Genomic DNA, 56696 nt, shown 5'->3' on the forward strand with positions numbered 1-56696 from the left:
GAAGGTCGGTCACGCGGGAACTCTGGATCCCATGGCGACAGGCGTGCTCGTGCTCGGTGTGGAGCGTGCGACCAAGATGCTCGGACTGCTGTCGCTGACCACCAAGTCCTATACCGCGACCGTGCGCTTGGGCCGAAGCACGACGACCGACGACGCCGAGGGCGACGTCCTGGTGGACGTCGCGGCGCAGCACGTGTCCGATGCCGATATCGCGGCCGCGATAGCCGCTCTGACCGGCGACATCGAGCAGGTTCCTGCGAGTGTCAGCGCCATCAAGGTCGACGGTCAGCGAGCACACAAGTTGTCCCGCGCAGGCGAGGAGTTCACCCTGAATGCCCGCAAGGTGAGCGTCACCCGGTTCGACGTGACGGCCAGGCGCGATGTGGTCGAGAGCGAATCGGCTTTCGTAGATCTCGATGTCGAGGTCGACTGCACGTCGGGGACGTACGTGCGGGCTCTGGCTCGTGATCTCGGCGCAGCACTGGGTGTCGGCGGTCACCTGACGGTGCTACGCCGTACCCGCGTCGGGCCGTTCACGCTCGAGCACGCACGGACCCTGGAAGAACTGGCCGATGATCCGGCCGTCAGCCTGGACATCGACGAGGCCGCGCGCACGGCGTTTCCACACCGGCAGATCGATGCGGCGGAGGCGGAATCGCTGAGCCAGGGTCGGTGGCTCGACCCCGTCGGAATCGACGGCGTCTACGCGGCCGTCGATCCGACGGGGCACACCATCGCTCTGCTCCAGGAGAAGGGCAAGCGAGCCAGCTCTGTCATGGTCGTGCGGCCCGCGACCCTGCGCGGGCACTGAGCCGTTCGACGTCAGTTCGCCGGAACCATCCAGATCGCCTCTGCGGCGCGGTGGCCGAGGTCGATGGAATCCGTGGCCTCGGTGCGACCGAGTTCGATGGCGACGGTGCCTGCGTAGTCGCGGCGTTCTATCACCGTGATCGGAAGGTCGAGCGTGATGCCGACGGAGTCGAAATAGCGGAGCATCGCGGGGTCGGAATCGGAGATTCTTGCAACTCGGCCGGATTGTCCGTCGAGGTACTCGCTCAGACGGGTCGCGGACGGTGTGTCGATCGCGCCGTCGACCGAGGGAATCGGGTCTCCGTGCGGATCCCGTGCGGGATGGCCGAGTTTTGCGTCGATGCGGTCCATCATGAGGTCGGATACGGCATGTTCGAGGATTTCGGCCTCGTCGTGCACTTCGTCCCAGCCGTAGCCCAGTTCGCGAACCAGGTAGGTCTCGATCAGACGGTGCCGACGGACCATTCCGATGGCAGCCAGTCGGCCCTTCTCGGTGAGCGAAATCGCCCCGTAGCGGGCGTGGTCGACCATGCCCTGGTCGGCGAGCTTGCGAATCGCCTCGGACACCGTCGAGGCCGACACGCCGATGCGTTCGGAGAGCATCTTCGTGCTGACGGAATCCTCGCTCCATTCGCTGGCGGTCCAGATGACCTTGAGGTAATCCTGCGCAACCGCCGAGAGCTGGACGCCTTCGGCGGCCGAAGCAGGATCGTCTTTTCGTTGCACCACGTCGCCGAGCTTAGGCAATCCAATGGAAAAAGACATCTCACCCGGCCGGGGCGACCGGCACCTGGCCGCGGTGCCGCAGAGCACGCACCACGATGCCCTGGGAGGGACTGAACAGGTAGGCGAGGACGAAGACCAGCCCCTGGGTCAACACGACGCTGCCACCGGAAGAGACGTCGAGATAGAAGCTGGCATAGATCCCCACCAGCGCGCATCCCACCGAGATGAGCGGAGCCAACACCAGCATTCGCCCGAAACTGTGCGTGAGCAGATACGCCGACGCCCCGGGAGTGATGAGCATCGCCACCACGAGGATCACGCCGACGGCCTGGAGGGCAACGACGGTCGTCAAGGCCAGCAGGGTCAGCATCACGGCAGAGATGACCGTCGGGTTGATGCCGACCGCGCGAGCTTGGGTGCGGTCGAAGGCGAAGAGCGTGAAGTCGCGACGTTTGACGATCATGACGGCCAACGCAATGCCACCGAGTACGAACACCTGGACCATGTCTGCCTGCGAGACGCCGAGCAGATTGCCGAACAGGATGTGGTTGAGGTCGATCTGGCTGGGAAACTTCGAGATCAGGACGACGCCGAGCGCGAACAGGGTGGTGAAGACGACGCCGATGGCGGCGTCCTCCTTGACGATGGTGGTGTTGCGAACGACGCCGATGGCACCGACCGCGATGAGGGCGAACAGAAGCGCTCCGACCGCGAACGGTGCTCCGAGCAGATACGACAGCGCGACGCCGGGCAGAACGGCGTGTGAGACGGCGTCGCCCATCAGCGACCAGCCGATGAGGACGAGCCAACAGCTGAGCACCGCGCACACGATCGACGCGGTGACGGTGACCAGGAGAGCCCGTTGCATGAAGGTGTATTCGAGGGGATCGACGAGAAAGTCGACGAGATACACGGTTCAGCTCGCTTTCGGGGCCGGTGTGCCCGATGTCGGATCGATGAACGGCGAGGTGCCTGCACCCAGCTCCCCGACTCTGGAGGGGTCGATGCCGAAGGCGAGTGCCAAGTTCTCCGGGCGCAGTACCTCGGCCGGACTGCCGTGCATCAGCACCCGCTGCTGCAGCAGTATCGCTTCGTCGCACAGCTCCGGGAGTGCATGCAAGTCATGGGTCGACACGAGAACGGAGGCACCGTCGCCTGCGAGTTCACGGAGCAGCCGGGTGATGGTGGCTTCGGTCTTCTTGTCCACTCCGGCGAAAGGCTCGTCGAGCAACAACAAGGACGCCTCCTGGGCGATGGCGCGAGCGACGAACGCGCGCTTGCGTTGGCCGCCCGAGAGCTGGCCGATCTGACGGCTCGCGAGGTCGGCGAGGTCGACGCGCTGCAGTGCCTCGTCGACGGCACGTCGATCGGCTGCTCGGGGAGTGCGGAAGAAGTTCTGCTTGCCGTACCGCCCCATCATCACGACGTCGCGCACGCTGATCGGAAAGGTCCAGTCCACCGATTCGGCCTGGGGCACGTAGCTGACCGTGCCGGCTCTGCGCGCCTGGGCGGGGTCACCGCCGAACACGGTGATCGAGCCGGAGTTCGGCTTGACCACTCCCATGACGGCCTTGAACAGCGTCGATTTGCCCGATCCGTTCATTCCGACCAGCCCGCAGACTCGGCCGGATTCGAGCGTGAGGCTGGCATCGACGAGAGCCACGACGTCGCGATATCGGACGTTGACGGTGTCGATCGTCAGCGCCGTCAGCTTGTCACTCGGGGTCCCTGTGTGCTGGGTCATCGTTCTCCTACCAGAGCGTCGGCGATCAACCGTGCGTCGTAGCGCAGTAGATCCAGGTACGTGGGGACTGGCCCGGTCACATCGCTCAGTGAATCGACGTAGAGCTGTCCGCCGAAACGAGCGCCGGTGTCTTCGGCGACCTGGAGCTGCGCCTTGTCCGAGACGGTCGACTCGCAGAACACAGCAGGTACGTCGTTGTCCCGAACGAAGTCGATGGTGCGGACCACCTGCTTCGGCGTCCCTTCCTGCTCGGCGTTGACCGGCCACAGGTATGCCTCCTGCAGGTCGAAGTCGCGGGCAAGGTATCCGAACGCGCCCTCGCAGGTGACGAGCGCACGTTGACGCTCGGGCAGTGCAGCCAGATCTGCAGCGAGTTCTGCGCCCACCTCGCGGAGTTGCCCGATGTACTCGGCTGCGTTCGATCGGTAGTCGTCGGTGTTGGCGGGGTCGAGGGCGACGAAGGCGTCGGCGATATTCTCGACGTACGTCTCCGCGACGACCGGTGACATCCAGGCATGTGGGTTCGCCTTGCCCGCGTAGGCATCGTCGCGAATGTAGATCGGATCGACGTCCGCACTCACCACGGCATGGGGTGCCGGTATTCGTTCGACGAATTTCTCGAACCAGGCCTCCAGTCCGAGTCCGTTGTCCAGGATCAGCTCGGCCTGCTCGGCCGTACGCAGGTCTCCTGGCGTCGGTTCGTACCCGTGGATCTCGGCCCCGGCTTTTGTGATCGATTCCACTCTCAGGTGGTTACCGGCGACGTTGGCGGCCATATCGGCGAGCACGGTGAACGTTGTCAGAACCAGAGGTCTGCCGTCGTCGAGCACGGTCGGATCCTCCTCGCCCACGGCGCGGGCGCAGCTGCTCGAGGCTGCCACCAGTGCTCCGGCCACGGCCCAGCTCGCGAGCATTCGCACGACGCGATATCCACGCTGTCGAAGAAATAAGTTAGGCACACCGAAATATTTACCGTGGGGATACCTTTTTGTCCATACCCGACGGACGCGACACGCCCGTCCGAGGGTGACCGAGCGGCCGTCGGGCCGTAGGCTTCGCGGTGTGCAGAGATGGCGAGGTCTCGACGATGTGCCTGCCGACTGGGGCAGGTGCGTGCTCACGATCGGCGTCTTCGACGGCGTTCACCGCGGACACGCACAACTGATCGGGCGGGCGGTCGCCGCGGCGAAGAATCGCGGTGTTCCCAGCGTGCTGATGACGTTCGATCCCCACCCGATGGAAGTCGTGCGGCCGGGTAGTCATCCTGCTCAGCTGACCACCCTGACGAGGCGAGCCGAACTGGCCGAGAAACTGGGCATCGACGTGTTCTGCGTCATGCCGTTCACGCCCGAGCTGATGAAGCTCACGCCCGAGCGCTACGTTCACGAAATTCTGATCGAGCGCCTGCACGTCGCAGAGGTCGTCGTGGGCGAGAACTTCACCTACGGGAAGAAGGCGCTCGGCACGGTTCCCATGCTGCGAAAGATCGGCGAACGGTCGGGTTTCGCAGTCGACGGAGTGAACCTGCTCGCCGAGCATGCCGTGACGTTCTCCTCGACCTACATCAGATCGTGTGTGGACGCCGGCGACGTCGCGGCAGCTGCTGCCGCACTCGGCCGACCGCATCGTGTCGAGGGTGTCGTCGTGCACGGTGACGGGCGTGGTCGCCAAATGGGTTATCCCACAGCCAATGTCGCGCCGCCCATGTACTCGGCCATTCCCGCCGACGGCGTCTACGCCGCGTGGTTCACCGTGCTGGGGCCCGGTCCGATCATGGGGACGGTCACTCCGGGGGAGCGGCATCCGGCCGCCGTGTCCGTGGGTACCAATCCCACGTTCTCGGGTCGTACGAGGACTGTCGAGGCATTCGTACTCGACGGTGAGGCCGACTTGTACGGGCAGCATGTCGCGGTCGACTTCGTCGAGCGGCTGCGCGGCATGGAGAAGTTCGACTCGATGGAAGCGCTCGTGGAGGAAATGGGACGCGACGCCGAGCGGGCCCGCTCGATTCTGGCGGCGAGCACGGCCTGATAGGCTGTCCCCTCGGTGCTCGCTGCGGTCCGTGGCGGCTGTACCGGCTTCGATCCCATCGTGTCGACCTCGGTCGTTCGATCGGCATGCGTTGCTTCCTTTCACGCGGACGTCATTGATCAGGAGTATTCCCAGTGGCATTGACCACAGAACAGAAGAAGGCCGTTCTCGGCGAGTACGGCTTGCACCCCACCGACACGGGCTCGCCCGAGGCGCAGGTTGCAATGCTCACCAAGCGCATCGTCGACTTGACCGAGCACCTCAAGATGCACAAGCACGACCACCACTCCCGCCGCGGCCTGCTGCTGCTGGTCGGACGTCGTCGTCGTCTGCTCAAGTACATCGCGAAGGTCGACGTCACCCGCTACCGCTCGCTCATCGAGCGTCTGGGTCTGCGTCGATAGTCTTCAGCGACGCGAGGATGGCACCGATGCAGGGTTCGACGCGCCGGTGCGCACCCGACTCGCAGCAATAGTGCAGTAGCCAACGAGGCAGTGCTTAGACTGTTCCTCGTTGGCTATCTGTGTTTGTAATGCAAGAACAGTTTCGCCAGCACGAGAAAAGCGGATGCACGGCATCCGCACACCGCCGTGTATGCCTGTCACGACGTGGTGTCGGTCTTCGGTAGTGGCCTTTCGGATACGAGATCCGATGGGCTTCGATCGATGGCCGCCTCCGCTCAGCCGCGTCCCGAGAGCACTCTCGGAGATGGACGGCACGGGTATGCCGCCGCAGCCAGGAGGGCTTGCGGTGTGTCCACGCGGGCACGGCAAAGACGAGAGGACGAGAACAGAACACATGTCGGAAACCACAACCTTGGACGTCGAAGAAGGCGTCTACGAAGCAACCGCGATCATCGACAACGGCACGTTCGGCAAGCGGACCATCCGCTTCGAGACCGGCCGCCTCGCACAGCAGGCCGCAGGCGCAGTCGCCGCGTACCTCGACGAGGACACCATGCTGCTGTCGGCAACGACCGCAGGCAAGCACCCCCGTGAAGGGTTCGATTTCTTCCCGCTGACGGTCGACGTCGAAGAGCGTATGTACGCCGCGGGCCGTATCCCCGGATCGTTCTTCCGCCGCGAGGGCCGTCCGTCCACCGACGCCATCCTCACCTGCCGCCTGATCGACCGGCCGCTGCGTCCGACGTTCGTCGACGGACTGCGCAACGAGATCCAGGTCGTCATCACGGTCATGAGCCTCAACCCCGCCGATCTGTACGACGTCGTCGCGATCAACGCGGCATCGGCCTCGACGCAGATCGCCGGACTGCCGTTCTCCGGCCCGATCGGTGGCGTTCGCGTCGCACTGATCGACAAGCAGTGGGTCGCCTTCCCGACCAACGAGCAGCTCGGCAAGGCCGTGTTCAACATGGTCGTCGCCGGCCGCATCGTCTCCGGCTCCGGTGCCGACGCAGACGTCGCCATCATGATGGTCGAAGCCGAGGCCACCGAGAACGTCATCGAACTCATCGAAGGTGGCGCCACCGCCCCCAACGAGTCGGTCGTCGCCGAGGGCCTCGAAGCGTCCAAGCCCTTCATCGCGGCACTCTGCACCGCGCAGCAGGAGCTGGCGTCCAAGGCAGCCAAGCCCACCGGCGACTACCCCGTCTTCCCGGCATACCAGTCGGATGTCTTCGAAGCCGTCGAGAACGCCGCGAAGATCCCGCTGAACGAGGCACTGACCATCGCGGGCAAGGCCGAGCGCGAGAGCAAGCTCGACGAGGTCAAGGCTCAGGTTCTGACGTCGGTCGGAGACAGCTTCGCCGGCCGCGAGAAGGAGATCGGTGCCGCATTCCGCGCACTGACCAAGAAGTCGGTTCGCCAGCGCATCCTCACCGATCACTTCCGCATCGACGGCCGCGGCATCACCGACATCCGGTCGCTGTCCGCCGAGGTCGCGATCATTCCGCGTACCCACGGATCGGCCCTGTTCGAGCGTGGCGAGACGCAGATCCTGGGCGTCACCACCCTCGACATGGTCAAGATGGCGCAGCAGGTCGACTCGCTCGGGCCCGAGACGTCCAAGCGCTACATGCACCATTACAACTTCCCGCCGTACTCCACCGGTGAGACCGGTCGCGTCGGTTCACCCAAGCGTCGCGAGATCGGTCACGGCGCACTCGCCGAGCGCGCGTTGCTGCCGGTTCTGCCCAGCCAGGCAGAGTTCCCTTACGCCATCCGTCAGGTCTCCGAGGCACTGAGCTCCAACGGCTCGACCTCGATGGGCTCGGTCTGCGCATCGACCCTGTCGCTGCTCAATGCCGGTGTGCCGCTGCGCGCCCCGGTTGCCGGAATTGCCATGGGCCTGGTGTCCGACGAGGTCGACGGCGAAACTCGCTACGTCGCGCTCACCGACATCCTCGGTGCCGAGGACGCGTTCGGCGACATGGACTTCAAGGTCGCCGGAACCAAGGACTTCGTCACCGCACTGCAGCTCGACACCAAGCTCGACGGCATCCCCTCCAAGGTGCTCGCCGGCGCGCTGTCGCAGGCCAAGGATGCTCGCACGACGATCCTCGAGGTCATGGCCGAGGCCATCGACACCCCGGACGAGATGAGCCCGTACGCACCTCGCGTCACCGCGATCAAGGTGCCCGTGGACAAGATCGGCGAGGTCATCGGGCCCAAGGGCAAGATGATCAACTCCATCACCGAGCAGACCGGTGCCAACATCTCGATCGAAGATGACGGCACTGTCTACGTCGGTGCAGCGGACGGCCCGTCCGCGCAGGCCGCGATCGACATGATCAACGCCATCGCCAACCCGCAGCTGCCGAAGGTCGGCGAGCGATTCCTCGGAACCGTCGTCAAGACAACGGCTTTCGGCGCATTCGTCTCGCTGCTCCCGGGCCGCGACGGACTGGTGCACATCTCCAAGCTCGGTAACGGCAAGCGCATCAACAAGGTCGAGGACGTCGTGAGCGTCGGATCCAAGTTGCGCGTCGAGATCGCCGATATCGACAACCGCGGCAAGATCAGCCTCGTTCCCGTCGAGGACGACAACGCGGCTGCTCCCGCCGACGCTCCCGAGGCACCCGCCGAGGTCAGCGCTGAGTAAGAAGCAACCGAGCCGAACGGTACGTCCCCTCGGGACGTACCGTTCGGCCGTTCCAGACAGCACCGGCATCGACACGGGTGTGCAACGCACCACTCTGCCCGGCGGTCTCCGGATCGTCACCGAGTTCGTGCCCGGTGTGCGCTCGGCCTCGGTCGGCGTATGGGTCGGAGTCGGCTCACGGGACGAGCAGCCCAGTGTTGCCGGTGCCGCGCACTTCCTCGAACATCTGCTGTTCAAGTCGACGCCGACGCGCAGTGCACTCGAGATCGCACAGGTAATGGACGGTGTCGGGGGAGAGCTGAACGCGTTCACCTCCAAGGAGAGCACCTGTTTCTATGCTCACGTACTCGACGAGGACGTCGCGCTCGCCATCGATCTCGTCAGCGATGTGGTGCTTCGAGGTCGGTGTCGATCGGCAGATGTCGACGTCGAGCGGCAGGTGGTCCTCGAAGAGATCTCCATGCGCGACGACGATCCCGAGGATCTGCTGGGAGATGCCTTCCTGGAGGCCATGTTCGGTGATCACCCCATCGGGCGTCCGATCATCGGCTCCGTCGAGTCCATCGAGTCGATGACTCGTGCGCAGTTGCACTCGTTCCACGTTCGGCGCTACACGCCGCAGCGCATGGTGGTTGCCGTTGCGGGCAACGTCGATCACAAGCAGATCGTCTCACTCGTGCGCCGCGCATTCTCCGGTCACCTGGAGAAGGGCATGCGCCCGGCCGAAAGGCGAGGTGGCACTGCGCGATTACGCAATGCCCCAACGTTGAGCTTGACCACCCGGGACAGCGAGCAGGCGCATCTGTGTCTCGGGGTGCGGGCGTTCGGGCGTCACGAAGGGCACCGCTGGGCGTTGTCCGTGCTCAACTCGGCAGTGGGCGGCGGACTCAGTTCGCGCCTGTTCCAGGAGATCAGGGAAGAGCGGGGTCTCGCGTACTCGGTGTACTCCTCGGTGGACACGTTTGCCGACAGTGGCGCGTTCTCGGTGTACGCGGGGTGTCAGCCGGAAAATCTCGGCGAAGTCACCACGGTGATTCGCGAGGTACTGGCCAAGGTTGCGGCCGAGGGCATCACCGATGCGGAGTGCGCTCGCGCCAAGGGCTCGTTGCGCGGCGGACTCGTTCTCGGACTCGAAGATTCGGGTTCCCGAATGAACCGCATCGGCAGAAGCGAACTCAACTACGGCAATCACCGCGACATCACCGACACTCTGGCGCGTATCGATCGCGTCGGCAACGACGAGGTGCGCGAGGTCGCGGCGTTGTTGCTCGATCGTCCCTTCGGCGCGGCCGTCGTTGGGCCCTACAAGTCGGTTCGGCAACTGCCCGCGTCGGTCAAGTCTCTCGTTCGCTGACGTTCGCGATCACGTCGCGCACTGCTCGGCGGGTCAACTCCGTCACCGACGGAGAGTCGGAGATCGGCTCGAATGCACGGGTGGAGTTGAGCGCCGCTATCCCGTGCACGGAGGTCCACAGTCGTAGGGCTGCGAACTGTGGATTCTCCGGCGCGACCGCTCGGATCGACTCGATCAGAGCGTGGAACAGCGGGCGTGAAGTATCGCGAAGATTTTCACCCGAACCCTCGAGCATGTCGTGTCGAAAGATCAACGCGAACATCGCCGGTCGCTCGACGGCGAACTGCACGTAGGCGTCGGCAACCGCATCCAGCGCAGCCAGGGGCGAATCCGATTGTTGCGCAGCAACTTTCATCGTTGCATCGAGATCGACGAGACCGACTCGGGCCACGGCCGCAGCGAGCGCGTGCAACGTCGGGAAGTAGCGCCGTGGGGCACCGTGCGACACCCCCGCCTCGCGGGTCACCGCCCTGATGGTCAGCCCGTCGAGTCCATCCCGCTCGAGCAATCGGACACCTGCGTCGATCAGTCGCGTTCTGAGGTTGTCCATCACGTAGACATTGTCTACTCTCGGCGTCGACGAAGTCCAGCCGAAGGGGTCGAACCATGTGGTATCTGCTGTTCAAGTACGTGCTGATCGGGCCGATTCTCCGAATACTCGGACGCCCATCGGTGGCGGGGCTGGAGAACTTGCCGACGAATGGTCCGGTGATCATCGCCGGAAACCATCTGACAGTCGTCGACTCCTTCTTCCTCGTTCTTCTCGTTCGACGACGGGTCACCTTCATCGCCAAGAGCGAGTACTTCACCGGCAGAGGGGTCAAGGGTGCGGCACTGCGGTGGTTCTATTCGGCGACTGGCCAGGTGCCCGTCGATCGACGTGGGGCCGCGGCCGCGGAACCGGCGCTGCAGGCCGCGAAAGGCATTCTCCGACAGGGGAATGTGTGGGCGGTCTATCCGGAAGGGACGCGATCTCCGGACGGTCGGCTGTACAAGGGTAAGACCGGGCTGGCGAGAGTGGCGATCGAATCGGGTGCACCCGTCGTGCCGGTGGTGATGCACGGGACGCTCGGAGTCAACCCAGTGGGCTCGAGGATTTGGCGGCCCGGCAAGGTGCGTATGATCGTCGGCGATCCACTGGATTTCACGAGATATGCAGGGGGAGAGAACAACAAGGCCATCCTGCGTGCCGCGACGGATGAGGTGATGGCCGCGTTGGCGGAACTGTCGGGACAGGAATACGTCGACGTGTACGCCGCCACCGTCAAGGACGCGGCATGACTTCGGACGTGCCGGCACGAGGCAGAACAGTCCTCGTTACGGGCGTCGGGCGGCGAGCGGGAATCGGCTTCGCCATCACGCGCCGATTGTTGCGTGACGAGAGCATGCGGGTCTTTGCGCACTCCTGCGACGGTTACGACGTCACCGAGCCGTGGGGAGTCGGCACACCGGGAGCACGGGAGGTGTTGGCCGAGTTGTCCACCGCCGACAGGCTCGGCCACCTCGACATCGACTTCGTCGATCCGTCGGCACCGGCCACGCTCTTCGATGCAGCTGAATCCACGTTCGGCAGCGTCGATTCTCTGGTGGTCAATCACGCCCGATCACAACTGGGTGATCTGGCGACGTTGACCGCAGAAACGCTCGACCTGACGTGGGCGGTGAATGTACGAGCATCTCTGCTTCTGGTGCAGGAATTCGCGCGGCGTTACGTCGATCGGCCCGACGGTGGTCGGGTCGTGCTGTTCACGTCCGGGCAGGACGAGGGACCGATGTCGACCGAAATTCCGTACGCGGTGAGCAAGGGTGCCATCGCGTCGATCACGCCGACCCTGGCCGATGCGGTGATCGAGCGAGGCATCACCGTCAACACGATCAATCCGGGTCCCACCGACACCGGTTGGGCGAGTGCCGATCTGGACGAGTTCGTCGCACGCCACATGCCGCGCGGTCGGTGGAACTCACCGGAGGAGGCCGCGGCCGTCGTGGCGATGCTGCTCTCGCCCGATTCGGCGTCGATAACCGGTCAGGTCATCGGGGCCGAAGGTGGATTCCGTCGCTTCATGCCGTGAGCGTGTGGGCCGGCCGAATCAGAGCTTCTTCTTGTTCAGCAACAACTTCCAGGGCACCAGTGCCGATTCGAGTTGTACCGACAGACTCATCTTGGATTCACCCTCGCTTCGTTCCTCGAAGGTGATCGGCACCTCGGCGAGAGTGAGGCCGTGCTTGACCGTGCGGTAGTTCATCTCCACCTGAAATGCATAGCCGTTGCTCTCGACCGAGGCCACATCGATGGTGCGCAGAGTGCGCGCGTGCCAGGCCTTGAAACCCGCGGTCGCATCCTTGACACCGAGGCGAAGGATCGTGTTGACGTAGAAGTTCGCCCAAGCAGACAGCGCCTTGCGGTGCCAGGGCCAGTCGGCGGCTACCGCACCGCCGGGAACGTATCGCGAACCGAGCACGACGGCCGCGTCGGTGGTGTTCAGTTTGTCGATCATTGCCGGGATCACCTCGGTGGGATGCGAGAGATCGGCGTCCATCTGAATCACGATGTCCGCGCCCTCGTCCAGTGCCCGCGTCATGCCCGCGACGTAGGCGCGTCCGAGCCCGTTCTTTTCAGTGCGGTGCAGAACGCTGACCTCGAGGGGACCGTCGATGGCCAACTTGTCGGCAACGTCGCCGGTACCGTCGGGCGAATTGTCGTCGACCACCAGCACGCCGAGCCCCTCGACCTGTAGCCCGGCCAGCAGCTCGACGAGCCTGGGGAGGTTCTCGCGTTCGTTGTACGTCGGCACGACGACGGTGGTCTTCGGGGTGACTCGTTCCGTACTCACCACCGTATGATCCGTGATTCGGGTGTCCGATCCAAATATCGGACACGGTCGGCCGTGTCGGATCGGCAACTTCGGGACCGAGCGGGTGCATGGATGGTCACCGTCGGGTCCAGTCCACGAAGGTGCCGTCGCGCAGAATCGGAACGCAGAAACTCGAATCGACCTCGGCGGCTATCGCCACGTCCTCCGGATGCCCCATCCCGATCAACTCTCTGCCGGAAACGCATCGGTGCAGCTCGGAGCCCACATCGCGCTCGACGGCTCGCCACGCCGCCGCTGCCGCCCTCGCCTCGGGAGAGACGTCGCCTGCCTCGGAATCGACGAGTGCGGCGAGGACCGCACCGGCACCCCAGAGGTCCTCGACAGCGGGCCGGAGGGACTCGTCCGGCCAACGCTCGCCGGCCGCTATGACTGCTGTCACCGAACTCGGGTTCCGTGCCCGTATCCACTGCGCTACCGCAGATGCGTTTCTCAGCGACGCGCCGACACACCATTCGACCCTGCTCGCGAGCTCGTGGGCGATGGTGGACCCGTTCGGTGACGGCAGCACCAGCCGTGCCGGGGCCGGCGCTGCCCGGACGGTGGCCGGGCACAGGCTGATCCGGCCCGCAGAGGCCTCCGAACGCCCGACGGCGAGGACCGCATCGAACTGCTCGGCCAAGTGCGTGGCTCGGTCGTCGCGCCACCGGCTCGGAATGACGTCGATGCCTGCGTCCACAGCCACCGTCAGGGTCGTCGTGAACGACAGGACGTCCACGACGACAGCGATGTCGGCACCGTCGATGATCGCGTCGGCACCGCGAAGCCCCCAGTCGAAGCGGAGCCCGAATGCACTCTGGGACTGTCCGGGGTCGGTGGGCACCGCGGAACGGTATCAAGCCCGGTGCCGGTGATACCTTCGGCGTGATCGAGTGGGGGGAGCCCAACATGCAGTTGGATCTGGACACCAAGGTGATCGTCCTCGCGGCCGGCCTGTTGCTGCTCTGGGCTCTGGTGTTGGGCGTGCTCAAGTATCGCCAGATGTCGACATCGACGGATGGAACGGCGCATCGTTACGTCGACATCGCCCATCGGGCGGCTTTGATGTACTCCTTCGCCGCCCTTGTACTGGCCGTCCTGGCGCAGTTCAGCGCGTGGTCTGTCACGGTGGATCTGGTCGCCGCATCGGTGGTGCTGGTGTTCTTCGTCGGCGCGATCCTGAGCTACACCGTGCACGGCATTCGTCGGGACACCGAGAACCAGTTCGTGCACCCTGTGGCCGGAACGCATCTGTTCATGGTGCTGTTGATCGTCGGTGAAATCGGCGGAACAGCGGTGCTGGTGGTTGGTTTCGCACTCGAGCAGTTCGTCCGGCCGAACTAGGATCCGCATGGACAGTCGGGGGATTCCATCGGTGACGGTGAGTATCGGGTCGATGCACAGAACGTTCGACGGTGCCGTCCGGTGACAATCGGTCGGGTCTTTGCTCGCCTACCTGGGGTCCAGATAGAGCTCGGCGGTCTCGGTGGCGACCGCGGAGACCGCGGCGGCAAGCCCCGGCTCCAAGTCGAGTGCGCGTGCGAGTCGTTCACCGCGTAGGCCCTGCGTGCGGAGTAGCTCCCAGGCCTGCTCGACCAGTCGAACCGAGGTGGGGTGGTCCAACTCGGGACGGTTCGAGCGCAAGGCTGTGGCAGCCCAATCCGCGTCGAACGTCCCGTTGGGTGGACCGAACACACGCTCACCGGACGAATAGCTCTTCGGCTCCATACCCTCCGACGCTAGCAGGATCGACGGCCGGCGCAATCGTGACCGAATTGCGTCGAGACGCTACTACCGAACCGATCGGTCCTTTCCGTACGGTATGGCGATGTACGACGGCCACCGCAGCGCCCCGGTCGCGCTGTCGATCGTCGGATCGCTGCTGATCGGCGTCATCGTGGGCTGTTCCAGCGGCGAGGGCAGCGGTCCGATCGACGGGGTCTCTGCGCGCACGAACTTCTCCACGGTCACGGGGTCGTTGGTGGTCGGTGATCCCTTCGCCGGCCCTTCGGCACCCACCGAGGTGCTGCCGCCCGCAGTGGTGGAACTTCCTCCGAGCCTCGAGGGTGCGCGGCTGCCGAGCGCATCGCCGGTCGCTGTCACGGAGGTGGTCCTCGGAGGGGAGTCGACGGTCGAGTACCGGCTGGCGGGCAACGGACCGGTGTCCTACACGGTCCGTTACGTCGACGAGGCCGTCCGCTACGCCACCAGTGAACCGGTGGCCGTTCCGGGAAAGTCCGTGTTGCAGGTCGACCTGTCGGGTACCTCGACCGAGTCGGACGAGACGTTCACGCCCTATGCCGGGCCGGAACGGGTTCGCAGCGCGGCCGATTCGAACGTCGTCTCGGTCGATTTTCTGGCCGATCCCGGCGGAATCTCGCAGTCGTTCATCGGAGTGGGTGCCGAACGCCCCGAGTTCACGGTGACCACCACCGACAACCCCGCAGCAGTGATCGTCACCGTCGAACCTCGATGACCCGTCACACGATCGAAAGTATCTCCGCCATAGCTGTTTCGGCCCGTCCGGCGATGCCCTCGCGGTAGCATCGCGATGTGTCCGACGTCACAGCGAGATCGAGTTCGTCAGGCCGCGTGCGGGTGCTCGTCTACAGCAGCAACGCGTCGACGCGTGCCCAGGTGAGGTCTGCGGTCGGAACTCGACCGGACCTCTCGCTCGGCGAGATCGAGTACGTCGACGTCGCAACGGCAGCCGTCGTCATCGAGCACTTGGACGCGGGCGGTGTTGCGTTGGTGATCCTGGACGGTGAATCCTCGCCCGTCGGCGGTCTCGGCCTGGCGAAACAACTCAAGGACGAGATCGACCGCTGCCCGCCGGTGTTGGTACTGATCGGACGGCCGGACGACGCGTGGCTGGCCGACTGGTCACGCGCCGAGGCTGCGGTACCGCACCCGCTGGATCCGATCCGACTGGGTCGCGCGGTTGTCGGTCTGTTGCGACAGCGCACCTCGTCGGAAGCACCTGTGCGGCGCTAGGGACCTGCTCGGCGGTCACACCGTCTCGGACGTCCGGGCCGCGGCGGGCACGGTCAGCACGAATCGGTGAGTCAGTCCGGCGAGGACCGCTCCCAGGACGGGAAAGACCACGAAGACCCACAGCTGAGACAGTGCGGGACCGCCGGCGAGGAGCGCGGGTCCGAAGGATCGGGCGGGGTTGACCGACGTCGAGTCGATCCCGATGCCGAGCAGGTGGACAACTGTGAGCGTCAGACCGATCGGGATTCCGGCAGCCAGTGCGGGGTGAACGGATCGGGCAGTGGTTGCGAGCACGACGAGGACGAGCGTGGCGGTGGCGATCGTCTCGAACAACGCGACCGAGGCCAGCCCGTACTCTCCCGGCGACGAACCCGCGAAACCGTTGGTGCCCAATCCGTCCGAGGACAGCGAGTATCCAGGACGACCCGAGGCAACCGTCAGGACGACCGCTGCACCGATCAGGGCTCCGATCGCCTGAGCGAGGATGTAGAACACGGCTCGGATCGGGGTGATCGCACGTGCGATCAGCGCTCCTACGGTGACGGCCGGGTTGACGTGGCAGCCCGAGATCGGGCCGATGGCGTAGACGAGGGCGAGCAGGGTGAGTCCGAACGCCAGGGCGATGCCGGGAGTTCCGACGGTGTCGCCCCCGACGACGGCGGTACCCACACCGAAAATCACCAGCAGGGCAGTTCCGAGCGTCTCGGCGACGAGTGCTGGGAAGGAAATCGACTTCATCACTTCTCCTGTTCCACTGCGGCTACCTCGTGGGTGGGCAGCCGGGATTGTCGGGTAATTTGTCGTTTCCGTCCGGGCGGATCGCATGACCCAACGAAGTGATCTGAATCACACCCCAGCCGGTCCGAGGGTTCGGGTGACCCATGCGCGTCAACGGATTACGAAACTGGACTCCTCGAAATCCCGCGAGATCGACACCGAACCCATACTGTGTGTTTCAGGTCACATTGGTACGCCCGTTGCATTTACTCGCGGCGGGGCAGTAGTCGATCGAGGGAGCCGATGCCGGGATGAACGCCTACGTTCCGATTCTCGTGCTCGGTGCCATCGCGGTCGTGTTCGCGGTGTTCTCGGTGATGGTCGGCACCATGGTGGGCCCAGCGCGATACAACCGGGCGAAGTTCGATGCGTACGAGTGCGGTATCGAGCCCACGATGCATGCGCCTACGGGCCAACGATTTCCGGTGAAGTTCTATCTGACCGCAATGCTGTTCATCATTTTCGACATCGAGATCGTCTTCCTCTATCCGTGGGCAGTCCACCTCGACGTACTCGGTGTCTTCGGGTTGGTCGCCATGGCGTTGTTCGTGGTCAACGTGTCGGTGGCCTACGTCTACGAGTGGCGGCGAGGCGGGCTCGGTTGGGACTGATCCGAACACTGATCGACGGCACGGTGCACTGTTCTCGTTCTCCGGATGCGAAAAGAGCGTGATCGATGGGACTCGAAGAGAAGCTGCCCAGCGGATTCCTGCTGACCACTGTCGAGGGGTTGGCCGGGTACGCCCGTAAGGGTTCGCTGTGGCCCGCCACCTTCGGCCTCGCGTGCTGCGCGATCGAGATGATGGCCACCACGTCCGGCCGATTCGACCTCGCCCGTTTCGGTATGGAAGCGTTCCGCGCCTCTCCTCGGCAAGCGGATCTGATGATCGTCGCAGGCCGCGTCAGCCAGAAGATGGGGCCGGTGCTGCGGCAGGTGTACGACCAGATGGCCGAGCCGAAATGGGTTCTGGCCATGGGGGTCTGCGCATCCTCGGGCGGAATGTTCAACAACTACGCGGTGATCCAAGGTGTCGACCACATCGTTCCCGTGGACATCTACCTACCCGGTTGTCCACCGCGACCGGAGATGTTGCTCAACGCAATTCTGGAGTTGCACAAAAAGATTCAGGAGATGCCGCTCGGTGTCAATCGCGAGCAGGTGCGCGCGGCCGCCGAAGCCGCCGCACTGTCGTCCACGCCGACCATCGATCTGAAGGGACTGCTGCGATGACGGCGCACGAGCCCCGTGGAATGTTCGGCGTCCGAGGGAGCGGCGACACCTCCGGCTACGGCCGGTTGCGGCCACAGGCGACGACGGTGGACACCGCGGTTCGACCCTACGGCAACTATTTCGACGCAGTGGTCGACCGCCTGGCGACTGTTCTCGCCGCCGGTGACGCAACTCCGTCGTACGAGGACGCGGTCGAACGTGTGGTGGTCTTTCGAGGTGAACTGACGCTGCATCTGTCGCGGGAGCATGTGTCGGCGGTGGCTCGGGCACTACGTGACGACGAAGAACTGAGATTCGAATTGTGCACGGGCGCATCGGGAGTGCACTACCCGGACCTGGTCGGCCGCGAACTGCACGTGGTCTACCATCTGGTGTCCATCACCCACGGACGCCGGCTGCGTCTCGAAGTGGCAGTGCCGGATGCGGATCCGCACACCCCCTCCCTCTGTGCGGTATATCCGACCAACGACTGGCACGAGCGCGAGGTCTTCGATTTCTTCGGCATCGTCTTCGACGGCCATCCCGCGCTGACACGAATCGAGATGCCCGACGACTGGGTCGGTCACCCGCAACGCAAGGACTATCCGCTGGGCGGAGTTCCGATCGAGTACAAGGGCGCTCGGGTTGCGCCACCCAACGAACGCAGGTCGTACAACTGATGAGTGCAACAGGCGAAACCATCTACGCGGTATCGGGCCAGGACTGGGACGACGTGGTCGAACTGGCGCGTGGGTCGACCACCGAACGCATCGTGGTCAACATGGGCCCGCAACACCCGTCGACCCACGGTGTGCTGCGGTTGATTCTCGAGATCGAGGGCGAGACCGTCACCGAGGCTCGATGCGGAATCGGATACCTGCACACAGGAATCGAGAAGAATCTCGAATATCGCAACTGGACTCAGGGCGTCACCTTCGTCACTCGGATGGACTATCTTTCGCCCTTTTTCAACGAGACCGCCTACTGCCTCGGAGTGGAGAAGCTGCTCGACATCACCGACGACATTCCCGAACGAGCCACGGTGATTCGGGTGATGCTCATGGAGCTCAACCGCATTTCGTCTCATCTCGTCGCATTGGCTACGGGCGGAATGGAATTGGGTGCCGTGACTGCAATGCTGTTCGGCTTCCGCGAACGCGAGTTGATCCTCGACGTCTTCGAGGCCATCACCGGACTTCGTATGAACCACGCCTACATTCGCCCGGGCGGGCTGTCGCAGGATCTGCCGGCCGATGCAGTGGACAAGGTACGCGAACTTCTCCGGGTTCTGCCGGGACGGCTGCGCGACCTCGAGCTCATGCTCAACGACAATCCGATCTGGAAGGCCAGAACCGAGAACGTCGGCTACCTCGACCTCACCGGATGCATGGCCCTCGGCGTGACCGGTCCGGTGCTTCGGTCGACCGGGCTTCCCTACGATCTGCGGCGAACCGATCCCTACTGCGGATACGAGAACTACGAGTTCGATGTCGTCACCGACACCGGATGCGACTGCTACGGGCGCTATCTGATTCGCGTCGAAGAGATGAAGGAATCGCTCAAGATCGTCGAGCAGACCCTCGATCGACTCCGACCCGGACCGGTCGTCATCGACGACAAGAAGATCGCGTGGCCTGCCGAACTGGTATCCGGACCGGACGGTCTCGGTAACTCCCAGGATCATGTACGCACCATCATGAACACCTCGATGGAATCGCTGATCCACCACTTCAAGCTGGTGACCGAGGGGATGCGAGTACCGGCGGGCCAGGTGCTCTCCACGGTGGAGTCGCCCCGAGGCGAGCTGGGTGTGCACATCGTCAGCGACGGTGGAAGTCGACCGTACCGAGTGCATTTCAGAGATCCTTCCTTCACCAATCTGCAGGCGGTGGCCGCGATGTGCGAGGGCGGAATGATCTCCGACGTCATTGCTGCCGTCGCCAGCATCGATCCGGTGATGGGCGGTGTCGACCGATGACTGCGCAGTTGCCGCGATCGGGACCGGTGCTGATCGAACTCGGGGCGCGCCCCGAGGAACCGGTGCAACTGATGAGCCCCGACGCGCGCTCGTCGTATCCCACCGACGTCCGTGCCCGCCTGCGCGCCGACGCCGACACCGTTCTCGCTCGGTATCCCCAGCCTCGATCGGCGTTGCTGCCGTTGCTGCACCTCGTGCAATCCGAGGACGGGTATCTGACGCCCGCCGGAATCGAATTCTGCTCCGACGTACTCGGACTCACCGGAGCCGAGGTGACTGCGGTTGCGACGTTCTACTCGATGTACCGCCGCGAGCCCACGGGCAACTACCGCGTCGGAGTGTGCACCAACACCTTGTGCGCGGTGATGGGCGGCGACGCCATCATGGATGCCCTACGGGATCACCTCGACATCGACCACGGCGAGACCACCGCCGACGGTGCCATCACGCTCGAGCACATCGAGTGCAACGCCGCGTGCGACTTCGCGCCGGTGATGATGGTCAATTGGGAGTTCTTCGACAACAGAACTCCGGCATCGGCGCGAGAACTGGTCGATGCGCTTCGATCCGGCGAGCAGGTGAATCCGACCCGCGGCGCTCCACTGTGCACGTTTCGCGAGACCGAGCGGATTCTGGCCGGGTTCGCCGACGATCGTCCCGGGGCACTCGAATCATCTGGCGGCGCAGGTGAAGCCAGTCTCGCCGGTCTGCGATACGCGAAGGAACATGCGATGTCGGCTCCCCAGGCTGCCGTTCCCGGCGAGGACGGTCACCCGGATCTCGGGGCCGAAGCAGTCGCGGACACCGTGCGAGACAAACCGGCTCCGGCACCCTCTGCCACTGTGCCACCGCAGCCCGGCACCACGGAGACCGATCCAGCGACGAAGGGCGAGTGACATGACCCTGACGCCGGTGCTGAGCGAGTTCTGGGACGAGAAGGACTCGTGGACCCTCGAGAGCTACCGCAGGCACGACGGATATCTCGGACTGGAGAAGGCCCTCGAGATGAATCCCGACGACCTCATCGCCTTCGTCAAGGATTCCGGTCTGCGTGGCCGCGGCGGCGCAGGCTTCCCGACCGGGACCAAGTGGAGTTTCATCCCGCAAGGAGATGGCAAGGACCACTACCTGGTGGTCAATGCGGACGAGTCCGAGCCGGGTACGTGCAAGGACATGCCGCTGATGATGGCGACTCCGCACACCCTGATCGAGGGAATCATCATCGCGGCCTACGCAATTCGTGCATCGCACGCATTCGTGTACGTCCGGGGCGAAGTGGTGCCGGTGCTGCGGAGACTGCAGGCAGCGGTCGCCGAGGCCTACGCCGCGGGCTATCTCGGCAAGGACGTTCTCGGGTCGGGTTTCGACCTCGAGCTGGTGATCCACGCCGGGGCTGGGGCGTACATCTGCGGCGAGGAAACGGCCCTCCTCGACTCGTTGGAGGGCCGCCGCGGTCAACCCCGGCTGCGTCCACCGTTCCCCGCGGTGGCCGGCCTTTACGCGCGACCGACGGTGGTCAACAATGTGGAATCCATCGCCAGCGTCCCGGTGATCCTGCGCAAGGGAATCGAATGGTTCCGCTCGATGGGCAGCGAGAAATCACCGGGCTTCACCCTCTATTCGATCTCGGGGCACGTATGTCGTCCGGGTCAGTACGAGGCCCCGCTGGGGATCACCCTGCGTGAACTCCTCGGCTACGCCGGCGGCGTCAGGCCAGGCCACGAGCTGAAATTCTGGACGCCGGGAGGATCGTCGACGCCGATGTTCACCGGCGATCACCTGGACGTGCCACTCGATTACGAGGGTGTCGGCGCCGCCGGATCGATGTTGGGGACCAAAGCTCTGCAGATCTTCGACGACACGACCTGCGTGGTGCGGGCGGTGTTGCGATGGACGGAGTTCTACGCACACGAATCCTGTGGCAAATGCACACCCTGCCGGGAAGGCACGTACTGGCTCGTGCAGATATTGCGCCGTCTCGACGGTGGAACCGGCACCGAAGCCGACCTGACGACCCTGCTCGACATTGCGGACGGCATCGCCGGAAAGTCCTTCTGCGCACTGGGAGACGGTGCTGCAAGCCCGATCGTGTCCTCGTTGAAGTACTTCCGCGACGAGTACATCCGACACGTCACCGAACAGGGATGCCCGTTCGATCCACACCGATCGACCCTGATGGCAGAGGAGCTGACGTCATGACCGCTGCAGCATCCGCAGGCTCCACTCCTGTACAGCCTGAGCAGTCGGTCCCGCCAGTGGAGATGGTGACACTGACCATCGACGACCACGAGATCAGTGTTCCCAAGGGCACGTTGGTGATTCGTGCCGCCGAGCTGATGGGTGTGCAGATCCCGCGGTTCTGCGATCATCCTCTGCTCGACCCGGTGGGAGCCTGCAGGCAATGCCTCGTCGATGTCGAGGGTCAACGCAAGCCGTTGGCGTCCTGCACCACGACGGTGGCCGACGGGATGGTCGTGCGTACTCAGGTCACGTCGGAGACGGCGGACAAGGCGCAGCGCAGCGTCATGGAACTGTTGCTCATCAATCACCCACTCGACTGCCCGGTGTGCGACAAGGGCGGTGAATGTCCGCTGCAGAACCAGGCGATGGGTACGGGCCGGACGGAGTCCAGGTTCACCGAAACCAAACGCACGTACCCCAAACCGATTCCGCTGTCGGCCGAGATCCTGCTCGATCGAGAACGGTGCGTCCTGTGCGCCCGATGCACTCGTTTCGCCGCCCAGGTGGCTGGAGACCCGTCCATCGAGCTGCTCGAACGTGGTGCCGTGCAACAGGTAGGCATCTTCGGCACCGAACCGTTCGATTCCTACTTCTCGGGCAACACCGTGCAGATCTGCCCGGTGGGGGCACTGACCAATACCGAGTATCGGTTTCGGGCGCGACCGTACGACCTCACCTCGTCGCCGAGCGTGTGCGAGCACTGCGCAGGGGGCTGCGCTCAACGCACGGATCATCGACGCGGCAAGGTCCTCCGACGTCTTGCCGGAGACGACCCCCAGGTCAACGAGGAATGGAACTGCGACAAGGGACGGTGGGCGTTCAAGTACGCCACCGAACCGGATCGCATCACCGCGCCGATGATCCGAGACGAATCGGGAGAGCTGAAGGAGACGTCGTGGTCGGCTGCGCTGGCAGTCGCGGCGGCAGGACTGGCCGCATCGGTGGGCCGAGCCGCGGTGCTGGTCGGCGGTCGGACGACTGTCGAAGACTCGTACGCGTACGCCAAGTTCGCTCGAACAGTGCTGCACACCAACGATATCGACTTCCGCAATCGTAACCACAGCGCCGAAGAAGCGGACTTCCTGGCCGGTCGAATCGCAGCGACCGGGCTCGGGGTGACCTACACCGACCTCGAGCATGCTCCCGTGGTGTTGCTGGTCGGCTTCGAACCCGAGGAAGAGTCGCCACTGGTGTTCCTGAGGCTGCGCAAAGCACACCGCGAACGCGGAGTTGTAGTGGCCTCGATCGCGCCGTATTCCAGCCGCGGCCTGGGAAAGCTGAACGGCGTCCTGCTGCAGTCGATTCCGGGTGAGGAGCCGCGATGGCTCGATGCGTTGCACATCGGTGATCACGGAACCGAATCGGTCGCGCAACTTCTCCGGGAGCCCGGGGCAATCGTTCTCGTGGGCGAACGCCTGTGCTCCGTGCCCGGGGGGCTCTCGGCTGCAACGACACTCGCCGACGACACCGGGGCGAGCCTGGCCTGGATTCCGCGACGCGCCGGAGAGCGCGGCGCTCTCGACGCGGGGGCGCTGGCGAACGTGTTGCCGGGCGGACGGCCCGTGGCCGACACGGCTGCGCGCGCCGAGGTGGCAGCGGTGTGGGGAGCGCCCGAACTGCCGGCGGACGCGGGCCGCGACTCCGCGACGATCCTGGCCGACGCGGGACCCGAACGCGCACTGATCACTGCCGGAATCGATCTCGACGATCTACCGGATCCGCGCGCAGCACTCGCCGCACTGGAGCGGTCGGCGTTCGTGGTGAGCCTGGAACTACGCCACAGCGCTGTCACGGAGCTGGCCGACGTGGTGTTCCCGGTGGCCCCGGTGGTCGACAAGTCGGGAACCTTCGTCGACTGGGAAGGAAGACCCCGCACCTTCGACACTGCACTCGGTACAGGTGTGGTGATGCCGGACCAACGCATTCTCGACGCCATAGCCGCACAGATGGGCGTCGAGCTGGCCTTGCCCGACGCGGCGGCGGCCCGCAACGAATTGGCGCGTCTGGGCGTATGGAACGGCCCGCGCACACCGGTGGCCCGGGTGGTACCCCGCGTCGACGTGCCGACTCCGAAGCCCGGTGACGCAATCCTCGCCACATGGCGCATGCTGATCGATTCGGGGCGGATGCAGGACGGTGAGGACAACCTCGCAGCGACCGGTCGCATCCCCACGGTCAGGTTGTCGGCAGCAACGGCCTCGGCCATCGGGGCGGAGGCCGGCGACCAGGTGAGCGTCGTGACAGACAGTGGCTCGATCACGTTACCGCTGACGATCACCGATCTACCCGACAACGTGGTGTGGGTGCCGACGAACTCTCCCGGTTCGACGGTGTACCGGTCGCTGGGCGTGCAGTCGGGCGCGGTGGTGCACCTTCGATGCGGTTCTGCGGAACGACCCGAACGGGGGCAATCGTGATTGTGGCCGCGCCGACCGACCTGTCGATGTTCGGCAACGACCCGTGGTGGTTGGTCGTCGGGAAGGCCTTGGCGGTGTTTGTTTTCCTGGTGCTCACACCGTTGGTCGCGATCTATGCCGAACGCAAGATCATGGCGTGGATGCAGATGCGGGTCGGCCCCAATCGGGTCGGCCCGTGGGGTCTGCTGCAGTCGCTGATGGACGGCATCAAGCTGGCGTTGAAGGAGGGAATCACCCCGTCCGGGGTCGACAAGCCGATTTACGTTCTGGCTCCGATCATCTCGGTGGTTCCCGCGTTCATGGCTTTCGCCGTGATTCCGTTCGGTCCCGAGGTGTCGGTGTTCGGTACGAGAACGCCGCTGCAGATGACCGACCTGCCGGTGGGGGTTCTGTACATTCTCGCGGTCACCTCGGTGGGTGTGTACGGGATCGTGTTGGCCGGGTGGGCGTCGGGCTCGACGTACCCGCTGCTCGGTGCGCTGCGTTCGACGGCGCAGGTGATTTCGTACGAGGTTGCGATGGGCCTGTCGTTCGCGGCGGTCTTCCTGTACGCGGGAACCATGTCGACGTCCGGAATCGTTGCTGCGCAACAGAACACCTGGTACGTGTTCTTGCTGCTGCCCTCATTCCTGGTGTACGTGACGGCGATGGTAGGCGAAACCAACCGCGCTCCGTTCGATCTGCCCGAGGCGGAGGGCGAGCTGGTGGGCGGATTTCACACCGAGTACTCGTCGCTGAGGTTCGCGATGTTCATGCTCGCGGAGTACATCAACATGGTCACCGTGTCGGCACTCGCAACCACGTTGTTCCTCGGTGGCTGGCGTGCGCCGATTCCGTTGAGCCTGTGGAGCGGTGCCAATTCCGGATGGTGGCCGGTGCTGTGGTTCACCCTCAAGGTCTGGGTGTTCCTGTTCGTCTTCATCTGGTTGCGTTCGACTCTGCCGAGGCTGCGCTACGACCAGTTCATGAACTTCGGCTGGAAGATCCTCATTCCCGTTGCTCTGATCTGGGTGATGGTGATCGCGACCGTGCGGGTGGTTGGTGCCGATCGATACGACGTGCCACTGGTGACGTTTTTCGTGTCGATGATCTTCGCTGTGGCCGTGCTGGGTTCGCTGCTGCTGATGGTGCGCAGGCGGGCACGGGAGAGAAACGTGCCGCCTCCAGCGCGCGTCACGCAGTTCGATGCTGTGGCAGGCGGATTCCCGGTACCTCCCGTTCCCGAGCAGGGCTCGACTTTTCCGAGCCGGCACGCCGGTGTTCGATCCCGCACCGTCCGGTCACCGAAGGAGAACGCAGATGCCTGAATTTCTTGGTCCGATTGCGGGATTCGGGGTCACCTTCGCGACGATGTTCAAGAAGGCCGAGACCGAGTTGTATCCGGAGGAGAAGAAGCCGACCGAGGTTCGCTATCACGGTCGGCATCAGCTCAACCGGTACGCCGACGGTCTCGAGAAGTGCATCGGCTGCGAGCTCTGCGCGTGGGCCTGCCCGGCCGACGCGATCTATGTCGAAGGAGCCGACAACACCGAGACCGAAAGATTCTCTCCGGGTGAACGATACGGCGGGGTGTATCAGATCAACTACCTCCGGTGCATCGGCTGCGGATTGTGCGTGGAGGCCTGTCCCACGAGGGCTCTGACGATGACCAACGAGTACGAACTGGCCGGGGACAACAGGGCCGACCTGATCTACGAAAAGGAATCCTTGTTGGCACCGCTGCAGCCGGACATGGTCGCGCCGCCGCACGCAATGGCGCCGGGCCGTTCGGCCGAAGACTATTACCGCGGTACTGTCACCGGTGCCGAGAGCGAGACCGAAACCGATCGAGGTCCGGTTCGATGACTGCCACTTTGCAGCTCGCCCTCGACGCCACGTCCACCGGTGAGGCCGTACAGTTCTGGACCCTGGGTGTCGTTGCCGTCCTCGGCGCACTGGGCGTGGTGATGAGCACCAAAGCCGTCTACTCGGCGTTGTTCCTCGCCGCCACGATGGTGGTGTTGGCAACGTTCTACATGGCGCAGGGTGCGCTGTTCCTCGGTGTCGTGCAGATCGTCGTCTACACCGGCGCGGTCATGATGCTGTTCCTCTTCGTGCTGATGCTCGTCGGAGTCGACACCTCGGAGTCACTCACCGAAACCCTACGGGGGCACCGCATCGCGGCGGTCGTCATCGGAATCGGATTCGGATTGTTGATCATCGGAGTACTGCTGCGCGATTCGGTACAGAACGGCCGACTCGACTTCGCCGGGCTCGACGACGTGAACTCCGCCGGCAACGTCGAGAGTCTGGCCGAGCTGATCTTCGTGGAGTACGTGTGGGCGTTCGAGCTGACGGGTGCGCTGTTGATCACGGCCACCATCGGGGCGATGATCCTTGCGCACCGGGAAGCTCTGGGACCGGTCAAAGGGCAGCGCGAGATGTCGCAGGATCGATTCCGTGACGGCTCCAGGGTGACGCCTCTACCGAGCCCAGGGGTGTACGCCAGGCACAACGGCGTCGATCGCCGGGCCTTGTTGCCGGACGGAACCGAATCCCAGTCCTCCGTCAACGCCATGTTCGCCGATCCTCGGAGCCAGTACAAGGTGGACGGGGGTGACGAGCGATGAATCCGGAGAACTACCTTTATCTGTCGGTTCTGCTGTTCACGATCGGGGCGGCGGGTGTCATCGTCAGGCGCAACGCCATCATCGTGTTCATGTGCATCGAATTGATGCTCAACGCAGTCAATCTCGCGTTCGTGACCTTCTCGCGTATGCACGGCAATCTCGACGGCCAGTTGTTCGCGTTCTTCACCATGGTGGTCGCTGCCGCCGAGGTAGTGGTGGGCCTGGCCATCATCATGGCCATATTCCGTTCTCGTCGTTCGATTTCGATGGACGAGAACTCCCTGATGAAGAATTGACGGGGGCGCAGAAATGACGTCGATACTGTGGCTTCTTCCGGCTCTGCCTGCACTCGGTGCGGCGCTGCTACTGCTCGGCGGCAGGAGAACCGACCCGTGGGGACACCTCGTTGCAACGGCAGCAGCGGTGTCCTCGTTCATTGTGGCGGCAATGGCGTTCAGCGCGATGCTCGGACGCGAGGAGTCGAGCCGAGCACTCACCCAGACCCTGTTCCGGTGGGTGCCGGTGGACGAATTGCAGGTCGACTTCGGCTTGCGCGCAGATCAATTGTCGATTTGCTTCGTCCTGCTGATCACCGGGGTCGGGTCGCTCATTCACGTGTACTCGATCGGCTACATGAGTCACGACGCCGAGCGACGGCGCTTCTTCGCGTACCTCAACCTGTTCCTCGCTGCCATGCTGCTGCTGGTTCTGGCCGACAACTTCCTCGGCCTCTACCTGGGGTGGGAGGGTGTCGGTCTCGCGTCGTACCTGCTCATCGGCTTCTGGCAGCACAAGCCCTCGGCCGCGTCGGCCGCCCGAAAAGCGTTCGTGGTCAACCGAGTCGGTGACATCGGCTTGGCCATCGCGCTGATGATCATGTTCGTGAACTTCGGATCGGTCCAGTACGACGACGTGTTCGCCGGGATTGGTGGCGCGAGTGAGTCGGTGGCCACCGCCATGGCGCTGATGCTGCTGCTGGCGGCATGCGGAAAGTCGGCGCAGGTGCCACTGCAGTCGTGGCTCGGTGACGCCATGGAGGGCCCGACCCCGGTCTCGGCGCTGATTCACGCGGCCACGATGGTCACGGCCGGGGTGTACCTCATCGTGCGCTCGGGGCCGGTGTTCGAGGCGTCGCCGACCGCCCGCGCAGCCACCGTCACGGTCGGGGCGGTCACGTTGCTGTTCGGTGCCGTCATCGGCTGTGCGAAGGACGACATCAAGAAGGCGCTCGCGGCGTCGACGATGAGTCAGATCGGGTACATGGTGCTCGCCGCCGGTCTCGGTCCGGCCGGCTACGCCTTCGCGATCGTGCTGCTCGTATCGCACGGTTTCTTCAAAGCGGGCTTGTTCCTGGGCGCGGGCTCGGTGATGCACGCGATGAACGACGAGACCGACATGCGGCGGTTCGGTGGGCTACGCGCCGCGATGCCGATCACGTTCGTCACGTTCGGCCTCGGCTATCTCGCCATCATCGGACTGCCGCCGTTCTCCGGTTTCTTTGCCAAGGATCCGATCATCGAAGTCGCGTTCGCAGCTGGGGGAGCGGCAGGTCCGATACTCGGCTGCGTGACATTGCTCGGTGCAGGCCTGACGGCCTTCTACATGACTCGAGTGATGCTGATGACGTTCTTCGGTCCGAAACGCTGGCCCGCGCAGGTGCATCCGCACGAGGCGTCGGCGACGATGACTGCCCCGATGATCGTGTTGGCCGTCGGCTCGGTGTTCTCGGGTGCCTTTCTCGCGGTGGGCGGACGCCTCGAGGCATGGCTCGAACCCGTCGTGGGATCGGCGCACCAGGAGCACGCCGTTCCGGCCTGGGTCGTCACGGTCGCTGTGCTGGTGGTGGTGCTCGCAGGCGCGGCCTTTGCCTACCGCAAGTACATCGCGCGCGAGATTCCGCCGACGCCACCCGATGAAGTCTCGCCGCTGACCAGAGCGGCGCGCGCGGATCTCTACGGAGATGCCGTCAACGAGGCCGTGTTCATGAGGCCGGGTCAGACCCTTACGCGCGCAATGGTTCACGCCGACAACGGTATCGACGCCGTCGTGGACGGAGTGGGGAGTGCGATCGGCGGCGCATCGACGCGATCTCGGCGGCTGCAGACCGGGTATGTGCGGTCGTATGCCCTGGCCATGTTCGTAGGAGCCGTACTCGTCGTGCTGATGGTGGTGATCCTGTGACGACTCCCTGGCTGACTGTGCTGTGGCTGCTCCCGATCATCGGTGCGATCGTCGTCGCGTTCGTCCCCGCCGCCCGTCCGACCATCGCGCGCAGTATCGCGGTGGGCTTCGCCGCCGGCACATTGGCGGTGTCGGTGGTGCTGGCGGTGTTGTTCGACTCCGCCGGCGATCGGTACCAGTTCGTCGAGGACCATTCGTGGATAGCGACTTTCGGTGCGCGATACACCCTCGGCCTCGACGGAATCGGCCTGGTCCTGGTGTTGCTCACCACCGTTCTGACGCCTCTCTTGCTCGTCGCCGGCTGGCACGACGGCAGCCGCGTCGCCGACTACGGTTCCCGACGGATCTCGCACACCTACATGGCACTGATTCTGCTGGTCGAGTCCATGGTGCTCGTCTCCTTCCTCGCGTTGGACGTGTTGCTGTTCTACATCTTCTTCGAGGCGATGCTGATCCCGATGTACTTCCTCATCGGCGGCTTCGGTGGTTCTGGGTCATTCCGCGGGCTCCACTCCGGTGGTTCTGGGTCATTCCGCAGGCTCCACTCCGGTGGTACCGAAAGAACCCGCGCCGCAGTGAAGTTCCTGCTGTACAACCTGTTCGGCGGTCTGGTGATGTTGGCTGCCGTCATCGGCCTGTACGTGGTGACCGCCAGGCCCGACGGGCCTTTCGACGGCGGGACGTTCGATCTGCGCGCGATCGCGGACGCGGCGGCATCGGGTGGACTCGGGGTTGATTCTGCGGTGCTGAACGCGCTGTTCCTCGGCTTCATGTTCGCTTTCGCGATCAAGGCACCGCTCTGGCCGTTTCACACGTGGCTGCCCGACGCCGCAGTGCAGTCCACTCCCGCGACGGCGGTGCTGATGATGTCGGTGGTGGACAAGGTCGGCACCTTCGCGATGTTGCGCTTCTGTCTCGAGTTGTTCCCCGGATCGTCGAACACGTTCGCACCGTGGATCATCACCCTTGCGGTGATCGGCATCGTCTACGGTGCGGTACTGGCTATCGGCCAGACCGACATGATGAGACTGATTGCCTACACCTCGATTTCGCACTTCGGGTTCATCGTTCTCGGCATCTTCGCCATGACCGGGCAGAGCCAGACGGGTGCCACGCTCTACATGGTCAACCACGGAATCTCCACGGCCGCACTGTTCTTGATCGCGGGCTTCCTGGTCTCTCGTCGAGGATCACGGGTGATCGCCGACTACGGCGGTGTGCAGAAGGTGGCACCGGTGCTCGCCGGAACGTTCCTCGTTTCCGGACTCGCTACCCTCTCACTCCCCGGCCTGGCTCCGTTCATCAGTGAATTCCTCGTTCTGATCGGCACTTTCGGTCGATACGGGGTAGCCGCGATCGTGGCCACCGGGGCGCTCGTGCTCTCGGCCGTCTACATTCTGTGGCTCTACCAGCGCGTCATGACCGGGCCGGTCCGCGAAGGAAACGAGACGATATCCGATCTCGTTCGCCGTGAGCTGGCGGTCGTGGCTGCGTTGATCGCACTGCTGATCGTGCTCGGGGTGTATCCGAAACCTGCGCTCGATGTCATCGGTCCGGCAGTGCAATCCACGATCGTCGACAGTTCAGGAGGTCAGCGATGACCACACCCGACGTGCAGTACGGTTTGCTGGCACCGATGCTGATCGTGTTCTCGGTCGCGGTTCTCGGGGTACTCGTCGAAGCGTTCGTGCCGCTGCGAGCCCGTCGGATCACGCATCTGGGTCTCGCTCTCGCGGGACTGGTGGTGGCGCTGGCGGCGATCCTCGGTCTGGCAGGCACCGAGGCGTCGGCGATGTCCGGGGCGGTCGCGATCGACGGTCCGACACTGTTTCTGCAGGGAATCATCGTCCTGGTGTCGATTCCGGCAGTGCTGCTCATCGCGGAGCGGACCGTCGCGGTCACCTCGACCGGCGCAGAACGACGGATCGACTCGTTCACCCCGCAGGCCTCCACCACCCCGGGCAGTGTGGCCGAGAAGGAAGCCGTCGATGCAGGAGTGGAGCAGACCGAGGTGTTCCCGCTCGCCATGTTCGCCATCGGTGGCATGCTGCTGTTTCCGGCATCTGCTGATCTGTTGACGATGTTCGTTGCGCTCGAAGTGCTATCCCTTCCGCTGTATCTGCTGTGCGGTCTGGCGCGCCGACGCCGGTTGCTCTCTCAGGAAGCAGCCCTGAAGTACTTTTTGCTGGGCGCGTTCTCGTCCGCATTCTTTCTGTTCGGGGTCGCGTTCCTGTACGGATACGCCGGTACCGTTCGGCTGGACGGTATCGCCGACGCCATCGATGCACATGGACAGGGCAGATCGCTCGCGCTGATCGGCACTGCCTTGCTCGCGGTGGGTCTGTTGTTCAAAGTCGGTGCGGTGCCCTTTCATTCGTGGATTCCCGATGTCTACCAGGGCGCCCCGACGCCGGTGACGGCTCTGATGGCCACGGTGACCAAGGTGGCCGCGTTCGGCGCGATTCTGCGTATCTTCGCGATGGCGCTGCAGGGCCTCGAATCGAGTTGGCGACCGATGCTGTGGGTTGTCGCCATTGCGACGATGGTGCTCGGTTCCGTTGTGGCGGTGACGCAGACCGACGTCAAGCGCATGCTGGCGTACTCCTCGATTGCGCACACCGGATTCATCCTCACCGGGGTGACCGCATTGGGTCGTTCAGGTGATGTGGGTGATTCGGGAGTCTCGGCCACGATGTTCTATCTGCTGGCCTATGCATTCAGCACTCTCGGCGGTTTCGCGATCGTCGGGTTGGCCCGCGACGAACGCGGTGAGGTGAGCGAACTGGCCCGATGGGCAGGAATCGGTCGCCGCTCTCCGCTGGTGGCGGCGGTGTTCGGCCTGTTCCTACTCTCGTTTGCGGGCATTCCGCTCACGAGCGGATTCATCGGTAAGTTCGCGGTGTTCAGTGCCGCCTCGGGTGCAGGCGGAGCAGCGCTGGTGGTGGTCGGAGTGGTGTGTAGCGCGATCGCAGCGTTCTTCTACGTGCGAGTGATCGTGTTGATGTTCTTCACCGAACCCACAGAGACGACGGCCACGATCGTGCGCCCGACACCGTCGGTGGCGTGCGCGATCGGGGTCTCGGTGGCGGTCACCGTGGTTCTGGGAGTCTTCCCGCAGCCCGTTCTGGATATCGCTGCGCGCGCCGGACACCTCCTGTAATCGACAGTCTCTTATCGCGCGGACTTCATTCGTTGCTTCCATGTGTGCGAGCCCTTACCGACCGGCACTCCGCCGATGGCTCCGGCAAGTCCGAACGCGGGCATGTTGACGTAGATGGCTTCGCTGTTCTGCGCTGTCGCCGTGTAGGTTTCGTGCCACACACCGACGTGGCGGGTTGCGGCCACCTTACGATTGAACTCGCGCCAGGCAGGCGCATGGGGGGCGTCGGAATCGGAGGCGAACCGCCTCAGATCCTCGGCGTTGCGCCAGTAGCTGACGAGCATCGTCGTGCGGCCCAACCACGAGTGGTATCCGAGCAGACCGGAGTTGGGGTCGCGCTCGAGGTGGCTGAGCATCCGCGGCATCGCGCGCACCGAAGGTAGCCAGGAGCGAACGGCAGCGGGGTTGTTGATACGCATTCCGATGAGAAAGACCGTGACGGTCTCGCGGTCGAATTCGACCGTGGATCGGCCGTCGATGATGGGTGACATCAGATTCCTGACTGCTCGAAGGGGTGTGTGGCCGGTTGTTTTGTCACACTGTTATGAAACACCGTTGTGATACGTTTCGCAAGTGGCGAGACCTAGAATTCACGACGCGGAGCTACGTACCCGGCTGCTCGAGGCTGCCGCGGAAACCGTTGCGCAACACGGCGTCGACGCATTGTCCCTGCGCAAACTCGCAGCGGCGCAGGACACCTCGACCACAGCGATCTACTCGTTGTTCGGAGGGCGCGCCGAGTTGCTGGTGGCACTGTTCGCCACGTCGTTCACGAGCTTCGGGGACGCGCAGCGACGCGTACCGGTGACCGATAATTCCGAGGTGGACCTCGGCGAACTCGCCGTCGCGTATCGCGACTGGGCGCTACGCAATCCGCATCTCTATGCGGTGATGTTCGGCGGAGTGCTCGGCTCGATCGATGTCGGAGCCGAGGCGCATCGCGCGGACGCGGCCATGGACCCGCTCCGCGACGCAGTAGCGAGGGCCGTCGCTGCGGGAACCATGGCCGGGGCGTCGGTCGAGTCGATCAGCCACTCGTTCTGGGCGATCGTGCACGGATTGGTGTCGTTGGAGTTGGCAATGCCCTCGACCTCCGACGACGAGACTCGTCGGGCGATGTTCGACGCCGGAAAGGACGCCGTATTGCGAGGATGGTCGCGACGATGAGGTGTGGACGCGATTTTCAGAGAGTGACCGGGGCGCGTCCGCGATCGGCGGGTTCGATGGTCACCTCGGCGTCGGGAAGGAAGACCCGCTCGGTCGTCGTCGTTGCGTCGACGCCGTCGGTCACCGTCACCGCCACGTTCTCGGCAACCTGGCCCGCACTCTCGATGAACCCGGTCGCCACACCCTCCTCGATGAGCAGATGATCACCCACAAGGAGAAGAAGCTCGTCCGCTGTCACCGTTCGCCTGCCACTCACGTCTTCGATAGTCATGAACCCCACCGTAATGCGGTCCTCTGCGCAGTGCCGCCGGATGTTCGACAATCGGCGGTATGACGGATCCGCACAACACATGGACAGCCCCCGCACCGGAACCGGTCGACGGTCCACTGGTGGGCGACGAACGGCCGATTCTCGAAGGAATGCTGCGATGGCATCGAGCGACGCTGCTCAATGTCTGCGCAGGCGCAGATGCGGAGCAGTTGGCATGCCGTCCGTTTCCGAACTCGACGCTCTCGCTGCTCGGACTCCTACGGCACCTCGCCAAGGTCGAGCGAGTCTGGTTCCGAGAGCGATTGGGTTCCATGTCGTTCGACCCGATGTACGACCCGTCCTGGGGTAAGGACTCCGACTTTCTGGGAGCGACGGCGGAGGGGGCCGAATCCGACTTCGCGCGATTCACCGTCGAGTGCAATGCCTCGGACGAGGTTGCTGGTCGGCACTCGTTGGACGACCTGGTCGATTCCCGGGGTGGGCCGATGTCGCTGCGGACGGTCTACGTGCACATGATCGGTGAATATGCTCGACACAACGGGCATGCAGACATCATTCGCGAGCAGATCGATGGAGTCACCGGCCGCTGAGGGCATATCGTAGACACACGACCCGACCCCCTATCCGGAAAAAGGTGTTTCAGTGACCGACTCCGATACACCATTCGACTCGACCTCGCTGCGGCCGTCGTTGTTCGTCGACGGGCAATGGGAGGGATCCGGTGACGGCGGAACCCGAGACATCGTGAACCCCGCGGACGGCAGCACGGTTGCCGTCGTGGACGAGGCAACACCGGATGACGCTCTGCGTGCGGTGGCGTCGGCGCGCGCAGCATTCGACGACGGACCGTGGCGCTCGGTGACGGTGGGCGAGCGCAGCGATCTGCTGAACCGCATTGCCGATCTTCTTCAGCGGGACAAAGAGAAGCTCGCTCGTATCGAGACCCTCGATACCGGAAAAACGTTCGGCGAGAGCGAAATCGACATCGACGACGTCACGTCGGTCTTCCGCTTCTACGCCGATCTTGCGGTGGTTCAGGCAGATCGGCTGATCGACGTCGACCGGCCGGAAATCCTCAGTCGAGTGGTGCACGAGCCGATCGGTGTCTGCGTCATGATTGCGCCGTGGAACTATCCACTGCTGCAGATCTCGTGGAAGATCGCCCCCGCCTTGGCGGCCGGCTGCACGATGGTCCTCAAGCCGAGCGAGGTGACTCCGCTCAGCACCATCGCGTTCACCAAGCTGGTCGAAGAAGCCGGAGTACCGGCCGGCGTGGTCAACCTGCTCCAGGGAAGTGGCGCGGTGCTCGGCGATGCACTCACCAGGAACCGCGACGTCGATTTCATCTCGTTCACCGGCGGTTTGGCGACAGGCAGGCACATCCTCGCCGCAGCGGCCGAGAACGTCACCAAGGTTGCCGTCGAACTCGGCGGCAAGAATCCGCACATCGTCTTCGCCGACGCGGTGGCCGACGATCAGGCATTCGCGGACTCCGTCGACAACGTGCTGACCGGGGTGTTTCTGCATTCGGGTCAGGTGTGTTCGGCAGGCACTCGACTCATCGTCGAAGAATCGGTCGCTGATCGCTTCGTTGCTGCTGTGGCCGAACGCGCGAAGACCATCGTGATCGGTCCGGGGATGGACCCGGCAAGCGAGACCGGGCCACTCGTGTCACAGGCGCAGCGAGAGAAGATCGAGGCCTTCGTCGCGGGCGGGATCGACGAGGGCGCGACGTTGGTCATCGGCGGAACGAGACCCGACGACCCGGCCCTGGACGAAGGTAGCTATTTTCTTCCGACGATCTTCGACCACTGCAACAGGTCCATGAATATCGTGCAGGAGGAGACATTCGGGCCCATACTCACTGTGGAGCGCTTCGACACCGAGGCCGAGGCACTCCTGTTGGGCAACGATACGAATTACGGTCTCGCCGCGGGAGTTCGGACAGCCGACGCCGCACGAGGCGAAAGAATGGTACGTGGGCTTCGCCATGGCACGGTGTGGCTCAACGACTTCGGCGTCTACACCGCGGCCGCAGAATGGGGCGGCTTCAAGCAGTCCGGCAACGGACGTGAGCTCGGACCGTCCGGAATGTCCGAATATCAAGAGGCGAAGCATATTTGGCACAACACCTCACCCACGGCGGCGGGGTGGTTCGGCACCCGATAACGAAAAGATCGGAAAGGCCAGGCGCATGGCACTACTGAACGACAGTTCGAGCGGAATGGACGACTTCGGTTACAAGGAGTCACTCGATCGAAGTCTCGGCAAATTCGCCAGCTTCGCCGCGGGCGTCAGCTACATCTCCATTCTCACCGGCACGTTCCAGCTCTTCTACTTCGGTTTCGGCACCGCCGGGCCGGCGTACCTGTGGTCGTGGCCTGCAGTCTTCGTCGGTCAGCTCTGCGTGGCATTGTGCTTTATGGAATTGGCCGCGAAGTATCCGGTGGCAGGATCGGTGTACAACTGGGCGAAGCTGTTGGGCCGCAGGATCGTCGGTTGGTCGGCGGGCTGGTTGATGCTCACGGCATCGATCGTGACACTGGCTGCCGTAGCCCTCGCTCTGCAGCTGAACTTGCCACGCATCTGGAGCGGGTTCCAGATCATCGGTGACGGCTCGGGTTCCACTGACTTCGCGGCCAACGCGGTTCTGCTCGGTGCGATTCTGATCGCCATCACCACCACGATCAACGCACTCGGCGTTCGACTGATGGCCATGATCAACAGTGCGGGTGTGTTCATCGAACTCATCGCTGCCGTGCTCATCGCGATCCTGCTCGCGGCCAACATCACTCGGGGGCCCGAGGTGTTCTTCTCCACCAACGGCTACGGAGCCGGCGAGAGCGGCGGCTACCTCGGAGCCTTCCTGGTCGCGTCGCTGGCCTCGGGTTACGTGATGTACGGATTCGACACCGCGAGCTCGCTCGGCGAGGAGACGGTCGAACCTCGGCGCACCGCCCCCAAAGCGATCTTTCGCGCCATCCTCGCGTCGTTCGTCATCGGGGGAGCCATCCTGGTGTTCGCCGTCATGGCCGCGCCGGACCTGGACGATCCGTCCCTCGGAAGCCCCGACGGCAGCCTGCAGTCCATCGTCGAATCGGTGATGTGGGGCCCGCTGGGCACCGTCTTCCTCATCTGCATAGTCATTGCCGTCTTCGTCTGCTCGCTGGCAGTGCACACCGCGGCGATCCGGCTCACGTTCGCCATGGCCCGAGACAACGCGTTGCCCTTCGGCGAGAGTCTGGCCAAGGTGAATCCGAAGACCCAGACCCCGGTGGTGCCCGCGGTGACCATCGGCGTGCTGGCCATCGTCATTCTCGTCGTGAACATCGGTCAGCCGCAGATCTTCACGGTCCTCACCTCGATCGCGATCATCATGATCTACCTCGCGTATCTGATGGTCACCGGGCCGCTGTTGGTCAAACGAGTGAAGGGTGAGTGGCCGCCGGCAGATCTGAAGCCCGGCGGGTACTTCACGATGGGCAGGTGGGGCCTGCCGGTCAACATCGCGGCAGTGGTGTGGGGTGCCGGGATGGCGATCAACCTCGCGTGGCCGCGCGAGGCCGTGTACGGAACCCCCTGGTACAACACGTTCGGTGCGTTCGTCTACATCGGCGGCATCCTGGGCGTAGGCCTGCTGTGGTACGCAGTCAAGGGACGCAAGCACATCGGCACTCTGAAATCACATGCCTCCACGAGCAACTAGAAGGAGCGTGCAGTGACAGACACCCAGTTCGATTACGTCGTCGCAGGTGGCGGGACGGCGGGGTGTGTCCTCGCTGCACGGCTGAGCGAGGACCCCTCTGTCAGTGTCTGCCTCGTCGAAGCAGGTCCCACCGACGTCGGCGACAAGGCAATTCTCGAGCTGGTGGAGTGGATGCATCTGCTCGACTCCGGCTACGACTGGGACTATCCCGTCGAACCGCAGGAGCGCGGCAACAGTTTCATGCGGCACGCGCGGGCGAAAGTGCTCGGTGGTTGCTCCTCGCACAACTCCTGCATCGCCTTTCACCCGCCTGCGGAAACCCTCGACGATTGGGCGGCTGCGGGCGCGACGGGGTGGGGCGCGTCGGACATCCTGCCGCTGGTTTCGCGAGTGGAGAACAACGACACCGGTCGTGGCCACGACGGACCGGTGCGGATTCGCGACGTGCCACCGAACGATCCGTGCGGGGCCGCGGTACTCGAGTCGGCCGCAGCCGTAGGCCTACCCACCGTCGCATTCAACCGCGGAACGACGGTACTCAACGGTGCCGGCTGGTTCCAGATCAATGCGGGTGAGGACGGCTCGCGCATGTCGACCTCACACGCCTACCTGCACCCGATCATCGGCACGCGCCCGAACCTCGAGGTGCGCACGGACTGCTGGATCAGCGAGATTCTGATCGACGAATCGCTGACCGCGACCGGAGTGCGGTACCAACGCCCCGATCTCACCGGCTACGACACGGTGTCCGCGCGGCGCGAGGTGATCGTGACAGCCGGGGCCATCGACACGCCGAAGCTGTTGATGCTCTCCGGAATCGGACCGGCAGCACAATTACGCGAGATGGGAATCACCGTGCGGGTCGACTCGCCCGGTGTGGGTGAGAATCTGGACGACCACGTCGAAGGGCTGGTGTTCTGGGAGGCGAGCAAGCCCATGGTCACCACATCCTCGCAGTGGTGGGAGATCGGAGTGTTCGCGCAGACCGACAGCTCGCTGAACTACCCGGACGTGATGATGCACTATGGCAGCGTGCCGTTCGACATGAATACGCTCCGGTGGGGCTACCCGACCACCGACAACGGATTTTGCTTGACTCCGAACGTGACGCAGGGGCGCTCGCGCGGCACTGTTCGTCTGCGCAGCAGAGACTTTCGTGACCGTGCCAAAGTGGACCCGCGCTACTTCACCGACGCCGACGGCCACGACGACGCGGTGATGCTCGCCGGTCTGAAGCTGGCTCGTCGGATTGCGGCGGACGGTCCGCTCGCAGGCTGGATCGAACGTGAACTCGCCCCAGGGCCCGAGGCCGTCACCGACGACGACCTGCTCGACTACGTGCACAAGACCCACAACACCGTCTATCACCCGGCCGGCACCGCCCGTATGGGGTCGGTGGACGACACCATGGCCGTGCTCGATCCCGAGCTTCGAGTCAAGGGGATCTCGCACCTGCGCGTGGTCGACGCGTCGGCGATGCCGAAGCTGCCGTACGTCAATCCCAACATCACGGTGATGACCATGGCGGAGAAATGCGCCGACCTGATCCGTGGCCGATAGCCCGAGCCTTGCCGATTTTCTCGGCGCGCATCCACCGTTTCAGGGCGCGCCACCGGCTGCACTGGCCGAGATGGCCGAAGCAGCCGTCGAAGCCGAGTATGCCGGTGGAGCATGGGTTCTGGACCCTCCACGGACGGACGTCTCGGCAGATGCCGACACCGTGTGGGTGGTGCTTACCGGACGGGTGGTGATCACGCACCCGGACGCGACCTCTCCCACCGAGGTACCGATCGACACCATCGGTCCCGGTGGTGTCTTCGGCTTCTCGGCTCTGTTGTCCGGCGGAGCCGTGGAATTCCGTGCGCGGGCAACGGAACCGAGCATCGTGATTCGATTGCCCGGCGAGCTGATCAGACCGTTGTTCGCAACGCCGACCGGATTGGCGTTTCTGGCCGACGCCGTCACCTCTGCCTCCACGCGTCGCGGTGGTCCGGTCGAGGGTAGCGCCGGCCGGACTGTCGGTGAATTACTCTCGGCCCCTGCGGTATTCGTGCCCGTCGGCACCACGGTTCGAGACGCCGTCCGGCATATGACCGATCAGGGCAGCTCGTACGTTCTGGTTCCTCTGCGTGGTTCTCGTCATGGCATCTTCACCGACCGCGACCTACGAATTCGAGTGGTGGCCGCCGGGATCGGCGTCGATACGCCCATCGAGCGGGTCATGACATCGCCCGCCGAGACCGTCACAGCGGATCGTCTGGCCGGCACCGTGCTGATGGACATGCTCGAGCTGGGCCTGCGTCACATGCCGGTGGTGTCGTCCCGCGGGGAGGTCCTGGGCGTCGTCGAGGATTCCGATCTGCACGCTGCGTCCACGAGGCGCAGTTTCGTGGTCCGCCGAGCAGTGGCGTCGGCATCGAGCTCCGCCGAACTCGCCGACGCGGGCAAGCTGGTTCCGCGCCTGGTGGTGGATCTGTTCCGGGGCGGAACAGATGCGACGGCGGTCAGCGCGATCCTGTCCGTCGTGGTCGACAGCCTGGTGCGCCGGGCCGTCGAGATCGAATGGTCGGCGCGTCCGGAGGTGCCGCGCGACCATTTCGCCTGGATCACCCTCGGTAGCGTGGCGCGTCGAGAGGCCATGCCGTCCTCCGATGTCGACAGTGCCTTGACCTGGGCAGACGCGACCGCGGACCCCGATGCGCGAGGGCAATCGAACGCGGTGCCGAGAACCCGCGACGAGGCATTGATGGACTTGGCCGCTCGAGTGCACGCAGGCCTCGATGGTGCCGGGCTGCCGTCGGACACCAACGGTGCCGTGGCGAGCTCACCCCGATTCGCACGCTCGGCCGGGCAATGGGAAAGCGCCGCGGCCCATTGGCTCAGCAACCCGTTCGGCGAACGTGGCAATCCGGCAAAAGACTCCGGCCTGATCATGTCCTCCCTCATGATCGACGGCAGGGTGGTGTGGGGCCCGAAAGAGTTGCACACCGTGCCCGAGGCATACCGTCGACTCCTCGTGGATCACCCCGACGCATTGCGGCTGCAACTGCGTGATGCGCTCGCCGGCCGTGCCCGGCTGCGCTCGCTGCGAGACGTGCTGGCTCGGCGCGGCGGCACGTTCGACCTCAAGGCTCATGCGCTGACTCCCATCGTCAATCTCGCTCGATGGGGTGGGCTGTCGGTCGGCATGGCGTCGGCCTCGACCCCCGCTCGGCTGGCGGCGGCGTCGGGCAACGGCATGCTTTCCGAGGGTGACGTCTCGACCCTGACCGAGGTGTTCGCGCTGCTGCAACGCCTTCGACTCTCGCATCAGATCGACCAGATCTCGGCGGGCCATCGACCCGGCGACGTGCTGATCATGGCCGATCTGACTCCGCTGGAACGAAGCCTGCTGACCGACGGCGTCCGAGAGATCGCCGCGGTGCAGCGCCGCGTCGGCTATCTGGCGGCAAACGTCGGCGTGCATCGTTGACCGCGAACCACCAGACTGAGTGCCGTGACCACCAATCCCGTGAGCGTTCCCACCCCCTCCACCGTCGAGCACAATCGGTTGGCGGAATCGCCCGGCGTCAGCGGCCCGTGGCGTCAGTGGGGCCCGTACCTGGCGGGACGTCAGTGGGGGACGGTGCGCGAGGACTACTCGGCCGACGGAAACGCCTGGGCGTCCTTTCCGTTCGATCAGGCGCACAAGCGCGCCTACCGCTGGGGCGAGGACGGTATCGGCGGAATCTGCGACCGTTTCGGGTTCTTGAACTTCTCGTTCGCACTGTGGAATCGCAAGGACCCGATCCTCAAGGAACGTCTGTTCGGTCTCGCCAACGAGGAGGGCAATCACGGCGAGGACGTCAAGGAGTACTTCTGGGCCGTCGACGGCACTCCGACGCACAGCTGGATGCAATGGCTCTACCGCTATCCGGACGCGGAGTACCCGTACGCCCACCTGCGCGAGGAAAATGCTCGGCGTGGGCGTGACGACCGTGAATACGAACTGGCCGACACCGGAATTCTCGACGAGAACAGGTTCTTCGACGTCCAGGTCACCTACGCCAAGGCCTCACCCGACGACATCTGCATCACCATCTCCATCACCAACCACGGCCCCGAGGCGGCATCGGTCGACCTGCTGCCGCACCTGTGGTTGCGCAACACCTGGTCGTGGGGACGCGACGATCGGGGCGGCTCGTTGGCGCAACTGACACCGCCGGAACTGCTGGCGGGTGGCCTCCAGGCCATCGCCGTCGATCATGGATTTCTCGGTCGCTACTATCTGAGCGCCGAAGGAACGCCGTCAGTTCTGTTCTGCGACAACGAAACCAACGCCAAGGCTCTGTGGGGGCAGGAGAACGTCTCGGCCTACTCGAAGGACGGCATCGGCCGCAGAGTCGTCGACGGCGAACTCGACGCGGTCAACCCCGAGCAGAGTGGAACGAAGGCTGCATTCTGGTACAGCTTCGACAACATCGCCTCCGGGGCAACGGAATCGGTGAAACTGCGGCTGTCGCCCAACCGGCCGGACGAGCAGACGTTCGGGGCAGGATTCGATGCTGTCAACGTCGATCGCCGAGCAGAGGCCGACGAGTTCTACGGCGCCGTGATCGGTGCCGACCTCACCGACGTCGACCGGCACGTGGCTCGGCGCGCCTACGCCGGCTTGCTGTGGACCAAGCAGCTCTATCGATACGACGTCGACGAGTGGATCGAGGGCGACAAGGTGGGCGCTCCGGCTCCGGAATCGAGGCAGGCCCCAGGGGGACGCAACGCGCACTGGCGTCACCTGGCGTTGGCCGATGTGATCTCGATGCCCGACGAGTGGGAGTATCCGTGGTTCGCGGCCTGGGACTTGGCTTTTCATGCGATTCCACTGGCGCACGTCGACGCCGATTTCGCCAAGGAGCAGTTGGTCCTCATGTGCCGGGAGTGGGCCATGCACCCCAACGGCCAACTACCCGCATACGAGTGGGAGTTCGGTGACGTCAACCCACCCGTGCACGCGTGGGCGGCATGGCACGTCTACCGGATCGACGGGTACCGGGATCGCGAATTCCTGGTGCGGGTGTTCACCAAATTGCTGCTGAACTTCGCCTGGTGGGTCAATCGCAAGGACTCCGAGGGGTCGAACATCTTCGAGGGCGGGTTCCTCGGCATGGACAACATCGGGTTGTTCAACCGATCCGCACCGCTGCCACCCGGCTTCCGGCTCGAGCAGTCCGACGCGACGAGTTGGATGGCGTTCTACTGCCAGCAGATGTTCAAGATCGCGCTCGAACTCGCGCGGCACGACAGCGCCTGGGACGACGTCGCGACCAAGTTCTTCTCGCACTTCCTCTCGATCGCCAAGGCTGTCAATTCGTTCGGCTCTCAGCATATTTCGCTGTGGCACGAGGAGGACGGCTTCTTCTACGACGTCCTGGTCCAGCCCGAGGGCGATGCGGTGCCGATGCGGGTGCGGTCCATGGTGGGCCTGCTACCCATCCTCGGTGCCACCGAGATCCCGCCCTGGGTCGAGGCGGAATGCCCCGACCTCGCCGCGCGGTTGCGGTGGGTTCAGCACCGACGCCCGGAAATGGTCAGTCCGTTGCTGGCGCGTCGCGAGGGCAACGAGGTGCGGATGCTGCTGACACTGGTCCAGCCCGAGCGTCTCAAGAGGATCCTGGCGCGCATGTTCGACTCCGAGGAGTTCCTGTCGCAGTTCGGGATTCGATCGCTCTCGGCCTCCTATCGTGAACCGGTCACGTTCGACGTCGACGGCCGTAGCCTGTCCATCGAATACGAGCCGGGGGAGTCGCGTACCGGAATGTTCGGTGGCAACTCCAACTGGCGCGGACCGGTGTGGTTCCCGGTCAACGTATTGCTGGCGGACAAGCTCCGCGCGTACGGCCGGTACTACGGCGACTCGTTCACCATCGAGATTCCCACCGGCTCGGGCAACCATCGCACGCTCACCGACGCCGCCGATCTGATCGACAACGGCCTCGCCGGACTGTTCCGGCCGGTCGACGGCAAGAGGCCCGCGGACGGCAACCGCATCGAATCCAGTCTCGACCCACTGTGGAGCCAGCACCCCAGCTTCAACGAGTACTTCGATGGAGACACCGGCGAAGGGCTCGGGGCAACGCACCAAACCGGCTGGACGGCGCTGGTTGCGCACCTGCTCAGGCCGCGTCTGCCGCTGTAGTGCGCTGCGCGCAGTGGTGCGGTTGAGTGCCCTCCACGGCACTTTTCCACACCACTGCGGCGGAGCCGCATAGTCTGGCGGGATGAAGATTCGCGGCGCAGTACTCGAAGAAATCGGCCGATCTCGTCCCTTCGCGGACTCGCATCCCATCACCGTCTCCGACCTCGAGCTCGACTCGCCGGGCGAGGGCGAACTGCTGATACGAATCGAAGCTGCAGGACTGTGCCACTCGGACCTGTCGGTGGTCGACGGTAATCGCGTCCGTCCGGTTCCGATGCTGCTCGGCCACGAGGCCGCGGGCCGGGTCGAGGAAGTCGGGCCAGACGTCGACGACACCGCGGTCGGCACCCGCGTGGTGATGACGTTCCTGCCGCGCTGCGGTGAGTGCGCCGGGTGCGCCACCGACGGCCAGATGCCCTGTGTCACCGGCAGTGCGTCCAACAATGCCGGAACGCTACTCGGCGGTGGCATCAAATTGCATCGCGACGGTACCGAGGTCAAGCATCACCTCGGAGTCTCCGGGTTCGCCACACATGCTGTGGTGAGCCGTAAGTCGGTGGTGCCGGTGGACGACGACATTCCAGCCGATATCGCGGCAGTGCTCGGCTGCGCGGTGCTGACCGGCGGCGGTGCGGTGCTCAACGCCGGCACTCCGAAGCCCGGACAGTCGGTGATGGTGGTCGGCCTCGGCGGAGTCGGCATGGCGGCTGTGCTGACGGCGGTGTCGGTGGGTGCCGGTGAGGTGATCGGGGTCGACGGAGTCCCGGACAAGCTTTCCACCGCAACCGATCTCGGTGCAACGCAGGTCTATTCACCGACCGAGCTCGTGGAGAAGGGCATCAAGGCCGACATCGTGATCGAGGCGGCAGGCAACGCCCGCGCCTTCGAAACGGCTGTCGCGGCAACGGCTCCCGGCGGCAAGACCATCACGGTCGGCCTTCCGGCACCCGACGCCCGTTCGTCCATCTCGCCCTTGGGCCTGGTGGCCGAGGCTCGTACGATCATCGGCAGCTACCTGGGCTCCGCGGTCCCGGCGCGCGACATCCCGACGTACGCTCAGATGTGGCGTGAGGGACGGCTTCCCGTCGAGAAGTTGATCTCGTCGAGAATCACGTTGGACGACATCAACCGAGGCATGGACGAATTGGCCGACGGCAACGCGATCCGTCAGGTCATCGTCTTCGATTGAGCGTCAGCAGTAGGACGCGGTGGCGACCCACCGACCGCGTTGCTTCGAGATGTCGATGGGATGGTCGAAACACTCACTGATGTTCTCGGTGGTCAGCACCGTATCCACGGCTCCCTGCGCCTGTACCTTGCCGTCGCGGATGAGCAGGGCGTGGGTGGTGGAGGTAGGGATTTCCTCGAGGTGGTGAGTCACCAGAATGCTGGCCAGGTCCGGATGCTCGGCGCGCAGCGAGTCGAGTGCACTCAGAAGTTGTTCGCGCGCAGCGAGATCGAGCCCGGTGGCGGGTTCGTCGAGCAGTAGCAGCGCCGGATCGGGCAGCAGAGCGCGCGCGATCAACGCACGTCCACGTTCGCCCTGCGAGAGCGTGTGCCACGACGCGTCGCTGAGATGGGCGACCCCGAGGGACTCGACAAGCTTGTGAGCGCGGGCGACGTCGGCGTCGGCGGCAGACCATCTGGGAATCAGGTCCGGCGTGTTCGTCAGCCCGGTCAGGACGACCTGGAGCAGCGTCAGAGGAGCGTCGATCTTCAACCGCGGATCGACGTGCCCGATGTGCGTCCGCAATTCGCGCATGTCCACCCGCCCGAGGCGATGACCCAGAACATGGACGGCACCGTGCGTGGGATGAACGACCGCGCCGAGCAAACTGAGCAGGGTGGATTTGCCAGCGCCGTTGGCACCGAGCAGCACCCAGTGTTCGCCCTCTTCGACCCGCATCGATGCATCGCTGAGCAGGTATCGGCCGCCGCGGACGAGGTCGACTCGGTCGGCGAACAGGACGCTGGATGTCACCGGGAGACCGTAGCTGCCGGGACGGACCGAGAGGAAAGTAGGCTCTGAGGTCGGTAAGACCGTGAGACGACGACGAAATGAGTGTGGGTACGACGTGAGTGCAACGGCACCTGTTCGAGTTGGGGTACTGGGGTCACGCGGCAAGGTCGGCCAGGCCATCTGTGCGGCCGTCGAGGCAGCGGACGACCTCGAGCTCGTGGCGACTGTCGACCAAGGCGACCCGTTGGCGAACTTCGTCGATGCCGGTGCCCAGGTGGTCGTCGACTTCACCCATCCCGATGTGGTGATGGACAACCTGCAATTCCTGATCGAGCACGGCATCCATGCGGTGGTCGGCACCACCGGGTTCGACGACCGTCGGCTCGAACAGGTCCGTGAATGGCTGTCGGGATCGCCGCAGACGGGTGTGCTGATCGCTCCGAACTTCGCCATCGGTGCGGTGCTGTCGATGCGCTTCGCTCAGCAGGCCGCTCGGTTCTTCGACTCGGTCGAGGTGATCGAACTGCACCACCCGAACAAGGCCGATGCGCCGTCGGGCACCGCGTACCGTACCGCCGCTTTGATCGCCGAGGCGCGCGCCGCCGCGGGAACACCGCTGAGCCCCGACGCGACGACGACCGAACTCGACGGTGCGCGCGGAGCAGACGTGAACGGAGTGCGCGTGCACTCCATCCGGCTCGCTGGACTCGTTGCGCATCAAGAGGTTCTGCTCGGCACGCAGGGCGAGACGCTCAGCATTCGGCACGATTCGCTGGATCGGACGTCTTTCGCCCCCGGTGTGCTCCTCGGAGTTCGTGAGATTGCCGGACGACCCGGCCTGACTGTCGGCCTCGATCCACTTCTGGATCTGTGAGCTGATCGACGGTGAACAAAGCGACAAAGGTCGTTGCCATCATCGCGGTGATGGTGCTGATCCTCGGTTTCTACTTCTTCTTGTTGGGCCAGCGTGGCGTGACGCTGATCCAGAACGGCGGCGTAGCCAGTATCGCGCTGGGTATCGGGGTCATTCTGTTGCCCATCGTCGGGCTGTGGATCGTGTGGGCCACCCTCAAAGCCGGCTTCGACCACCAGAGACTGGCATCGCGCATTCGTGAGGAGGGCCTCGAACTCGACGTCTCCGAACTCCCGCGGAGGCCGTCGGGACGAATCGAACGCGACGCTGCGGACGAGCTCTTTCAGCAGATCAAGGCCGAGTGGGAGAAAGACCCGGACAACTGGCGCAGCTCCTACCGGCTGGCGCGAGCCTACGACTACGCCGGCGACCGCGGGCGCGCTCGCGAAACGATGAAACGCGCGGTCGCACTCGAACGGGCCGCTGGCTGACGACGATGGCGCGCACCCTGCTGGTCGTTCATCACACCCCGAGCCCGCTCACCCGTGAGCTCCTCGAAGCAGTTCTCGGCGGCGCGCGCGACCCCGAGATCATCGGAGTGGATGTGCGCAGCGTGCCCGCTTTGGGCGCGACGGTTCCCGATGTGCTTGCCGCCGATGGCTTTGTCTTCGGGACGCCGGCAAATTTCGGCTACATGAGTGGCGCCCTGAAGCATTTCTTCGACACCGTGTACTACCCGTGCTTGGACGCGGTGGCCGGAAAGCCCTACGGTGCATGGGTTCACGGGAACGACGACACCGTGGGTGCCGGACGGGCGATCGAGAGCATCGCCTCGGGGTGGGGCCTCGACAAGGTGTACGGCACAGTGCATCTCACCGAGGGTGGCAAGACCGCACGGGAGCGCTGCTACGAACTCGGCGGAACCGTCGCGGCCGGGTTGTCGGACTGACGGCTACGGTGTGTCGATGGATGTCGACCGCTACGCCCGGTTCCTGCCCGAGCAATATCGGCCGGTAGCAGGGGAGAAGCCTGAGTCGATGTACTGGATGTGGGGGGATACGCGCGTCCACATCGCCCGCGCTGTGAGGCCCGAGTCCAGGGTCCGCGTCATGGCCGTGCACGGTGCCGGAGGCTACTACGGTCTGTTGTGGCCGTATGCGGCCATCGCCGCCAGGGAGGGCTTCGAGGTGATGTGTCCCGATTTGCCCCTCTATGGCGACACCGTCGTAGAGGACCCGTCGTCGATGCGCTATCGGGACTGGATCGACCTGCTGTGTGAGCTGGTGATTGCCGAGAAAGCCCGCGATGACCGTCCGCTCGTGCTGTTGGGTGCAAGCATGGGCGGGATGCTCGCATACGAAGTGGCGCACCGAACAGGACTGGTGGACAGGGTAATTGCTACCTGCCTTCTTGATCCTGCCGATCCGAGCGCTCGCCGGGCGGCGGCTCGGTTCGACATGCTCGGCGGGCCGGCGCCACAGTTGCTCCGGATGCTCGCGGCCGTCGCAGGACACGTGAGAATTCCCGTCAGGTGGATGGCCGATATGGCGAACATGAGCCTGAACGCGGAGTTGTCCGACCTCTGCGCGCGAGACCCGAAAGGCGGCGGGGTGCGTGTCCCGATTGCCTTCCTTGCCAGCTTTTTCGGCTACGTGCACACCCGACCCGAGGGTTACGACGGTCCGCCGGTGCTGCTGACCCACCCCGCCGAGGACCGGTGGACGCCGCCGGAGGTCAGTATCGGCTTCCTGGAGCGCATTCGGGGCGACACAGAGATCGTGATGCTCGACGGGTGCGGGCATCTGCCGGTCGAGGAACCCGGATTGACGCAGCTGGCCGACACACTGAGGAAGGTCCTGCGCCGCTACTGATTCAGTCGGAATTCTCCGGTGAGTCCGGGCGAAGGATGTCGTCGGCCGGGATCGGTAGCGGAATTTCGAGAAGGCGTTCCGGCCAACTCGGATACGCGGGGCGAATCCACACCCGATTGTCGTCGAGTTGCGTCATCAGTACCCGCCGCCACGGCCAATCATCTTGTGGTGCGTACAGATCGGTCTCGGGCTCCATCGGCAGCGGGGCCTTCGTCCAGTGCGGTGCCGACAGCGATGCCAGACCGTGATCCTCGAGGCGAGCGATCGCAGTCTCGAGCGGGACGCCCTGGGCGACTGTGATTCCGACGGGGTTGACGGCATCGACGAGATAGCCCTCGTCGTATTCGTTCGGGGAGCCCGGATAGTGCGCGACGGTCCACCCGATCACCTCACCGTCGGAGGCTCGCTTCACCGGCAATCTGCTACGCCACCGTTCGACATCCACTGGCTCGAGGATACGCGGCGCGAGAAGGTGAGTTCGGGGAAGTGACTATTGCTGGTTGTGAGCAGGCGGAGCGGTGACCGTGTTTGACTGCAGGAGATAGTACAAGTTTGTACTGCATTCCATACCAAGGGATTTCGATGACCCTCCCCATTCTCGACCGAACCAGAATCGTCGCCACACCCGAGTGGAGTCGCTGGTTGATACCCCCGGCCGCTCTCTCGATCCACCTCGCGATCGGGTCCGCTTATGCATGGAGCGTGTTCAAGAACGCCATCTCGCAGCCCGACGCGCTCGGGCTCAGCGGCACCGTGACCGCCATTCCGTTCCAACTCGCGATCGTGATGCTCGGCCTCTCCGCTGCGATCTTCGGAACCCGCGTCGAGAAGAACGGCCCCCGGTGGGCCATGGCCGTATCTCTGGTCTTCTTCGTCTCCGGACTACTGCTGTCCGCGCTCGGCATGGCCCTCGGACAGTTCTGGTTGGTGATCTTCGGCTACGGGTTCGTCGGCGGTATCGGGCTCGGTATCGGCTACATCTCACCCGTGTCGACGTTGATGAAGTGGTTTCCCGACCGGCCGGGCATGGCCACCGGCATCGCGATCATGGGCTTCGGTGGCGGCGCACTGATCGCGTCCCCCCTCACCAGCCAATTGATGGTGAACTTCGGCGGCTTCACCGACGGCTCCATCGCCAAGACGTTCCTTACGCTCGGTATCGGTTACGCGGTGTTCATGGCACTGGGCGTCGTGCTCATCAGAGTGCCCGCCGAGGGGTGGACGCCGGCCGGGTGGACCCCGCCCACGGCGTCGGCGATGATTTCGACGCACAACGTCTCGGCTGCGAATGCGGTCAAGACTCCGCAATTCTGGTTGCTGTGGGTTGTGCTGTGCTTCAACGTCACTGCCGGCATCGGCATTCTCGAGCGCGGCTCGGGCATCTACCAGGACTTCTTTCCCGACGCGACCTCGCCCGAATCTCTTGCCGCTGCTGCGGCCGGCTTCGTCGCGTTCCTCTCCCTGACCAACATGATCGGTCGCTTCGTCTGGTCCTCGGTCTCGGATGTGGTGGGACGCAAGAACATCTACCGGATGTACCTCGGTGTCGGCGCGCTGCTGTACCTCTACATCGCGTTGTTCACGAACACCAACAAGATCTTGTTCATGGTCTCGGCTCTGCTGATTCTCTCGTTCTACGGTGCGGGATTCGCGACGGTTCCGGCTTACCTGAAAGACCTCTTCGGTACGTATCAGGTGGGCGCAATTCACGGACGACTCCTCACTGCATGGTCGGTAGCGGGCGTGCTGGGGCCACTGATCGTCAACGCCATCGCCGACGCAGGCGAGCCCGGCACCACCGGCCGATACCTGCCGGCGTTCTACGTGATGATCGGACTGCTGGTGGTCGGGTTCCTTGCGAACGAAGCAATCAAGCCGGTCGCGTCGAAGTACCACGAACCCGACCCGACACACTCCGAGACCACCGCAGGAGCACAGGCATGAACGAGGCACGGATCAAGGTGACGACCGCGCTCGCGTGGGCATGGGTGTCCGTACCGTTCGCCTACGGACTGTACGAACTGATCCTGAAGGCGGCGAATCTGTTCGGTAGCTGACGCGCCCTGTCGGTGGGTCGTGACATCGTGGTCCGATGCGAGAAATGAGTGCCGCTTCGGCTCGGCGCACCGCGTTGGCTGCCCAGGGGCTGGCCTCGACCCGGTCGCGTACTCGACCGGCGAGCAAGGCGGCGGTCCACGCAGCGATCGAGACCACCGGACTGTTGCAGATCGACTCGGTATCGGTGGTGGTGCGCGCGCACTATGCGCCGGTGTTCAGCCGAGTCGGTGCGTACGACCGGACGATCGTCGACGACGCCGCGTGGACCGACACTGCGCGTCGACCCCGTCGAATGGTCGAGTACTGGGCCCACGAGGCCGCCCTGCTGCCCGTCGAGGACTGGCCGTTGATGCGGTGGCGAATGGAGCTGTATCGACACGGGAGGTGGGGCGGAGCCGCCCACATTCTGGACCGTGAGCCGACTCTGGTCGACGACGTCCTCGCCGTGATCGGAGACAGCGGCGCGGCCAGCGCCGGTGAGATCGAGAAGCACCTCGAGGTGGACACACCCGGTCGAAAAGGACCATGGTGGGACCGCAGCGACGTCAAAATCGTCTGCGAACAGCTCTTCGCGGCCGGCGTGGTGACCGTGCCGGCACGAACCGGATTCGTGCGCCGGTACGACCTCAGTGAACGGGTGATTCCCGACGACGTTCTGCGCAGGCACATCGCCGAGCCGGACGCGGTGCGGGCACTGGTCGAAAAGTCCTCTCGGGCACTGGGTATCGGCACCGAGCCGGATCTGAGGGACTATTACCGACTCTCGCAGAAGCAGGCCAAGGCGGCGATCGCCGAACTCGTGGAGGACGGCGTACTCGAACAGGTATCCGTCCGAGGTTGGAACGCACCGGCCTACCTCCACCGTGAGGCCAGGACGCCGCGAACCGCCACCGCTGCCGCGCTGCTGTGCCCGTTCGATCCGATGATCTTCTTTCGGCCGCGCGTGCAGCGGATCTTCGATTTCCATTACCGGATCGAGATCTACACCCCGCAGCACAAGCGAATTCACGGCTACTACGTTTTTCCGTTCCTGCTCGACGGCCATCTGGTGGCCCGCGTGGATCTCAAATCTGTGCGTGCGCAGTCCGAATTGCACGTGATTGCGGCGTACGTGGAAGGCGACCGCGATGCGCGTGACATCGCGCCGCGACTACGAGACGTACTCCGGGAGATGGCGGACTGGCTCGAGCTCGAACGTGTGGTGGTGGGGGAGCGGGGCGACCTCGTCGACGCATTGCGTTGAAGTTGCCGAGTGCACCGATTCTGCCGAAGTGCACACCGACAGAATCGGTGCCAGTATTCGAACCGTGACTTCGCGCCGGACAGACACCGCCTCCGAACTTCCACCTCAGGTCGTCGTGCTGTTCGGGGCGACAGGAGACCTGGCCAAGCGAAAACTGCTGTCCGGGATGATGCACCTGGCCCTGTCCGATCTCGCACCCAACATCCGTGTCGTCGGCACATCGCTCGAGGAGATGTCCACCGACGAATTCCGCGCTCTCGCTCGCGAATCGATCAACACGTTCTCGAGTCGTAAGGTCGGCGACGAGCAATGGAAGCACTTCGCATCGCGGCTGACCTACGTCTCGCAGAAGGCAGGCCCTGCAGCTCTGAGCGAAGCCGTGGCCGAGGCCGAAATCGAACTCGGCGGGAGCGCGAAGAGGCTGCACTACCTGTCCGTTCCGCCGAGAGCTGCTCTGGCAGTGGTGGATACGCTCGCATCGGCAGATCTGGTGAAGCGATCGCGGATCATCATGGAGAAGCCGTTCGGCACCGACCTCGAGAGCGCGATCGCGTTGAACGCCCGGGTGCACGAGACGTTCGACGAGGACCAGATCTTCCGAATCGACCACTTTCTCGGCAAAGAACCCGCTCAGAACATCCTGGCCTTTCGTTTCGCCAACGGATTGTTCGAGCCGATCTGGAACCGCAACTTCATCGATCACGTCCAGATCGACATCCCGGAGAAGCTCGCGCTGGACGGCCGAGCCGGATTCTACGAATCCACCGGCGCGTACAAGGACATGGTCGTCACCCACCTGTTCCAGGTGCTGGCCTTCATGGCAATGGAGCCGCCGACGGCACTCGAGCCCCGCGCGATCAGCGAGGAAAAGAACAAGGTCTTCCGATCGATGATGCCGCTGGACCCGAAAAACGTTGTGCGAGGGCAGTACACGGGCTACCGCTCGGAGGAGGGGGTTGCTCCCGATTCCGACACCGACACCTTCGTTGCACTCAAATGCGAAATCGACAACTGGCGGTGGGCCGGAGTGCCGTTCTACCTCCGCAGTGGCAAGCGCCTCGCCGAAGGCCAACGCATCATCTCGATCGCCTTTCGGGAACCGCCGAAGAGCATGTTTCCGGCCGGCTCGGGTGTGGGCGCGCAAGGCCCCGACCACCTGACTTTCGATCTCGCGGATGCCTCGAAGGTGTCACTGTCGTTCTACGGCAAGCGTCCAGGGCCTGGAATGCGCTTGGACAAACTCAGTATGCAGTTCGCCATCCAGGAAACCGAACGAGTGGGCGACGTCCTCGAGGCGTACGAACGGCTCATCCTCGACGCCATGTACGGCGATCACACCCTGTTCACCACCGCAGAGGGAATCGAACGCCTGTGGCAGGTGTCCGAGCCGCTGCTGGCCGATCCGCCCCCGGTGCGCCTGTATGCGCCAGGATCGTGGGGTCCCAACGCAATTCATCAATTGATAGCTCCACACGCGTGGCGACTGCCGTTCGAGCGGGAGTGGCGCGAAAAGAAATAGGCAGCTCAGTTGTTCCAGCCGCGGTCCTTGCGCATCTGATCGCGCAATGCACCCTGAACTGCTTGCGACAACCACGAATTGAGGGACACCCCGCTGTTGTTCGCGGCATCCTCGGCGCGTTCCTTGATCTGCTCGACCAGCCGTAGCGTCACCCGTCGTACCTCGCCGGACACATCGTCCATCGTCGGGTAATCGTCGGAAACGGTCTCTGTCGGATCGGCGTCGTCCAGGCCCGGTGCCGGGATGTCGCGTCGAACATCGGCGTGCGCCTGCGCACCGTCGAGGCGAACGGTGACCGTATGGCCGTCGAGGCCGTTCGATACCTCGGCCGCGAAGTCGGACAGCGCGGTGAGCAGCATCAATCTCGCCGACGCCTCCGCCGTCTTGCCGAGTGCCTCGGCCGTCTGTCGAGTGTGTTCGTCTCCCAGAGCCGCTGCCGCGAGAAGATCGGTCCGCAGCGACTCGGTGTACTTGTGAAGTTCCATGACGTCAGTGTGGCGTCACGTGTGACGTCGGTCAAGCGAGCCTGGTGGTGTCACGTGGAGGCTGTAGTGACGCCACCCGGCGCGGGGCATGCACAGCCACGATTAGGGTTGTGCGGTGTCGTCAGAAATCGAAGGAAGAGCTGTGCCGCGAACGGTTGCCCTGAAAGTGCAGCTGGTGGCCCGAACCGAGTTCGTACCGCCCGCCGACATCCCCTGGGAAACCGATGCGGACGGTGGGCAGGCGTTGGTGGAGTTCGCCGGGCGTGCGTGCTACCAGAGCTGGTCGAAACCCAATCCTCGGACTGCCACCAACGCCTCGTATCTGCGTCATCTGCTCGACGTCGGGCATTTGTCCGTCCTCGAACACGCCGGAGTGAGCTTCTACATCACCGGTATCTCGAGGTCCTGCACACACGAGTTGATTCGGCATCGACACTTCTCCTACTCGCAGCTCTCGCAGAGATTCGTCCCCGAGCACGACGCCAACGTCGTGCTGCCGCCTGCGGTGGAAGGCGACCCTGAACTGGAGGCGCTGTTCGCATCGGCCACCGAGGCGAGTCGCGCGGCGTACACCGAACTGCTCGGGGCTCTCGAGGGGAAGCTGGAATCGGTCAGCAACGCGGCGTTGCGAGGCAAGCAGGCGCGGCAAGCAGCTCGGTCGGTACTTCCGAATGCGACCGAGACGCGCGTGGTGGTGAGCGGAAACTATCGCGCGTGGCGGCATTTCGTGTCGATGCGCGCTTCGGAGCATGCGGACGTCGAAATTCGACGCGTCGCTGTGGAATGTCTGCGTAAGCTCGTGGAAGTGGCTCCGGACGTGTTCGGTGACTTCGAGATCTCGACGCTGCCGGACGGCACCGAAGTGGCACGAAGTCCGTTCGTGACCGAGGTCTAGAAGCGAGGTTCGGCCGCGGCCGATACCGGGTATGCCATCGGGTAGTCCCGCTGCGCAAGAGTGGGCAAAGCACCGGGTAATCTGCTGCCATGACCTACGGTGACGCCGCTCCTTCCGTTGCGCCTGTGTTCGGTACGGTGCTCACCGCCATGGTGACTCCGTTCACAGCGGACGGTAAGTTGGATATCGATGCCGGCGTTCGCCTGGCGCATCATCTCGTCGAGCAGGGCAACGACGGATTGGTTCTCGCCGGAACCACGGGCGAATCGCCCACCACCACCGAGAACGAGAAGCTCGAACTGCTCCGCGCGGTGATCGCCGCGGTCGGCCATCGAGCTCGCATCATCGCCGGGGCCGGAAGTAACGACACCGCCCACAGCGTCGAACTCGCCCGGGACGCAGCTCGTGCGGGTGCCCACGGTCTCCTGGTCGTCACGCCGTATTACTCCCGGCCACCGCAGGCCGGTCTGTTCGCACACTTCACGGCGGTCGCGAACGCCACCGACCTGCCCGTGATGCTCTACGACATTCCGCCGCGTTCGGTCGTCCCCATCGAGACCGAGACGCTGCGCCGGCTCGCAGAGCACCCGCGAATTCTCGCCGTCAAGGACGCCAAGGGCGATCTGAACGCCGGTGCCGAACTGATCGCCTCGACGGGCCTGCAGTTCTACTCCGGCGACGATCCACTCAATCTTCCGTGGCTTTCGGTCGGTGCGACCGGTTTCGTCAGCGTCATCGGCCACCTCGTCCCGGCACGCCTGCGCGAGCTGCACACTGCCTTCATGATGGGCGATATTGCGCGCGCACAGGCGATCAATGTCAGCCTCATCCCGGTCATTCGTTCGGTCGCGCGCCTCGGCGGCGTCAGCGCATCGAAGGCCGGCCTTCGCCTCATCGGAATCGATGTCGGCGAACCACGACTTCCCCAGGTGCCACCGAGCATCGAACACATCGAATTGCTTGCAGCGGAGCTGCGGGCGGCAGGAGTTCTTGTATGACACGACCGAACAGATCGCGCGGACGCGCAACCCGAAACGCCGGACCTCCGTCCGAGCGTCCCGCCCCGACACAGGGCAAGCCGATGGTGCAGAACTCGGCGCGAACTCAGCGCCCCGACAAGCGCACAGAGTTCGACCCGACGCAGCGCCTCGGCACACCACCGAAGGCCCCGTTCAAGGGCCTTCGAGTTGTCGCACTCGGCGGAATCGGCGAAATCGGTCGCAACATGACGGTGTTCGAGCACCAGGGCAAGTTGCTGATCATCGACTGCGGCGTCCTCTTTCCCGAGGACCAGCAGCCCGGGGTCGACCTGATCCTGCCCGACTTCCGGCACATCGAGAACCGCATGGCCGACGTCGAGGCAGTGGTCCTGACACACGGTCACGAGGACCACATCGGTGCAGTTCCGTTCCTGCTTCGCCTGCGTCCGGACCTGCCCGTCGTCGGATCGAAGTTCACTCTCGCTCTGGTGGCGGCCAAGTGCCGTGAGCACCGGCTGCGACCGAACCTCGTCGAGGTGATCGAGGGCCAGCACACGCAGCACGGCCCGTTCGACTGCGAGTACTTCGCGGTGAACCACTCGATTCCCGATGCGCTCGCCATCGCCATCAGAACCGACGCAGGGCTGGTGCTGCACACGGGTGACATCAAGCTCGATCAGCTTCCGCTCGACGGTCGTCTGACGGACCTCGCCGGGTTCTCGCGGCTCGGCGACGAGGGCGTCGACCTGTTTCTGGTCGACTCCACCAACGCCGAGGTGCCCGGGTTCGTCACACCCGAGCGCGAGATCGGCGGAGTCCTCGACACCGTCATCGGCAAGGCGAAACAGCGTGTGATCGTCGCGTCGTTCGCCAGTCACGTGCACCGCATCCAGCAGGTCATCGACGTCGCCGAGCGGTACAACCGCCGGGTGGCATTCGTCGGCCGGTCGATGGTGCGCAACATGCAGATCGCCCAGGAGCTCGGATACCTGCGGGTTCCCGACGGCCTCGAGGTCAATGTCGACACCGCCGCAACGCTTCCCGACGACCGTTTGGTGCTCATCTCCACCGGTTCGCAGGGTGAGCCGTTGTCGGCGCTGTCTCGGATGGCGCGCGGCGAGCATCGGCAGATCAACGTCAAGGCGAACGATCTGGTGGTGCTGGCGTCCTCACTCATTCCGGGCAACGAGAACTCCGTTTTCGCGGTGGTCAACGGCCTCGCCAAGCGCGGTGCGACCGTGGTGACGCAGCAGAACGCGAAGGTCCACGTCTCGGGTCACGCCTCGGCGGGTGAACTGTTGTACCTCTACAACGCGGTCCGGCCCACCAACGCCATGCCGGTCCACGGTGAGTGGCGTCACCTGCGGGC

Annotated in this window: 57 protein-coding genes (2 of these 57 only partly in view); 43 read left to right on the forward strand and 14 right to left on the reverse strand. The window is 64.4% G+C overall.

Annotated elements, in window-relative coordinates:
- On the forward strand, positions 1-811 hold the 3' portion of the coding sequence (gene truB, locus ACNEOT_RS13585; protein ID WP_415974541.1) for a tRNA pseudouridine(55) synthase TruB. 122 nt of this gene lie to the left of the window's left edge; the window shows 811 of its 933 coding nt (coding positions 123-933); the start codon falls outside the window, past its left edge; it ends in the stop codon at positions 809-811.
- 11 nt (positions 812-822) lie between these two features.
- On the opposite strand, the gene ACNEOT_RS13590 is transcribed toward truB, so the two are convergent.
- The 4 genes from ACNEOT_RS13590 to ACNEOT_RS13605 are packed head-to-tail and all read right to left on the reverse strand — an operon-like array spanning position 823 to position 4194.
- On the reverse strand, positions 823-1557 hold the full coding sequence (locus ACNEOT_RS13590; RefSeq protein WP_415975157.1) for a metal-dependent transcriptional regulator: 735 nt from the start codon (positions 1555-1557) through the stop codon (positions 823-825).
- Between the two features lie 19 nt (positions 1558-1576).
- Positions 1577-2449, reverse strand: coding sequence for a metal ABC transporter permease (locus ACNEOT_RS13595; protein ID WP_415974542.1), 873 nt, complete (start codon positions 2447-2449; stop codon positions 1577-1579).
- 3 nt (positions 2450-2452) lie between these two features.
- The gene (locus ACNEOT_RS13600; protein WP_415974543.1) at positions 2453-3280 is read right to left on the reverse strand and encodes a metal ABC transporter ATP-binding protein; all 828 of its coding nucleotides are present in this window, start codon (positions 3278-3280) and stop codon (positions 2453-2455) included.
- Positions 3277-4194, reverse strand: a complete 918-nt coding sequence (locus ACNEOT_RS13605) for a metal ABC transporter substrate-binding protein (protein ID WP_415974544.1) — start codon at positions 4192-4194, stop codon at positions 3277-3279. The genes ACNEOT_RS13600 and ACNEOT_RS13605 overlap by 4 nt, the downstream gene beginning before the upstream one ends.
- A 148-nt stretch (positions 4195-4342) precedes the next feature.
- On the opposite strand from ACNEOT_RS13605, the gene ACNEOT_RS13610 reads away from it, so the two are divergent.
- The 4 genes from ACNEOT_RS13610 to ACNEOT_RS13625 all read left to right on the forward strand — a co-directional run bounded on the left by ACNEOT_RS13610 (position 4343) and on the right by ACNEOT_RS13625 (position 9725).
- Positions 4343-5311, forward strand: coding sequence for a bifunctional riboflavin kinase/FAD synthetase (locus tag ACNEOT_RS13610; protein ID WP_415974545.1), 969 nt, complete (start codon positions 4343-4345; stop codon positions 5309-5311).
- Positions 5312-5445: 134 nt separating this feature from the next.
- The gene (gene rpsO / locus ACNEOT_RS13615) at positions 5446-5715 is read left to right on the forward strand and encodes a 30S ribosomal protein S15 (RefSeq protein ID WP_027496764.1); all 270 of its coding nucleotides are present in this window, start codon (positions 5446-5448) and stop codon (positions 5713-5715) included.
- 394 nt (positions 5716-6109) lie between these two features.
- Positions 6110-8371 (forward strand): polyribonucleotide nucleotidyltransferase, encoded by a 2262-nt coding sequence (locus tag ACNEOT_RS13620; protein WP_415974546.1) that lies wholly within the window; start codon positions 6110-6112, stop codon positions 8369-8371.
- Positions 8372-8438: 67 nt separating this feature from the next.
- Positions 8439-9725, forward strand: coding sequence for a M16 family metallopeptidase (locus ACNEOT_RS13625; RefSeq protein WP_415975159.1), 1287 nt, complete (start codon positions 8439-8441; stop codon positions 9723-9725).
- Here ACNEOT_RS13625 and ACNEOT_RS13630 read toward each other — a convergent pair.
- Positions 9706-10275, reverse strand: a complete 570-nt coding sequence (locus ACNEOT_RS13630) for a TetR/AcrR family transcriptional regulator (RefSeq protein ID WP_415974547.1) — start codon at positions 10273-10275, stop codon at positions 9706-9708. The genes ACNEOT_RS13625 and ACNEOT_RS13630 overlap by 20 nt on opposite strands.
- A gap of 56 nt (positions 10276-10331) precedes the next feature.
- On the opposite strand from ACNEOT_RS13630, the gene ACNEOT_RS13635 reads away from it, so the two are divergent.
- Positions 10332-11006 (forward strand): lysophospholipid acyltransferase family protein, encoded by a 675-nt coding sequence (locus ACNEOT_RS13635; protein WP_415974548.1) that lies wholly within the window; start codon positions 10332-10334, stop codon positions 11004-11006.
- Entirely contained in the window at positions 11003-11797 is a 795-nt protein-coding gene (locus ACNEOT_RS13640; protein WP_415974549.1) for an SDR family oxidoreductase, read from the forward strand. Before ACNEOT_RS13635 ends, ACNEOT_RS13640 begins: the two co-directional genes overlap by 4 nt.
- Before the next feature lie 18 nt (positions 11798-11815).
- On the opposite strand, the gene ACNEOT_RS13645 is transcribed toward ACNEOT_RS13640, so the two are convergent.
- Both ACNEOT_RS13645 and ACNEOT_RS13650 read right to left on the reverse strand, forming a co-directional pair.
- On the reverse strand, positions 11816-12562 hold the full coding sequence (locus ACNEOT_RS13645; protein WP_415974550.1) for a polyprenol monophosphomannose synthase: 747 nt from the start codon (positions 12560-12562) through the stop codon (positions 11816-11818).
- Positions 12563-12656: 94 nt separating this feature from the next.
- On the reverse strand, positions 12657-13421 hold the full coding sequence (locus tag ACNEOT_RS13650) for a 2-phosphosulfolactate phosphatase (RefSeq protein ID WP_415974551.1): 765 nt from the start codon (positions 13419-13421) through the stop codon (positions 12657-12659).
- A gap of 65 nt (positions 13422-13486) precedes the next feature.
- On the opposite strand from ACNEOT_RS13650, the gene ACNEOT_RS13655 reads away from it, so the two are divergent.
- Complete coding sequence (locus ACNEOT_RS13655) at positions 13487-13921, forward strand: hypothetical protein (protein WP_415974552.1); 435 nt, start codon at positions 13487-13489, stop codon at positions 13919-13921.
- 108 nt (positions 13922-14029) lie between these two features.
- Here ACNEOT_RS13655 and ACNEOT_RS13660 read toward each other — a convergent pair whose 3' ends face one another.
- On the reverse strand, positions 14030-14305 hold the full coding sequence (locus tag ACNEOT_RS13660; protein ID WP_415974553.1) for a hypothetical protein: 276 nt from the start codon (positions 14303-14305) through the stop codon (positions 14030-14032).
- Positions 14306-14405: 100 nt separating this feature from the next.
- Here ACNEOT_RS13660 and ACNEOT_RS13665 point away from each other — a divergent pair, with 100 nt between their 5' ends.
- Entirely contained in the window at positions 14406-15053 is a 648-nt protein-coding gene (locus ACNEOT_RS13665; protein ID WP_415974554.1) for a hypothetical protein, read from the forward strand.
- A gap of 77 nt (positions 15054-15130) precedes the next feature.
- The gene (locus tag ACNEOT_RS13670; protein WP_415974555.1) at positions 15131-15571 is read left to right on the forward strand and encodes a hypothetical protein; all 441 of its coding nucleotides are present in this window, start codon (positions 15131-15133) and stop codon (positions 15569-15571) included.
- A gap of 15 nt (positions 15572-15586) precedes the next feature.
- Here ACNEOT_RS13670 and ACNEOT_RS13675 read toward each other — a convergent pair whose 3' ends face one another.
- The gene (locus ACNEOT_RS13675; protein WP_415974556.1) at positions 15587-16309 is read right to left on the reverse strand and encodes an aquaporin; all 723 of its coding nucleotides are present in this window, start codon (positions 16307-16309) and stop codon (positions 15587-15589) included.
- Positions 16310-16599: 290 nt separating this feature from the next.
- Between ACNEOT_RS13675 and ACNEOT_RS13680 the strand changes: the two genes are divergently transcribed.
- The 14 genes from ACNEOT_RS13680 to nuoN all read left to right on the forward strand — a co-directional run bounded on the left by ACNEOT_RS13680 (position 16600) and on the right by nuoN (position 32144).
- Positions 16600-16959, forward strand: coding sequence for an NADH-quinone oxidoreductase subunit A (locus tag ACNEOT_RS13680; RefSeq protein WP_415974557.1), 360 nt, complete (start codon positions 16600-16602; stop codon positions 16957-16959).
- Positions 16960-17024: 65 nt separating this feature from the next.
- A complete protein-coding gene (locus ACNEOT_RS13685; protein WP_415974558.1) occupies positions 17025-17579 on the forward strand; it encodes a NuoB/complex I 20 kDa subunit family protein in 555 nt (184 codons plus the stop codon).
- Positions 17576-18238, forward strand: a complete 663-nt coding sequence (locus tag ACNEOT_RS13690) for an NADH-quinone oxidoreductase subunit C (protein WP_415974559.1) — start codon at positions 17576-17578, stop codon at positions 18236-18238. Before ACNEOT_RS13685 ends, ACNEOT_RS13690 begins: the two co-directional genes overlap by 4 nt.
- Positions 18238-19536, forward strand: a complete 1299-nt coding sequence (gene nuoD, locus ACNEOT_RS13695) for an NADH dehydrogenase (quinone) subunit D (protein ID WP_415974560.1) — start codon at positions 18238-18240, stop codon at positions 19534-19536. Before ACNEOT_RS13690 ends, nuoD begins: the two co-directional genes overlap by 1 nt.
- Positions 19533-20432 carry an NADH-quinone oxidoreductase subunit NuoE gene (gene nuoE, locus ACNEOT_RS13700; RefSeq protein WP_415974561.1) on the forward strand — a complete coding sequence of 300 codons (900 nt, stop codon included), beginning with the start codon at positions 19533-19535 and terminating at the stop codon, positions 20430-20432. Before nuoD ends, nuoE begins: the two co-directional genes overlap by 4 nt.
- 1 nt (position 20433) lies before the next feature.
- Entirely contained in the window at positions 20434-21735 is a 1302-nt protein-coding gene (gene nuoF / locus ACNEOT_RS13705; protein ID WP_415974562.1) for an NADH-quinone oxidoreductase subunit NuoF, read from the forward strand.
- Entirely contained in the window at positions 21732-24194 is a 2463-nt protein-coding gene (locus tag ACNEOT_RS13710; protein ID WP_415974563.1) for an NADH-quinone oxidoreductase subunit G, read from the forward strand. Before nuoF ends, ACNEOT_RS13710 begins: the two co-directional genes overlap by 4 nt.
- On the forward strand, positions 24155-25501 hold the full coding sequence (gene nuoH / locus ACNEOT_RS13715) for an NADH-quinone oxidoreductase subunit NuoH (RefSeq protein ID WP_415974564.1): 1347 nt from the start codon (positions 24155-24157) through the stop codon (positions 25499-25501). The genes ACNEOT_RS13710 and nuoH overlap by 40 nt, the downstream gene beginning before the upstream one ends.
- Positions 25494-26039, forward strand: a complete 546-nt coding sequence (gene nuoI, locus ACNEOT_RS13720; protein ID WP_415974565.1) for an NADH-quinone oxidoreductase subunit NuoI — start codon at positions 25494-25496, stop codon at positions 26037-26039. Before nuoH ends, nuoI begins: the two co-directional genes overlap by 8 nt.
- Complete coding sequence (locus ACNEOT_RS13725) at positions 26036-26803, forward strand: NADH-quinone oxidoreductase subunit J (protein ID WP_415974566.1); 768 nt, start codon at positions 26036-26038, stop codon at positions 26801-26803. Before nuoI ends, ACNEOT_RS13725 begins: the two co-directional genes overlap by 4 nt.
- Positions 26800-27099: an NADH-quinone oxidoreductase subunit NuoK gene (gene nuoK / locus ACNEOT_RS13730; protein ID WP_008717020.1), complete on the forward strand. Its 300-nt coding sequence runs from the start codon at positions 26800-26802 to the stop codon at positions 27097-27099. Before ACNEOT_RS13725 ends, nuoK begins: the two co-directional genes overlap by 4 nt.
- A gap of 13 nt (positions 27100-27112) precedes the next feature.
- On the forward strand, positions 27113-28984 hold the full coding sequence (gene nuoL, locus ACNEOT_RS13735; protein WP_415974567.1) for an NADH-quinone oxidoreductase subunit L: 1872 nt from the start codon (positions 27113-27115) through the stop codon (positions 28982-28984).
- Entirely contained in the window at positions 28981-30585 is a 1605-nt protein-coding gene (locus ACNEOT_RS13740; protein WP_415974568.1) for an NADH-quinone oxidoreductase subunit M, read from the forward strand. The genes nuoL and ACNEOT_RS13740 overlap by 4 nt, the downstream gene beginning before the upstream one ends.
- A complete protein-coding gene (nuoN, locus tag ACNEOT_RS13745; protein WP_415974569.1) occupies positions 30582-32144 on the forward strand; it encodes an NADH-quinone oxidoreductase subunit NuoN in 1563 nt (520 codons plus the stop codon). Before ACNEOT_RS13740 ends, nuoN begins: the two co-directional genes overlap by 4 nt.
- Before the next feature lie 11 nt (positions 32145-32155).
- Here nuoN and ACNEOT_RS13750 read toward each other — a convergent pair whose 3' ends face one another.
- Positions 32156-32635, reverse strand: coding sequence for a DUF4188 domain-containing protein (locus tag ACNEOT_RS13750; RefSeq protein WP_415974570.1), 480 nt, complete (start codon positions 32633-32635; stop codon positions 32156-32158).
- An 82-nt stretch (positions 32636-32717) separates the two neighbouring features.
- Between ACNEOT_RS13750 and ACNEOT_RS13755 the strand changes: the two genes are divergently transcribed.
- Positions 32718-33311 (forward strand): TetR/AcrR family transcriptional regulator, encoded by a 594-nt coding sequence (locus ACNEOT_RS13755; protein ID WP_415974571.1) that lies wholly within the window; start codon positions 32718-32720, stop codon positions 33309-33311.
- Between the two features lie 16 nt (positions 33312-33327).
- Here ACNEOT_RS13755 and ACNEOT_RS13760 read toward each other — a convergent pair whose 3' ends face one another.
- A complete protein-coding gene (locus ACNEOT_RS13760) occupies positions 33328-33582 on the reverse strand; it encodes a hypothetical protein (RefSeq protein WP_415974572.1) in 255 nt (84 codons plus the stop codon).
- A gap of 59 nt (positions 33583-33641) precedes the next feature.
- Here ACNEOT_RS13760 and ACNEOT_RS13765 point away from each other — a divergent pair, with 59 nt between their 5' ends.
- The 7 genes from ACNEOT_RS13765 (at position 33642) to ACNEOT_RS13795 (ending at position 44652) form a co-directional block, all read left to right on the forward strand.
- Positions 33642-34172 (forward strand): DUF664 domain-containing protein, encoded by a 531-nt coding sequence (locus tag ACNEOT_RS13765; protein ID WP_415974573.1) that lies wholly within the window; start codon positions 33642-33644, stop codon positions 34170-34172.
- 88 nt (positions 34173-34260) lie between these two features.
- Positions 34261-35751 carry an aldehyde dehydrogenase family protein gene (locus ACNEOT_RS13770; protein WP_415975161.1) on the forward strand — a complete coding sequence of 497 codons (1491 nt, stop codon included), beginning with the start codon at positions 34261-34263 and terminating at the stop codon, positions 35749-35751.
- A gap of 25 nt (positions 35752-35776) precedes the next feature.
- On the forward strand, positions 35777-37288 hold the full coding sequence (locus ACNEOT_RS13775) for an APC family permease (RefSeq protein WP_415974574.1): 1512 nt from the start codon (positions 35777-35779) through the stop codon (positions 37286-37288).
- A 12-nt stretch (positions 37289-37300) separates the two neighbouring features.
- Positions 37301-38848 (forward strand): GMC family oxidoreductase, encoded by a 1548-nt coding sequence (locus tag ACNEOT_RS13780; RefSeq protein WP_415974575.1) that lies wholly within the window; start codon positions 37301-37303, stop codon positions 38846-38848.
- 70 nt (positions 38849-38918) lie between these two features.
- Complete coding sequence (locus ACNEOT_RS13785; protein WP_415975162.1) at positions 38919-40760, forward strand: putative nucleotidyltransferase substrate binding domain-containing protein; 1842 nt, start codon at positions 38919-38921, stop codon at positions 40758-40760.
- Between the two features lie 24 nt (positions 40761-40784).
- Positions 40785-43463 (forward strand): MGH1-like glycoside hydrolase domain-containing protein, encoded by a 2679-nt coding sequence (locus tag ACNEOT_RS13790; protein ID WP_415974576.1) that lies wholly within the window; start codon positions 40785-40787, stop codon positions 43461-43463.
- A gap of 82 nt (positions 43464-43545) precedes the next feature.
- Positions 43546-44652, forward strand: a complete 1107-nt coding sequence (locus tag ACNEOT_RS13795) for an alcohol dehydrogenase catalytic domain-containing protein (RefSeq protein WP_415974577.1) — start codon at positions 43546-43548, stop codon at positions 44650-44652.
- Between the two features lie 3 nt (positions 44653-44655).
- Here the strand turns inward: ACNEOT_RS13795 and ACNEOT_RS13800 are convergent, their stop codons facing one another.
- Complete coding sequence (locus ACNEOT_RS13800; RefSeq protein WP_415974578.1) at positions 44656-45444, reverse strand: ABC transporter ATP-binding protein; 789 nt, start codon at positions 45442-45444, stop codon at positions 44656-44658.
- Between the two features lie 94 nt (positions 45445-45538).
- On the opposite strand from ACNEOT_RS13800, the gene dapB reads away from it, so the two are divergent.
- The 4 genes from dapB to ACNEOT_RS13820 are packed head-to-tail and all read left to right on the forward strand — an operon-like array spanning position 45539 to position 48147.
- A complete protein-coding gene (gene dapB, locus ACNEOT_RS13805; RefSeq protein WP_415974579.1) occupies positions 45539-46297 on the forward strand; it encodes a 4-hydroxy-tetrahydrodipicolinate reductase in 759 nt (252 codons plus the stop codon).
- Positions 46298-46347: 50 nt separating this feature from the next.
- Positions 46348-46767, forward strand: a complete 420-nt coding sequence (locus ACNEOT_RS13810; protein WP_415975164.1) for a hypothetical protein — start codon at positions 46348-46350, stop codon at positions 46765-46767.
- Positions 46768-46772: 5 nt separating this feature from the next.
- Positions 46773-47225 carry a flavodoxin family protein gene (locus tag ACNEOT_RS13815; RefSeq protein WP_415974580.1) on the forward strand — a complete coding sequence of 151 codons (453 nt, stop codon included), beginning with the start codon at positions 46773-46775 and terminating at the stop codon, positions 47223-47225.
- Between the two features lie 16 nt (positions 47226-47241).
- Positions 47242-48147, forward strand: a complete 906-nt coding sequence (locus tag ACNEOT_RS13820) for an alpha/beta hydrolase (RefSeq protein WP_415974581.1) — start codon at positions 47242-47244, stop codon at positions 48145-48147.
- Position 48148: 1 nt separating this feature from the next.
- On the opposite strand, the gene ACNEOT_RS13825 is transcribed toward ACNEOT_RS13820, so the two are convergent.
- Positions 48149-48592 carry a hypothetical protein gene (locus ACNEOT_RS13825; protein ID WP_415974582.1) on the reverse strand — a complete coding sequence of 148 codons (444 nt, stop codon included), beginning with the start codon at positions 48590-48592 and terminating at the stop codon, positions 48149-48151.
- Positions 48593-48729: 137 nt separating this feature from the next.
- On the opposite strand from ACNEOT_RS13825, the gene ACNEOT_RS13830 reads away from it, so the two are divergent.
- The 4 genes from ACNEOT_RS13830 to zwf all read left to right on the forward strand — a co-directional run bounded on the left by ACNEOT_RS13830 (position 48730) and on the right by zwf (position 52967).
- Positions 48730-50091, forward strand: a complete 1362-nt coding sequence (locus ACNEOT_RS13830) for an OFA family MFS transporter (RefSeq protein ID WP_415974583.1) — start codon at positions 48730-48732, stop codon at positions 50089-50091.
- Entirely contained in the window at positions 50088-50204 is a 117-nt protein-coding gene (locus ACNEOT_RS13835) for an MFS transporter small subunit (RefSeq protein WP_415974584.1), read from the forward strand. The genes ACNEOT_RS13830 and ACNEOT_RS13835 overlap by 4 nt, the downstream gene beginning before the upstream one ends.
- A gap of 35 nt (positions 50205-50239) precedes the next feature.
- Positions 50240-51448 carry a winged helix-turn-helix domain-containing protein gene (locus tag ACNEOT_RS13840; RefSeq protein ID WP_415974585.1) on the forward strand — a complete coding sequence of 403 codons (1209 nt, stop codon included), beginning with the start codon at positions 50240-50242 and terminating at the stop codon, positions 51446-51448.
- A gap of 64 nt (positions 51449-51512) precedes the next feature.
- Positions 51513-52967, forward strand: a complete 1455-nt coding sequence (gene zwf, locus ACNEOT_RS13845) for a glucose-6-phosphate dehydrogenase (RefSeq protein WP_415974586.1) — start codon at positions 51513-51515, stop codon at positions 52965-52967.
- 5 nt (positions 52968-52972) lie between these two features.
- On the opposite strand, the gene ACNEOT_RS13850 is transcribed toward zwf, so the two are convergent.
- The gene (locus ACNEOT_RS13850; protein ID WP_415974587.1) at positions 52973-53452 is read right to left on the reverse strand and encodes a hypothetical protein; all 480 of its coding nucleotides are present in this window, start codon (positions 53450-53452) and stop codon (positions 52973-52975) included.
- 142 nt (positions 53453-53594) lie between these two features.
- On the opposite strand from ACNEOT_RS13850, the gene thyX reads away from it, so the two are divergent.
- The 3 genes from thyX to ACNEOT_RS13865 form a co-directional block, all read left to right on the forward strand.
- On the forward strand, positions 53595-54347 hold the full coding sequence (thyX, locus tag ACNEOT_RS13855; RefSeq protein ID WP_415974588.1) for an FAD-dependent thymidylate synthase: 753 nt from the start codon (positions 53595-53597) through the stop codon (positions 54345-54347).
- An 89-nt stretch (positions 54348-54436) separates the two neighbouring features.
- Positions 54437-55345, forward strand: a complete 909-nt coding sequence (gene dapA / locus ACNEOT_RS13860; RefSeq protein ID WP_415974589.1) for a 4-hydroxy-tetrahydrodipicolinate synthase — start codon at positions 54437-54439, stop codon at positions 55343-55345.
- An 83-nt stretch (positions 55346-55428) separates the two neighbouring features.
- A protein-coding gene (locus tag ACNEOT_RS13865; RefSeq protein ID WP_415975165.1) for a ribonuclease J crosses the window boundary here: on the forward strand, positions 55429-56696 show its 5' portion. 484 nt of this gene lie beyond the right edge of the window; the window shows 1268 of its 1752 coding nt (coding positions 1-1268); its start codon is at positions 55429-55431; its stop codon lies beyond the right edge, outside the window.

Origin of the sequence: Rhodococcus sp. 077-4 (assembly GCF_047782425.1) — a bacterium.
GTDB lineage: Bacteria > Actinomycetota > Actinomycetes > Mycobacteriales > Mycobacteriaceae > Rhodococcoides.

Coding starts and splice junctions, on each gene's coding strand:
- ACNEOT_RS13600 (WP_415974543.1), bottom strand. CDS start 3,280: ATGACCCAGCACACAGGGACCCCGAGTGACAAGCTGACGGCGCTGACG.
- ACNEOT_RS13605 (WP_415974544.1), bottom strand. CDS start 4,194: ATGCTCGCGAGCTGGGCCGTGGCCGGAGCACTGGTGGCAGCCTCGAGC.
- ACNEOT_RS13620 (WP_415974546.1), top strand. CDS start 6,110: ATGTCGGAAACCACAACCTTGGACGTCGAAGAAGGCGTCTACGAAGCA.
- ACNEOT_RS13630 (WP_415974547.1), bottom strand. CDS start 10,275: ATGGACAACCTCAGAACGCGACTGATCGACGCAGGTGTCCGATTGCTC.
- ACNEOT_RS13635 (WP_415974548.1), top strand. CDS start 10,332: ATGTGGTATCTGCTGTTCAAGTACGTGCTGATCGGGCCGATTCTCCGA.
- ACNEOT_RS13640 (WP_415974549.1), top strand. CDS start 11,003: ATGACTTCGGACGTGCCGGCACGAGGCAGAACAGTCCTCGTTACGGGC.
- ACNEOT_RS13655 (WP_415974552.1), top strand. CDS start 13,487: ATGCAGTTGGATCTGGACACCAAGGTGATCGTCCTCGCGGCCGGCCTG.
- ACNEOT_RS13660 (WP_415974553.1), bottom strand. CDS start 14,305: ATGGAGCCGAAGAGCTATTCGTCCGGTGAGCGTGTGTTCGGTCCACCC.
- ACNEOT_RS13665 (WP_415974554.1), top strand. CDS start 14,406: ATGTACGACGGCCACCGCAGCGCCCCGGTCGCGCTGTCGATCGTCGGA.
- ACNEOT_RS13675 (WP_415974556.1), bottom strand. CDS start 16,309: ATGAAGTCGATTTCCTTCCCAGCACTCGTCGCCGAGACGCTCGGAACT.
- ACNEOT_RS13680 (WP_415974557.1), top strand. CDS start 16,600: ATGAACGCCTACGTTCCGATTCTCGTGCTCGGTGCCATCGCGGTCGTG.
- ACNEOT_RS13685 (WP_415974558.1), top strand. CDS start 17,025: ATGGGACTCGAAGAGAAGCTGCCCAGCGGATTCCTGCTGACCACTGTC.
- ACNEOT_RS13690 (WP_415974559.1), top strand. CDS start 17,576: ATGACGGCGCACGAGCCCCGTGGAATGTTCGGCGTCCGAGGGAGCGGC.
- nuoD (WP_415974560.1), top strand. CDS start 18,238: ATGAGTGCAACAGGCGAAACCATCTACGCGGTATCGGGCCAGGACTGG.
- nuoE (WP_415974561.1), top strand. CDS start 19,533: ATGACTGCGCAGTTGCCGCGATCGGGACCGGTGCTGATCGAACTCGGG.
- nuoF (WP_415974562.1), top strand. CDS start 20,434: ATGACCCTGACGCCGGTGCTGAGCGAGTTCTGGGACGAGAAGGACTCG.
- ACNEOT_RS13710 (WP_415974563.1), top strand. CDS start 21,732: ATGACCGCTGCAGCATCCGCAGGCTCCACTCCTGTACAGCCTGAGCAG.
- nuoH (WP_415974564.1), top strand. CDS start 24,155: ATGCGGTTCTGCGGAACGACCCGAACGGGGGCAATCGTGATTGTGGCC.
- nuoI (WP_415974565.1), top strand. CDS start 25,494: ATGCCTGAATTTCTTGGTCCGATTGCGGGATTCGGGGTCACCTTCGCG.
- ACNEOT_RS13725 (WP_415974566.1), top strand. CDS start 26,036: ATGACTGCCACTTTGCAGCTCGCCCTCGACGCCACGTCCACCGGTGAG.
- nuoK (WP_008717020.1), top strand. CDS start 26,800: ATGAATCCGGAGAACTACCTTTATCTGTCGGTTCTGCTGTTCACGATC.
- nuoL (WP_415974567.1), top strand. CDS start 27,113: ATGACGTCGATACTGTGGCTTCTTCCGGCTCTGCCTGCACTCGGTGCG.
- nuoN (WP_415974569.1), top strand. CDS start 30,582: ATGACCACACCCGACGTGCAGTACGGTTTGCTGGCACCGATGCTGATC.
- ACNEOT_RS13750 (WP_415974570.1), bottom strand. CDS start 32,635: ATGTCACCCATCATCGACGGCCGATCCACGGTCGAATTCGACCGCGAG.
- ACNEOT_RS13760 (WP_415974572.1), bottom strand. CDS start 33,582: ATGACTATCGAAGACGTGAGTGGCAGGCGAACGGTGACAGCGGACGAG.
- ACNEOT_RS13765 (WP_415974573.1), top strand. CDS start 33,642: ATGACGGATCCGCACAACACATGGACAGCCCCCGCACCGGAACCGGTC.
- ACNEOT_RS13775 (WP_415974574.1), top strand. CDS start 35,777: ATGGCACTACTGAACGACAGTTCGAGCGGAATGGACGACTTCGGTTAC.
- ACNEOT_RS13785 (WP_415975162.1), top strand. CDS start 38,919: ATGGCCGAAGCAGCCGTCGAAGCCGAGTATGCCGGTGGAGCATGGGTT.
- ACNEOT_RS13795 (WP_415974577.1), top strand. CDS start 43,546: ATGAAGATTCGCGGCGCAGTACTCGAAGAAATCGGCCGATCTCGTCCC.
- ACNEOT_RS13810 (WP_415975164.1), top strand. CDS start 46,348: ATGGTGCTGATCCTCGGTTTCTACTTCTTCTTGTTGGGCCAGCGTGGC.
- ACNEOT_RS13815 (WP_415974580.1), top strand. CDS start 46,773: ATGGCGCGCACCCTGCTGGTCGTTCATCACACCCCGAGCCCGCTCACC.
- ACNEOT_RS13820 (WP_415974581.1), top strand. CDS start 47,242: ATGGATGTCGACCGCTACGCCCGGTTCCTGCCCGAGCAATATCGGCCG.
- ACNEOT_RS13830 (WP_415974583.1), top strand. CDS start 48,730: ATGACCCTCCCCATTCTCGACCGAACCAGAATCGTCGCCACACCCGAG.
- ACNEOT_RS13835 (WP_415974584.1), top strand. CDS start 50,088: ATGAACGAGGCACGGATCAAGGTGACGACCGCGCTCGCGTGGGCATGG.
- ACNEOT_RS13840 (WP_415974585.1), top strand. CDS start 50,240: ATGCGAGAAATGAGTGCCGCTTCGGCTCGGCGCACCGCGTTGGCTGCC.
- ACNEOT_RS13850 (WP_415974587.1), bottom strand. CDS start 53,452: ATGGAACTTCACAAGTACACCGAGTCGCTGCGGACCGATCTTCTCGCG.
- dapA (WP_415974589.1), top strand. CDS start 54,437: ATGACCTACGGTGACGCCGCTCCTTCCGTTGCGCCTGTGTTCGGTACG.